The sequence below is a fragment of the Rubrimonas sp. genome (assembly GCF_036788415.1).
Taxonomy (GTDB): Bacteria; Pseudomonadota; Alphaproteobacteria; order Rhodobacterales; family Rhodobacteraceae; genus Rubrimonas.
In genome coordinates, this window is sequence record NZ_DAIQNN010000007.1 from 1 (window position 1) to 53,529 (window position 53,529).

Genomic DNA, 53,529 nt, shown 5'->3' on the forward strand with positions numbered 1-53,529 from the left:
CGGGCTTTTCAGAGATGCGGCGCTTGGCTATGCCCCGCGCAACGGGGGAGGGCGTCGATGTCGCGCGTCGCATTCGAGATCGAGGGACGGGACGGGCGCGCCCGGACCGGAAAGCTGATCCTGCCGCGCGGCGAGATCCGCACGCCCGCCTTCATGCCCGTGGGGACGGCGGCCACCGTCAAGGCCATGCTTCCCGACAGCGTGCGCGCCACGGGCGCCGACATCCTGCTCGGCAACACCTATCACCTGATGCTGCGCCCCGGCGCGGAGCGCATGGCGCGGCTCGGCGGCCTGCACCGCTTCATGAACTGGGAGCGCCCGATCCTCACCGATTCGGGCGGTTTTCAGGTGATGAGCCTCGCCGAATTGCGCAAGCTGACCGAAGAGGGCGTGCGCTTCCGCTCACATGTCGACGGGTCCGAGCACATGCTCACGCCCGAGCGCTGCATGGAGATCCAGCGCCTGCTCGGCTCCGACATCGCGATGTGCTTCGACGAATGTCCCGCCTTGCCGGCCGAGCGCGGCGCGATCGCCGCGAGCATGGCGCTGTCGATGCGCTGGGCGCGGCGCTCCCGCGACGCTTTCGGCGACCGGGCGGGCCACGCGCTGTTCGGGATCCAGCAGGGCGGGCTCGAGCCGGACCTGCGGGCCGAAAGCGCCGAGGCGCTTACGCGGATCGGCTTCGACGGCTACGCCATCGGCGGGCTCGCAGTGGGCGAGGGGCAGGAGGCCATGTTCGGCGTGCTCGACTACGCACCCGGACAGCTCCCCGACGACCGCCCGCGCTATCTGATGGGCGTCGGCAAGCCCGACGACATCGTGGGCGCCGTGCAGCGCGGCGTGGACATGTTCGACTGCGTTTTGCCGACCCGCTCGGGGCGCACCGGTCAGGCGCTGACCCGCTTCGGCTCCGTCAACCTGCGCAACGCCCGCCACGCCGAGGACCCGCGCCCGCTCGACCCCGACTGCGCCTGCCCCTGCTGCCGCAGCTACAGCCGCGCCTATCTGCACCATGTGGTCAAGACGGGCGAGATCATCGCCTCGATGCTGCTGACATGGCACAATCTCCACTATTATCAGGAGCTGATGCAGGGGCTGCGCGCCGCGGTCGCGCAAGGCGCGCTCGACGCCTTCGCAGCGGCCTTCCATGCCCGCCGCGCCGAAGGCGACGTCGCCCCTCTGTAGAACGGAGATCGACCAGCAGGACGCAAGTCCCGGGTGTGGGCCGTGGTCTTCGAAGGGAAAAAGTTGGTTAGTCGAGCCCCTCGGGTCGGCTTGCGCTCTCGACCGGCGTCAGCTCCAGCACGACGATCTCGGGCGGCGCCCCGAGGCGCAGAGGCGGTCCGGAGGTTCCCAGCCCGGTGGTGACGTAGAGGCGGGCGTCGCCCCGCCGGAACCAGCCGCGCACGTAGCGCCGCCCCATCGCCGGAAGCCGCGTCGCGCCGATCGGCCAGGGCGCGATCTGTCCGCCATGGGTGTGGCCCGACAGGGTTAGCGCCGGCGGCGGGGTCAGCGCGTCCCAGACGTCCGGCGCATGGCTGAGGACGACGCAAGGGGCCCGCGCATGGTCCGACACCCGCGCCCAGCCGGTCGGGCGGTCAGACGAGGCGTCGTCGAGGCCGATCACCGCCAAACGCGCGCCGGTTCCGGGATGGATCGCCTCGGCGGCCTCGCCGATCAGCACGCGCACCCCCGCGCGCTCGAGCGCCTGCGCGCAGGCCTCGCCCGACCAGCCCCAGTCGTGATTGCCGAGCACCGCATAGGCGCCCATGGGGGCCGTCAGGCGGCCCATCTCGGCGGCGATGGCGTCCATCGGAACGAGGCTGCGTCGGTAGAGCCGGTCGACCGACGGCGCGCGCGCGAGCAGTCGTCCCATCCCCTTGGTCGGCGCGTTGTAATAGTCGCCAAGCCACAGGACGATGTCGGGTCGCTCCGCCTGCGCGGCGGCGAAGGCCGCGCGCAGGCGGCGGGGCGGCCAGTGGTGGCGGTAGGGTTGCAGGTCGCCGATGGCGACGGCGCGCACCGGGTGGGAGAGGCCGGGCAGGGGGACTTCGAACCGGCGCACATGCAAACGCCGCGGCTCGATCCATGCGGACCACAGCGCCAGCAGAGCAGCGAGCGCGAGCGCCGCGCCCGCCCACAAGCTCAACTGGCGAGCTTCCGCATCACCTCGTCGGAGACCTCGACATTGGCGGTGACGGTCTGGACGTCGTCGTCGTCCTCGAGCGCCTCGATCAGCTTCATCACGGTGCGCGCGGCGTCCTCGTCCACCGGCGCGGTGGTCTGGGGCTTCCAGACCAGCTTGACCGTCTCGGCCTCGCCGAGCGCGGCTTCGAGCGCGCCCGACACCTCGGCGAGATCCTCCGCGGCGCAATAGACCCAGTGGCCTTCCTCGTCGCTCTCGACATCCTCGGCGCCGGCCTCGATGGCGGCCTCCATCACCTTGTCCATGTCGCCGACTTTCGGCCCGTAGGCGATCTCGCCCTTGCGGTCGAACATGAACGACACCGAGCCCGTCTCGCCGAGATTGCCGCCGTTCTTGGAGAAGGTGGTGCGGACGTTGGAGGCGGTGCGGTTGCGGTTGTCGGTCAGCGCCTCGACGATGATCGCCACGCCGTTCGGGCCGTAGCCCTCGTAGCGGATGTTCTCGTAGGCCTCGGCGTCGCCCATCTGGCTCTTCTTGATGGCGCGCTCGATGTTCTCCTTGGGCATCGAGTTGACGCGGGCCTCGCGCACGGCGAGCCGCAGCCGCGGGTTCTTGTCGGGATCGGGGTCGCCCATCTTGGCGGCGACCGTGATCTCCTTGGAGAGCTTCGAGAACAGCTTCGCGCGGACGGCGTCCTGCCGCCCCTTGCGATGCTGGATGTTGGCCCATTTGGAATGGCCGGCCATGACGCGCCCCCCTCTCGTGCTCTCGCTCGGTCTGGCGCGGGTTATAGGCGCGCCCGGCGCGCCGCTTCAAGCGCCGCCGCTCGGCCCGCCCATCAGCCAGCCGCCGCCCGCAGCCACAGGATCGCGACCACGCCCGCGCTGCAGAGCGCGAGCGCCCCCATCGCCAGCTTCGTCTTGCGCGCGAGATCGCGCAGCAGCGGGTCGGCGGCGGGGCCGGGCGGCAGCGGGCCGAAGATCAGCGGACGGGCGAGGCGGCGGCGCGCGCGATCGTCCGCCCCGCCGAGGCGGAACCGCGAGCCCTGCGCGCTCAGTTCGGCGTACCAATCGGGGTGCATCGCGCGCACATGCTCGCGCGCGGCGGCGATCAGCGCCTTGCCGATCAGAGCGGCGACCAGCGCCATCGTCATCAGCGCGAGCGGGGCGAAGTCGGTCATCGGCGAAACCCTCCAGTTGGGACCGCGCGCCCATCGCCTGCGCCGGCGCGGCGGCGCAGGCGCGCCTCGCGCCGGATCAGCGCGCCGCCCATCGCCAGCCACACCGCCGCCAGCCCGCCCCAGGTGATCGCGTATTCCAGATGGTCGTTAGGCAGCTCTACCGTCACGGGAATCGGAATAGGCCAGCCCTCCACCGCCGTCGAGGTCTCGGCGACCAGCAGCGCCGGCGCCGCGCCCCAGAGCGGCGCCAGCGCGCGCATGTCGCGGCTGAGCCAGACATTGTCGGCGCGGCCCGCCGCGGGGTCGGAGAAGCTGTCGGCCTCCTGCGGCCAGCGCAGCGCCGCCACCAGGGTCAGCGCGCCCTCGGGCGTGGGGGAGGGGCGGGCGGCGGCCCCGCCCTCGTTCTTGAGGGCAAGCGGAACATAGCCGCGATCGACGAGAACCAGCCGCCCGTCGTCGAGTTCGAAAGGCTGGATCACGCGATAGCCCGGCCCGTGGGGGCGCTGCGTGGTCAGATAGGCGGCGTCGGCGAAGCCGTGCGCGCCGGTCGCCCCGGTGAAGCGGCCCGTCACGGCGACGCGGCGGAATTCGTGCGCGCTCTGGTCGAGCCGGTCGGGCAGGGCCATCGGGGCCTCGGCCAGCCGGGTCTCCAGCGTGGCGATCAGCGCCTCCTTCCAGTCGAGACGGCGGATCTGCCACGTCATCAGGGCAAGCAGGATCGCGGCGCCCCCGAGCGTGAGGGCCACGGCCCCGAAAAGCCGAAGCGGCGCGCCGGGGCGCGCCGCCTTGCGGTCGGTCGAGGCGGACATGAGCGGCTCAGCGCGCCCAGATGTAGATGCCGGCGAACAGGAACAGCCACACGACGTCGACGAAATGCCAGTACCAGGCTGCGGCCTCGAAGCCGACATGCTTGTCCGGCGTGAAATGCCCGCGCAGCGCGCGCGACAGGCAGACGGCGAGGAAGATCGTCCCGATCAGCACATGCGCGCCGTGGAAGCCGGTCGCCATGAAGAAGTTGGCGCCGTAGATGTTGCCCGAGAAGCCGAAATGCGCGTGGGAGTACTCATAGATCTGGAAGATCGTGAACAACGCCCCGAGGCCCACCGTCAGCAGCAGCCCGTTGACCAGCCCCTTGCGGTCGTTCTCGAGCAGCGCGTGATGCGCCCAGGTGACGGCGGCGCCCGAGGTCAGCAGGATCAGCGTGTTGATCAGCGGCAGGTGCCAGGGGTCGAAGGTCTCGATGCCTTCGGGCGGCCAGACGCCCCCCGCCGGATAGATCGCGTGCTTGAAGAAGCTCCAGAACCACGCCGCGAAGAACATCACCTCCGAGGCGATGAACAGCAGCATCCCGTAGCGCAGGCCGATCTGCACGACCGGGGTATGGTCGCCGACCTTGCTCTCGCGCACGACGTCGGTCCACCAGTTGAACATGGTGTAGAGGACGCCGAGCAGACCCGCGACGAAGAGCAGGATGCTGGAGCCGTGGAAGGCGAACACCGCGCCGAGCAGCATCGCGAAGGCCGACACGGCGCCGATCACCGGCCACGGGCTCGGCGGCAGGATGTGGTAGTCGTGGTTCTTCGCTTGGGCCATCGGAGCGCTCCTCGGCGGGCTCAGTTTCGGACGGTCCCGGGCGCGGCGGCGTCGGCCATCGCGCGGGACTCGTCGGTCTCGTAGAAGGTGTAGGACAGTGTGATGACCGGCACGCGCCCCGCCTCGCGGTCCTCGACGATGGCGGGATCGACGAAGAAGCTCACCGGCATCTGCACGGTCTCGCCGGGCTGGAGCGTCTGCTCGACGAAGCAGAAGCACGCGATCTTCGAGAAATAGGCCCCGGTCGAATAGGGCGCGACATTGTAGGAGGCGGTGCCGGTGATCGCCCGGTCGGTGGGGTTGTGGGCCTCGTAGAAGGCGAGGCCGGTCTCGCCGAGCCGCACGGTCATCTCGCGCTGGACGGGGCGGAACTCCCACGGCATGCGCAGGGTAGAGGCGTCGAAGCGGACCTTGACGGTGCGGTCGAGGATCACGTCCGGGGCCGCCTCGGCCTGCGCGGTGGTTCCGGCGAAGCCCGTGACGCGGCAGAACCAGTCGTAGAAGGGCACGGCGGCGTAGGCCATGCCCAGCATGAAGCAGGCGACGCCCGCCAGCGCGCCGAAGGTCCGCAGATTGGCCTTGCGCGGGTCGATCATCTCAGCCCCACGGATTGCCGGCGTTTCCGCCGAGCTTGACGATGGTCACCGCGAAAACCAGCGCGACGAAGCCCGCCAGAACCGCCAGCACGGCGAGGTTGCGGCCCCGGCGGCGGGCGTGAAGCTCGTGCTCGCGATGGATCATCAGGGCGTCCTTTCGCTCAGAGCGGCACGGGCCAGAAGCCCGGCGCGCCGAGGGCGGCGTCGAGCGCCACGGCGCCGAACAGGATGAAGAGATGCAGGATCGAGACGGCGAACAGCTTCTTCTCCGCCGCATTGCGGTCGGCGGCGGCGCTCTCCGCGTCGCGTCGCGCCACGATCCATGCGCGATGCAGGAAGGCCGCGTTGACGCCGACAGCGGCGATCAGCGTCGCAGGCCCGCCGACGGAGGTGAAGGCGAGGGCGACCGACGCCGCCGTAAGCGCGACCGTGTAGCCGAGGATCTGGCGCCGCGTGGTCGCGTCGCCGCGCGCGACCGGCATCATCGGCACGTTGGCGGCGCGGTAGTCGGCATGGGTGAAGAGCGCGAGCGCCCAGAAATGCGGCGGGGTCCACAGGAAGATCACGAGGAACATGATCAGCGGTTCGACCGCGACGCCCCCCGTCGCCGCCATCCAGCCGATCACCGGCGGAAAGGCGCCCGCCGCGCCGCCGATCACGATGTTCTGCGGCGTCGAGCGCTTGAGCCACATCGTGTAGACGACGGCGTAGAAGAAGATCGTGAACGCCAGCAGGGCGGCGGATTGCGGATTGGCGAAGATCGCGAGCATCGCAACCGACAGGATCGACAGCCCCATCCCGAAGCCGAGCGCCTCTTCCGCCGAGACGCGCCCGGCGGGCACGGGGCGGTTGGCGGTGCGCTTCATGCGCGTGTCGATGTCGGCGTCCCACCACTGGTTGAGCGCGCCCGACGCGCCCGCGCCCACCGCGATGCACAGCACGCAGGCGAGCGCCACGACCGGATGCACCGCGACCGGCGCCGCGATCAGCCCGACGGTCGCTGTGAAGATCACCAGCGACATCACGCGCGGCTTCAGCAGCGCCCACCAGTCGCGCAGGTTGGCTTCCTCGGCGGCGAGCGGCGCCGCGGGCGCGGCGGCGGCGAGAACGGCGGGGCGATACAGCTTCACGCGCCTCACTCCGCCTGCGCCAGAACGGCGGAGCCGTAGGCGCGGCCCGCGATCGTCACCGTCTGCGGCGGCAGACCGGCGTCGGCGCGCTGGTCGTTGACCCAGGCGGCATAGTCCTCGGCGCTGACGACATGCACCTCGATCGGCATGTAGGCGTGCTTGACGCCGCACAGCTCCGAGCACTGGCCGTAATAGACGCCCGTCTCCTCGGCCTTGAACCACAGCTCGTTGAGCCGGCCGGGGATCGAGTCGATCTTCACGCCGAAGCTCGGCACGGTCCAGGCGTGGATCACGTCGTTGGCGGTGGTCTGAACCTTCACGACTGCGTTGACCGGCACCATCACGGCGGCGTCCGTTTTCAGCAGCCAGTTCTCGCGGGTGACGCCGTATTCCTCGGCGTCGGCGCGCCCGTCCTCCGACGCCATCACGTCGTCCCAGGTCGCGTAGTCGCCCGCGACCATCAGCGAGGAGAAGTCGATTTCGTGGTCGGGATATTCGTAGCTCCAGTACCACTGATTGCCGACGGCCTTGATGGTGACGTCCGCCTCGGGAATGGTGAGCTGCTTGTAGAGCAGGTTCAGCGAGGGGAAGGCGATGGCGACGAGGATCATCACCGGCACCGCGGTCCAGATCACCTCGACGGTCGCGTTGTGGGTGAAACGCTGCGGCGTCGGGTTGCGGCGCGCGTCGAACTTCCACACCACATAGAGCAGGAGCCCGGTGACCAGCAGAACAATGGCGGTGATGATGACCAGCAGCAGCCCGTCCATCGATTGCAGGTCGCGCGCAAGTTCGGTCGCGGCGGGCTGGAAGCCGGTCTGGCCCGGCTCGGGCCGTCCGATCTCCTGCGCCTGCGCGCCGACGCCGATGATCGCCGCGAGAAGGGCCGCGCCGCCTGTCCTGGTCCGCATGATCGTCGCCTCACCTGGGAATCGGCCGCTGTCGCGAAACCGACTTTCGTCCTATGTGATAGCGTGAAGACCATGAAAGCGGCCCGCCCGCCAAGCTGCGGCGCCGCGGCAAACCGCCGCGAGCCCTTGTGAAATGCCTTCGGAGACAGCCTGAATGACCAGCGACATCAACCGCTTCCGCCCGTTCGACACGCATCTCGACGAAGCTGCGGCGCTTTTGATCCTGCGCAATGCGACCGCCGAGGCCGACGACGGCGAGCTGTTTCTGGAGCGGCGGCGCTCCGAGGCGCTGAGCTTCGACGATGGCCGGCTGAAGGCCGCGAGCTACGACGCCTCGGAAGGCTTCGGCCTGCGCGCCGTCGCGGGCCCCACCGCCGGCTACGCCCATTCGTCGGAGATCTCCGAGGCCGCGCTGAAGCGCGCCGCCGAGACCTGCCGCCTCGCCGCGCGCGAGGGCGGCGGGCGCATCGCCGAGCCGCCCGCCCGCACCAACCGCCGGCTCTACGCCGAACTCGACCCGCTGGAGGGCCCCTCCTTCGCCGCCAAGGTCGAGCTGCTGCGCGAGATCGACGACTGGCTGCGCGCCCGCGACAAGCGGGTCGTGCAGGTCTCGGTCGGCCTGTCGGGCGGCGTGCAGGACGTGACGATCCTGCGCCCCGAAGGCGGCGTGCTGTCCGAGGCGCGCCCGCTCGTGCGCATGAACATCTCGGTGATCGTCGAGAAGGACGGGCGGCGCGAGTCGGGAAGCTGGGGCGGCGGCGGGCGCGTCGGCTATGACGGGCTGATCGCGCCCGAGGCGTGGAAGCGCCACGCCGAGGAGGCGCTGCGCATCGCGCTGGTGAATCTCGAGGCCGACGACGCGCCGGCGGGCGTGATGGAAGTCGCGCTCGGCGCCGGCTGGCCCGGCATCCTGCTGCACGAGGCGGTCGGCCACGGGCTCGAAGGCGACTTCAACCGCAAGAAGACCTCCGCCTTCTCGGGCCTGATGGGCAAGCAGGTCGCCGCGAAGGGCGTCACCGTCATCGACGACGGCACGATCCCCGACCGCCGCGGCTCGCTGTCCTTCGACGACGAGGGCACCCCCACCAACCGCACCGTGCTGATCGAGGACGGCGTGCTGGTGGGCTACATGCAGGACCGCCAGAACGCCCGCCTGATGGGCGTGGACCCCACCGGCAACGGCCGCCGCGAGAGCTACGCCCACATCCCCATGCCGCGCATGACCAATACGATCATGCTCGGCGGGCAGGCGGACCCCGCGGAGATCGTTAAGGCGGTGAAGGACGGCATCTACGCCGTCGGCTTCGGCGGCGGGCAGGTCGACATCACAAATGGGAAGTTCGTCTTCTCCTGCACCGAGGCCTATCGCGTGAAGGACGGCGTGATCGGCCGCCCGGTCAAGGGCGCGACGCTGATCGGCGACGGCCCGACGGCGCTCAACCATGTCCGCATGATCGGGAACGACATGAAGATGGACGACGGCATCGGCACCTGCGGCAAGAACGGCCAGGGCGTGCCGGTGGGCGTCGGCCAGCCGACGCTGCTGATCGACGGGCTGACGGTGGGCGGGGCGGGGGGCTGACCCCGGCGCTCCAGCGCGCTCGTCGGGTTCCCCCGGCGCCCCGGGCCGCGGCGCCTCGAAGACCTTCCGCGCAGGCCTCAGGTCGGCGGCGCGTCCGCCGGCGCGATGGGAAAGAAGGCGCCTTGCGAGACGACGCCGAACCACTCCGTCCCGTCGCGCTGGCGGGTCTCGCCGAGTTCGACCAGCCGATAGAACGTCTTGCGGTCGATCAGCGCCTCGAGGCCCCGGCGCACATGGACGTAGGGCCTCGGCGCGTCGGGCGGGCCTGCGACGCGGATCGGGTCGTCGGGGCCCGCCGCGACCTCGTCGTCGAGATTGGTGAGGAAGACCAGCGCGTCGCCGTCGCGCCGCACGTCCACGGCGACGAAGGGCGCGTCGTCCACGACGATTCCGACCTTCTCGACCGGGGTGACCAGAAAATGCCGCTCGCCCTCGCGCCGCAGCACCGAGGCGAAGAGCTTGACCAGCGGGCGCCGGTCGATCGGGCCGCCCTGATAGAACCAGGTTCCGTCTGAGGCGATGCGCATGTCGATGTCGCCGCAGAAGGGCGGGTTCCACAGATGCACCGGCGGCGGCCCTTTTTTCGCCGCCTTGCCCAGTTGGGATGCAATCTCGCCCGGGCGGCGCGGGTCTGGCGTTCGATCTGGCATTTCGGCTGCGGCGCTCCATACTGAACCTCGACAGAGTACACGAGCGCGTTACGCTTTGAACCGACCCCGCCGCGCAGATCGCCGGCCCCAGCCGCAAGGAGCACGCAGATGGACGCCGATGCAGCGATCGCCGAGATCGAAACCGCGGGCGAAACGCTCGCCAAGGCGCGGGCCGAGATCGCCAAGCGCGTGATCGGGCAGGAGGTCATCGTCGATCTGGTGCTGAACGCGCTGATCTCGGGCGGGCACGCGCTGCTCGTCGGCGCGCCAGGGCTGGCGAAGACGCGGCTCGTGGAGACGCTCGGCCTCGTGCTCGGGCTCGACGCCAAGCGCGTGCAGTTCACGCCCGACCTGATGCCCGCCGACATCCTCGGCGCGGAAGTGCTGGAGGAGGGGCGCGACGGCGGACGCGCTTTCCGATTCATCGAAGGCCCGATCTTCTGCCAGTTGCTGATGGCCGACGAGATCAACCGCGCGAGCCCGCGCACGCAGTCGGCGCTGCTGCAGGCGATGCAGGAGAAGCATGTGACGGTGGCAGGCGCGATGCGCGACCTGCCCAAGCCCTTCCATGTGCTCGCGACCCAGAACCCCATCGAGCAGGAGGGCACATATCCGCTGCCCGAGGCGCAGCTCGACCGCTTCCTGCTGCAGGTGGACGTCGATTATCCCACACTCGACGCGGAGCGGCGCATCCTGATGGCGACGACCGGGGCCGAGGACGCGCAGGCGAGCCCGGTGCTCGATGCGGCGGGGCTGAGCCGGCTGCAGCAGGTGGTGCGGCGGATGCCGGCGGGCGAATCGGTGGTCGAGGCGATCCTGCGGCTGGTGCGCGCGGCGCGGCCCGGCCAGCCGGGCGGGATGGAGCTGATCGACCGCGCGGTGGCGTGGGGGCCGGGGCCGCGCGCGGCGCAGGCGCTGATGATGGCGGCGCGCGCCAAGGCGCTGCTCGAGGGGCGGCTCGCGCCCTCGATCGACGACGTCGCCGCGCTGGCCCTGCCGGCGCTCAAGCACCGCATGGCGCTGACCTTCGCCGCCAAGGCCGAGGGCGACACGCTCGATCGGGTGATCGGCGCGCTGGTCGAGCGCGCACTGCACGCCCCCGCCGCCGCGGCTGCGTGAGGGCGGCGTCATGAGCGTCGCCGACATCGCCCAGCGTGGGGCCGGCTGGCTGCGGCGCGACGCCGAGCGGGTCTCGGGCGCGCTGCCGGCGCTGCTCGCCGAGGCCGAGCGGCTGGCCGCCTCGATCGCCGCCGGCGCGCATGGCCGCAAGCGCGCAGGCCCGGGCGAGACGTTCTGGCAGTATCGGCAGGCGCTGCCGGGCGATCCGAACACGGCGATCGACTGGCGGCGCTCGGGGCGGTCGGATCATCTCTACATCCGCGAGATGGAGTGGGAGGCGGCGCAGACCGTTTGGCTCTGGCGCGACGACGCGCTGTCGATGGACTACCGCTCCGACGCCGCGCCCCGCTCCAAGGTCGAGCGCGTGTCGCTGCTCGCGCTCGCGCTGTCGGTGCTGCTGATCCGCGGCGGCGAGCGGGTGGCGCTGCTCGGCACCGACGCCGCCCGCCCGCTGAGCGGCGAGACGCAGCTGCGCCGCATCGCCATGACCCTCGCCAAGCCGCGCGAGCACCGCCCCGATTACGGCGCGCCGCCCGACGGCGCTTTCGCGCGGGGCGGCAAGGCGGTGTTCCTGTCGGACTTCCTCGGGCCGATGGAGGCGGTGCGCCCCGCGCTGCTGCGGGCGGCGCAGGCCGGAATTTCGGGCGTGATCGTGCAGGTGCTCGACCCGGCGGAGGAGGCGTTCCCCTTCGACGGGCGCGTGCGCTTCGAGAGCATGGGCCGCGAGATCGACTTCGAGACGCACCGCGCCCGCGCGCTCGCCGACGCCTATCGCCGCCGGCTTGCCGAACGCCGCGACGAACTCGACACGCTGGCGCGGCGCTGCGGCTGGCGGATGACCGTCCACCACACCGATGTCAGCCCGCGCCGCGGGCTGCTGTGGCTCTATGCGGCGTTGGGCGGAGGGATGGGCTGATGCTGTCTCTGGGCGGGCTGGCCTTTCTCAATCCGTGGCTTCTGGCGCCGCTGCTCGCGCTGCCGGCGCTGTGGCTGTTGCTGCGCGCGATCCCGCCGAGCCCGCGGCGGGCGGCCTTTCCCGGCGTTCGGCTGCTGCTCGGCCTCGACGACCCCGAGCGCACGCCCGACCGCACGCCGCTGTGGCTGTTGCTGCTGCGCTGCGCGATCGCGGCGGCCGCGATCCTCGCTTTCGCAGAGCCGGTGCTGAACCCCAAGGCGCGGCTCGGCGGCGCAGGGCCGGTGCTGCTGGCAATGGACGGCGGCTGGGCGAGCGCACCCGACTGGGAGGCGCGCCGCGCCCGCGCGCTCGACGTGCTCGCGCAGGCCGAGCGCGCCGAACGGCCCGTGATCTTCACGGCCCTCGCCCGCCCCGCGCCCGAGACGCAGGCCTTCGAGGTCCGCCCCGCCGCCGAGTGGCGCGGCGAGATCGAGGCGCTGCAACCTGCGCCCTGGGCGCCTCAGCGCGCGGCGTTTCTCGCGCGGCTTAGGGCGCAGACGCCGCAAATCGGCGAGACGGTGTGGCTGACCGACGGGCTCGACCATGGCGAGGCTGGGGAATTCGGCGCCGCGCTCGCGGACGTGGCGGGCCTCGCGGTGATAGGCCCCGACGCGCTCGCGCCGGCGCTGCGCGCGCCGGAGTTGGTCGACGGCGCGCTGACGGCGACGGTGCTGCGCGCCGCCGCGGGCCCCGCGGAGTCCGCGCAGGTCGCGGCCTATGGCGGCGATCCGCTCCGCGATCCGGGCGAGGCGCGCAAGCTCGGCGAGGTCGCGGTGACGTTCGAGGCCGAGGCTGTCGAAGCGGTCGCCGCCTTCGAACTGCCGCTCGAGTTGCGCAACCGCGTCAACCGCGTGGCGCTGACCGCCCGCCCGAGCGCGGGCGGCGCCGCGCTGGCCGATGACGGCGTGCGGCGGCGGCGGGTCGGACTGGTCGCAGGCGGTTCGCAGACCGAGGCGCAGCGGCTGATCTCGGATCTGCATTACCTGCGCGCGGCGCTCGTCGGCGTGGCCGAGACGGTCGAGGGCGACGTCGCAGCGGTGCTCGACGCCCGCCCCGACGCGGTGTTCATGGCCGATGTCGGTCGGTTCACCGAAGCCGAAGCCGAGGCGCTGACGGCGTGGGTCGAGGCGGGCGGGTTGCTGGTCCGGTTCGCGGGGCCGCGGATGGCGGGGGGGACCGAGGCGCTGGCGGGCGGCGCCGGCGTCGTCGACGATCCGCTGCAGCCGGTGCGGCTGCGCGCGGGCGGGCGGGCGATGGGCGGCGCGATGGCCTGGGGAGCGCCGCAGCGCGTGCGCCCCTTTCCGCCCGAAAGCCCCTTCGCCGGGCTGGCGGTCGCCGAGGACGTCGCGGTCAATCGCCAGCTCCTGGCCGAGATCGGCCCCGAGCTCTCGGAGCGGACATGGGCGGCTCTGGAGGACGGCACGCCGCTGGTGACGGCGCGCACAGCCGGCGCGGGCCGCATCGCGCTGTTCCACGTCACAGCCAACGCCGAATGGTCGACGCTGCCGCTCTCGGGGCTCTTCGTCGAGATGACGCGGCGGCTGACCCAGCTGTCGGGCGGCGGCGGCCCCCGCGATCGCGCCGCCCTCGCCGGGCGCATGGCCCGGCCTGTCGCCCTGCTCGACGGATACGGGCGGCTCGCGCGCGCCGACGCCGCCGCCGGAGCGCCGGTCGAGCGGCTCGACGCAGCGCCGGGCCCCGACGCGCCGCCGGGTCTCTACGCCGTCGGCGAGACGCTGCTCGCCTTCAACCTGTTCGGCCCCGAAGCGACGCTGACCGCAGCGCCGCCGCCGCCCGCCTCGGCGCGGATGGAGACGCTGGAGGCGGCGCAGGAGCGCCCGCTCGCGCCCTGGCTTCTGGCGGCGGCGCTGGCGCTGCTGGCGGCGGACACGGTCGCCGGGCTGATCCTCGCGGGGCGGCTGCCCGCGCCGCGGCGGCGGCGGGCTGCCGGCGGAGCGCTGGCCCTCGCGCTCGCGGCGAGCCTCGCCGCAAGCCTGGCCGGCGCGCCTGCGGCGCAGGCGCAGACTGACGAGGCCCGCGCGTTGCACGCGGCCAACGCGACGGTGCTCGCCCATGTCCGGACCATGGACCCGCAGGTGGACCGGATCGCAGAGGCGGGTCTGCGGGGTCTCAGCCGCATCCTCGCCGCGCGCACGGCGGTCGAGCCGGAGGCGCCCGCCGGGGTCGATCTGGAGACGGACGACCTGGCCTTCTACACGCTGCTCTATTGGCCGATCACGACCGCTCAGCCGACGCCGTCCGATGTGGCCATGGCCAAGCTCAACCAGTTCCTGCGCACCGGCGGCATGATCGTGTTCGACACGCGCGACCGGCATCTGGAGTTCGGCGCCGGCCCGACCCAGAACGCCGCCGCCCTCCGCCGGCTGACCGCGCGGCTCGACCTGCCGCCGCTGGAGCCGGTCGGCGAGGATCATGTGCTGACGCGCGCCTTCTATTTGCTCGAGACCTTTCCCGGCCGCCACGCCGGCGGGCGCGTCTGGGTCGAGGCGGCGCCGCCCGCCGCGCCGGGCGAGGCGCCGCCGGCCCGCTTCAGCAGCCGCAACGACGACGTCTCGCCGGTGGTGGTCGGCGCGGCGGACTGGGCGGCCGCCTGGGCGGTGGACGAGGCCGGCGAGTTCCTCGCGCCGGTCGGCGGCGGCGACGGCTTCCGCCAGCGCGAGATGGCCTATCGCTTTGGGGTCAACCTCGTGATGTACGCGCTCACCGGCAATTACAAATCCGATCAGGTCCACGTCCCGGCCCTGCTTGAACGTCTTGGACAGTGAGGGAGCCGCGATGAGCGCCTCGGTCGTCTTCGCGCCGCTTCTGCCCTGGGCGCTGCTCGCCGCGGGCGCGGCGCTCGCCCTCGCCGCGGCGGGGCTCGCGCTGTGGCGGGGCTCGCCGGGCTGGCTGCTGCGCGCGCTCGCCTTCGCGATCCTGCTCTTCGCGCTGACCAACCCGTCGCTTCTGCGCGAGAACCGCCGCGCGCTGCCCGACATCGCCTTCCTGATCGTCGACGAGAGCGCGAGCCAGACCGTCGGCGACCGCCCGACCCAGACCGCGCAGGCCGCCGCCGAGATCGAGGCCGCGATCGCGGCGCTGGCCGCGCGCGGCGCCCCCGACGCGCCGCTCGAACTGCGCGTCGCCCGCGTCGCCTCCGATCCGGCGGAGGATCGCGGCACGGCGCTCCTGTCGGCGCTCGAGACCGCCGCCGCCGACGCGGCGCCCAGCCAGATCGCCGGCGCGCTGCTGCTGACCGACGGGCGCGCGCACGACCTCGACCGCCTCTCCGCCTTCCCCGGCCCGGTCCATGCTCTGGTGACGGGCGAGCCGGACGAACGCGACCTGCGCCTCGTGCTCCAGACCGCCCCGACCTTCGGCATCGTCGGCGAGACTGCGACCGCGGTCGCGCGGGTCGAGGCGCTCGGGGCGGCGCCGCAGGGCGCGCCGGTCGAGTTGAGCGTCTCGGTCGACGGCGGCCCGCCCCGCCGCATCCCCGCCCGCGTGGGCGAGAGCGTCCCGGTCGAGATCGAGATCACGCATGGCGGCCCGAACGTCGTCGAGCTGCGGCTGCCTGCCGCGCAGGACGAGCTGACCGATCGCAACAACGCCGCCGTCTTCACCGTCAACGGCGTGCGCGACCGGCTGCGGGTGCTGCTCGTATCCGGCGAGCCGCATCCCGGCGAGCGCACCTGGCGCAACCTGCTCAAGGCCGATCCGGCGGTGGACCTCGTGCATTTCACCATCCTGCGCCCGCCCGCCAAACAGGACGGAACGCCGGTCTACGAGCTGTCGCTGATCGCCTTTCCGACGCGCGAGCTGTTTATGGAGAAGGTGGACGAGTTCGATCTGATCATCTTCGACCGCTACCGCCGGCGCGGCATCCTGCCCACGCCCTACATCGCCAATGTCGCGCGCTATGTGCGCGAGGGCGGGGCGGTGCTGCTGGCCGAGGGCGACAGCTTCGCCGGCGTCGAGAGCCTCTACCGCACGCCGCTCGCCGACGTGATCCCGGCGCGGCCCACCGCCGGCGTTCTGGAGGAGGGCTATCTGCCGCGCGTGACCGAACTGGGCCGGCGCCATCCGGTCACGGCGGGGCTCGGCGGCGACGCCGGCGCGCCCGGCGAGGCGCCGCCCTGGGGCCGCTGGTTCCGGCATGTCGAGATCGAGCCGCTGAGCGGCGAGACGGTGATGACCGGGGCCCGCGACCTGCCGCTGATGATCCTCGACCGAGTCGGCGAGGGCAGGGTGGCCGTGCTCGCCTCCGATCAGGCGTGGCTTTGGACGCGCGGCTATGAGGGGGGCGGGCCGCAGGCGGAGCTTCTGCGCCGGCTCGCGCACTGGCTGATGAAGGAGCCGGACCTCGAGGAGGAGGCGCTCACCGCGTCGGTCGAGGGCGCGGTGCTGCGCGCCGAGCGCCGCTCCATCGGCGACGGCCCCGAGACCTTGACCGTGACCGCCCCGTCGGGCGCGACGCTGAGCGCGCCCTTCGCCGAGCTTCGGCCCGGCCTCTGGGCGGCCCGGATCGAGACGACCGAGCAGGGCCTGCATCGGCTTTCGGACGGGACGCTGGAGGCGGTCGCTGCGGTCGGCCCGCCCGCCCCGCGCGAATTCGAGAACCCCGTTTCCACGACGGAGCTTCTCGCCCCGCTCGCCGAAGCCACGGGCGGCGCGTCGCGCCGTTTGACCGATGGTCTGCCCGACCTGCGCCGCGTCGCGGAGGGCCGGGTCGCCGAAGGGCGCGGCTGGCTGGGCCTGACCCGCCGCGGGGCCTACGCCGTCGAGGATGTCCGCCTGACGCCCCTCGCGCCGGCATGGGCGATGCTGCTCGTCACCGCGCTTCTTCTGGTCGGGGCCTGGCGCGTCGAAGGCCGCTGACGCGGTTGCGCCGGAGCGCGCAGGTCCGACCTTTGCGGGCGGGCGTGGCGGAGACGGGAATCGCGAAGCCCCCCGCTGGGCGCCGCCGCCGTCCTTCCCCCGACGGCGTTCAGCCGATCCGTTCGCGCAGCGCGTCGGCGGCGCGCCGGATCGCGGCGCGGTCTTCGGGCGATTTCCGGTCGAGATTGGCGAGTTGCATCTTCATGCGCATGTTGCCGCGGAAGCGCGCGGCGCGGCGGTCGAGGAAATCCCAGTAGAGCGTCGTGAACGGGCAGGCCTTCGGGCCGGTCGCCTGTTTGGGGTCGTAGCGGCAGGACCGGCAGCAATCGGACATCCGGTCGATATAGGCGCCGCTCGCGCAATAGGGCTTCGTGCCCATCACTCCGCCATCGGCGTGCTGGCTCATGCCGATGACGTTGGGCGCGGAGACCCAGTCGATGGCGTCGACGAACAGCGCCATGTGCCAGTCATGCGCGCGGCGCGGATTGGCGCCCCAGAGCATCAGGAACAGCCCCAGCACCATCAGCCGCTGAATGTGATGCGCATAGGCCTCGCGCTGGAGCTGGCCGACGGCGTCGCGGATGCAGGCCATGTCGGTTTCGGCGGTCCAGAGGAAGCGCGGCGGCTCGGCGGTCGCCCCGAGTTCATTGCGGTCGAGATAGGACGGGCCGAGGCCGACATAGACGCCGCGCGCGAATTCGCGCCAGCCGAGGATCTGGCGCACGAAGCCCTCCACGGCGTTCAGCGGCGCCCGGCCCTCGGCGTAGGCCGCGAGCGCGGCCTCGCAGACTTCGCGCGGCGAGATCAGCTTGAGGTTCAGGGCGGCGGAGAGGCGCGAGTGCCACAGCGTCGGCTCGCCCATCGCGATCGCGTCCTGATGGTCGCCGAAACCGCACAGCCTGTGCGCGACGAAATCCGCCAGATGCGCCAGCGCCTGCGCGCGCGTGACCGGCTCGGCGAAGCCGACGGCGCTTCCCGGCGCGTCGGGAAAGCGCGCCTCGACCATGCGGACCACCTCGCGCGTGATCGCGTCGTCGGGCGCGTCGGGGCGGCCCGGCGTGAAGCCGGGGCCGTCCGGGCCGAAGCTCTTGCGGTTCTCCTTGTCGAAATTCCACGCGCCGCCGAGCGGCTGGCCGGCCTCGTCCAGCAACCAGCCGGTGCGTCGCCGCATCTCTCGGTAGAAGTCTTCCAATATGAACCGCTTGCGGCCCGCGCCCATCGCCAGCCACTCGGCGGGGGTCGAGAGGAAATGGCGGTCCTCCAGCCAGCGGATCGGGGCTGCGGCGTCGAGCGCTGCGCGCACCCGCCAGTCGCCGGGCTCGACGCAGAGGATCTCCTCCGGCGCATGGTCGGCGACGGCGCGGCGCAGGCTGTCGGCGAGGGTCCCCGGCGCGCCCGGATCGTCGACGCGGCGATAGAGGACCGTGCGGCCCTCGGCGCGCTGGCCTTCGGCGAAATGGCGCATCGCGGCGAAGAACAGGACGAGGCGCTTCTTGTGCTGGGCGAGATAGGTCGCCTCCTCGGCGGCCTCGGTCATCTGGATCGCGTCGCGCGCGGGGTCGAAGCCGTCGAGCGCGGCGGAGCGCGCGTCGAGCTGGTCGCCGAGGACGAGGATGAGTCGCCTCACTTGCGCCGCCCCTCTCCGCGGCAGCGGTCGGAGCAGTAGCGCACCTCCTCCCACACCTTCTCCCACTTCTTGCGCCATGCGAAGGGGCGGCCGCAGGCGGCGCAGGTCTTGGTCGGCAGATCGGCCTTGCGGACCATCTTGGGCATGCTCAGAACTCGAAGGCGGATTGGCGCGGATCGGGGCGGGGTTTGCGCGACGGGCCCTCGCGGTCCCGGCGGCGCGAGGCGTGGCGGCGGAGCACCTCGGCGCTCTCCATGCGGAAGGCCGGGCCGGCGCGCACCGCCCACACACGCGCCTTGGCGGCGCGGGCGGCGGCGGCATGGTCCACGATTGGCGCGGGATAGTCCCGTCCGAGAGCGCAGCCGGCCGCGCGCTGCTCCTCGGCGGACATCCGCCACGGCTCGTGCAGCCGCGCGAGCGGAACGCCGGCCAGTTCGGGGACCCAGCGGCGGATGAACGCGCCTTGCGGATCCTGATCCATCGACTGCTTCACCGGGTTGTAGATCCGGGTCGTGTTGATCCCGGTCACGCCGCTCTGCATCTGGAGCTGGCTGTAATGGATGCCGGGCTCGTAATCGGCGAAGAGACGCGCGAGCGGCGGCGCGAGGCGGCGCCAGTCGAGCCAGAGGTGATAGGCGGCGAAGGCGGTCAGCATCGAGCGCATCCGGAAGTTCATCCAGCCGGTCGCCCGCAGCGCGCGCATGCAGGCGTCGACGAAGGGGAAGCCCGTCTCGCCCGCCTCCCAGGCCGCGAGCCGGGCGGGGTCGTGCGCATCCTCGCGCAGGCCCTCATAGGCGCGATGCATGCAGCGCCGCTCGATCTCGGGCTCGTCCTCGAGCTTCTGCATGAAATGGCAGCGCCAGTGCAGCCGCGACAGGAAGCTGTCCACCGACCCCGCCCAGCCCGGCGCGGCGCCCTCGGCGCTGATCTGCGCCTGCCGCGCCCAGCCGGCCTGCGCGGCCTCGCGCGAGGACAGCATCCCCCAGGCGAGGTGAGTAGAGAGGCGCGAGCAGGCGTCGAAGCCGGTGACGGGGGACGACATGGCGCGGCGGTAGTCGCGCCCCCGGACGGCGAGGAACGTGTCGAGCGTCGCCAGCGCGGCGCGGCGGCCGCCGCTCTGGCGCTCCGGGCAGGGGTCGGGGGCGAGGCCGAGCGCCTTCGCGTCGGGGATCGCTCCGGGGTCGAGGCCGGGGACGCCCTGCAAGCTCTGCGGCGCGGGAAGCGCGGCCTCGCGCATCGTCCGCTCCCAGCGCGCAGCCCAACCGTCGCGCCCGCGCAGCCGCCGCACGACGCCGCCCGCCTGCCATTCGCGCAGCTCCAGCCCGGCGCCGCGCGCCCAAGCGGCGACGCGCCGGTCGCGGGCGAAAGTCCAGAGATCGCCCGTCTCCTGATGGGCGAAGATCGCGTCGGCGCCTGTGTGGGCGGCGACCTCGCTCAGCGCCTCGACGGCCTCGCCCGTCCGCACGATCAGCGGCGCGCCGCGCGCGGCGAGGTCGGCCTGCAGCTCGCGAAGGCTTTCGGAGATGAAGGCCCAGTGCCGCGCGCTCGTGGTCGGCTGCGCCCAGAGCTCCGGCTCGGCGAGGTAGAGGGGAACGACGCCACCTCGCGCGGCCGCTGCGCAGAGCGGCGCGTGATCCTCGGCGCGCAAGTCGCGCTTGAACCAGACGATGGTGGTCGGCATGCGTCCCCTCCGCCGGGCGACGTGGCGCGCGCGGCGGCGAGGTCAACGGGCGGTCAGTTCTCCGCCATCACCTGCGCCTTGGCCTGCGCGCGCAACTCTCCGAACTTGCGCACCGCTTCCTGCGCGGTGACGGCGATTCCGGCGGCTGACAGATCCGCCATCACGCGCTCCACCGCGTCGGACGGGTTCGGCTTGATCCACTCGCCGATCAGCCCCTTTGCATAGTCGACCGCCGCCTCGCCGGTCTTGCCCATCTGGTTCGCCGCCCAGAGCGCGAGCAGGTTGCGCGCCCGCGCCTCGACCTTGAACTGCATCTCGGCGTCATGCGCGAACTTCGCCTCGAACGCCTGTTCGCGCTCGTCAAACGTGGTCATCGGGACCTCTCCTCCGTCGCGCGCGATTCCGGGCGCATTTCCCGGAACGGCTAGCGCATTCCGCCGTGAGGCGCCAGTTGACGAAGCCGCGCGAGGACCGACTGCGTCGGCCCGGCCCAAGCGCTGCTTGCCCGCGCGCCCGGCGCAGCCTATACGGCTGTCTCCGACGCGCGCGCGCCTCGCGCTGCGCGTCAATCTCTGTTCGGAGACGCCGATGGCCCGCCGCAGGATGGTCTACGAAGGCAAGGCGAAGATTCTTTACGAAGGCCCGGAGCCCGGCACGTTGATCCAGTATTTCAAGGACGACGCCACGGCCTTCAACGCCCAGAAGCGGCAGGTGATCGACGGCAAGGGCGTGCTCAACAACCGAATTTCCGAGCACATCATGTCGGCGCTGAACGGCATCGGCGTGCCGACCCACTTCATCCGCCGCATCAACATGCGCGAGCAACTGATCCGCGCCGTCGAGATCATCCCCATCGAGATCGTGGTGCGCAACGTCGCCGCCGGCTCGCTGTCCAAGCGTCTCGGCATCCCTGAAGGCGACACGCTGCCGCGCCCGATCATCGAATTCTATTACAAGGACGACAAGCTCGGCGACCCGATGGTCACCGAGGAGCACATCCTCGCCTTCAACTGGGCCAGCCAGCAGGACGTGGACGACATGATCAGCCTCGCACTGCGCGTGAACGACTTTCTGTCGGGGCTTTTCATGGGCGTCGGCATCCGGCTTGTGGACTTCAAGATCGAGTGCGGGCGCATCTGGGAGGGCGACTATCAGCGCGTGATCGTCGCCGACGAGATCAGCCCCGACAGCTGCCGCCTGTGGGACGCCAAAACCGGGCGGAAATTCGACAAGGACGTGTTCCGCCGCGACCTCGGCAATCTGACCGAAGCCTACGCCGAAGTGGCCCAGCGCCTCGGCATCATGCCCGAGAGCGGCGTGGTCGCCGGCAAGGGCCCCAAGCTCGTCCACTGAGCCCGCGAGAGGGAGTTCGCCGATGAAGGCCCGCGTCACCGTCACCCTGCGCGACGGCGTGCTCGACCCGCAGGGCGAGGCGATCCGGCAGGCGCTCGGAACGCTCGGCTTCGGCGGCGTCGGCGGCGTCCGGCAAGGCAAGGTGATCGAACTCGACCTTGCCGAGACCGACCCGGAGGCGGCGCGCGCGCAGGTCGCGCGGATGTGCGAGACCCTGCTCGCCAACACCGTGATCGAGACCTACGCGATCGCGCTGGACTGAGGGCGGAAGATGCGCGCGGCGGTTCTGGTCTTTCCCGGCTCCAATTGCGACCGCGACATGGAGGTCGCGCTGCGCGCAGCCGGCGCCGACGTCGTGCGGCTGTGGCACAAGGAGGCGTCGCTTCCCGCAGGTCTCGACCTCGTGGCGATCCCCGGCGGCTTCTCCTTCGGCGACTATCTGCGCTGCGGGGCCATCGCGGCGCGGGCGCCGGCGATGACGGCGGTGGCGGGCTTCCTGCGCGGCGGCGGTTACGGCCTCGGCGTGTGCAACGGTTTCCAGGTGCTGCTCGAAGCTGGGCTGCTGCCCGGCGCGTTGATGCGCAACCGCGGCCTGACCTTCCTGCGCCGCGACGTTTCCTTGCGCATCGAGACCGCCGACAGCGCCTTCACGCGCGGATACGCAATGGGCGCCGAGATCAGCCTTCCCATCGCCCACCATGACGGCTGCTACGTCGCGGAACCCGAGACGCTCGCGCGGCTCGACGCCGAGGACCGCGTCGCGCTGCGCTATCTGCCGCCCAACCCCAACGGCTCGATGGACGACATCGCCGGCGTGCTGTCGGAGAACCGGCGCGTTCTGGGGCTGATGCCGCATCCCGAACGCGCCGCCGATCCCGCGCTGGGCGGGGCGGATGCGCGGGCGGATGGCGCGCCGCTCTTCGCGGGGCTCGTCGGCGCGCTGGTCGGGGCCTGAGGCGCAACGCCGTCTTAACTCTGTCGACGCAGGCTTGGGCGCGCCGCTTCCCGCGGACGCAGGAGCCGCCGATGCGCCGCCTCGCCTTGTCGCTCGCCGCGCTCTGCCTGTCCGAGGCGGCGCAAGCCGGCGCCTGGACCGCGCGCGACCTTGGCGTCGTCCACCGCGAAAGCCATTGCGTCGAAGCGGCGGTGCGCGCTTTCGAGGAAGTTGCCCTCAGCTTCGGGACGGGCGCTATCCGGGTGGACGGCTGGGCGATCTCCGCCGAGAATGTCGAGCGGCGCGGCTACGACGCGCTGATCACCTGCGCCTACGCCAACGCCGGCAAGACCCGCGGGACGCTCGCCATCCGCTCCGAGACCGAGGACTTCGGGCGCGTGATCGCCGCCAACCGCATCGAGCAATTGTGGCGCCAGCACGCCAAGCGCCTCGACGGAGCCTATATCGACGAACTGAAGCGGCGGATGTAGCCGGATCGGTCAACGGGGTTGACTTTCCGCGCTTCGACCCGCATCTCTTCGGCACGCGACAGCGCAGGCGCTTTCCGGTCGAACCGGTCTGAGCACACCGTCGCCCAACCACACGCGTTTGCTTTCCGCCAGTTGCGCTTGGCGATCGCCAAGCCCGAGCCGCCGCGACCGCCGAGTGCGGCGCGCGCTCGCTTCTGACGGAGTTCTCCATGACCGCATTTGCGGACTTCTCTCTTTCGCCCGCCCTGCTGAAGGCGCTCGACAAGGCCGGCTTCACGGCCCCGACGCCGGTGCAGGCCGCCGCCATCCCGCCGCAGCTCCAGGGCCGCGACGTGCTCGCGCTGGCGCAGACCGGCACCGGCAAGACCGCCGCTTTCGCCCTGCCGCTGATCGAGGCGCTGGCGGGCCGCTCGGGCCGCCGCCCCGCCCGCTCGGGATTCGCGCTGATCCTCGCGCCGACGCGCGAACTGGCCGTGCAGATCGACGCCGAACTGCGCCGCTTCGGCGCGGCGATGTCGATCCGCACGGTTCTCGTGCTCGGCGGCATGTCGCGCTACAATCAGGTCAAGCTCCTCGCGTCCGGCGTCGACGTGATCATCGCGACGCCGGGCCGGCTGATGGACCTTCTGACCGAGCGCGACGCGACGCTGGCGGCGGTCGAGACGCTGGTGCTCGACGAAGCCGACCGGATGCTCGACATGGGCTTCATCCGCGACATCCGGAAGATCGCCGCGATGATCCCGGCGGGCCGCCGCACCGCGTTGTTCTCGGCGACCATGCCGCCCGAGATCGAGACGCTCGCCAACGAGCTTCTGCGCGAGCCTGCGCGGGTGGAAGTCGCGCCGCAGGGCACGACCGTGCAGAAGATCGAGCAGCGCCTCGTGCATGTGCCCGCCGGCGCCAAGCGCGGCGCCCTGACCGCCCTGCTCGCCGACAAGGACATGTCCAAGGTCATCGTCTTCGCCCGCACCAAGCGCGGCGCGGACCGGGTGGCGAAGGGGCTGGAGGCCGACGGCGTGCGCGCGGACGCGATCCATGGCGACAAGGCCCAGAACGCCCGCCAGCGCGCGCTGGAATCGTTCCGCACAGGCGCCGTGCGGGTGCTGGTGGCGACCGACATCGCCGCGCGCGGCATCGACGTCGCGGGCGTCACCCATGTCGTCAATTACGACCTGCCCGACGAGCCCGAGAGCTACACCCACCGCATCGGGCGGACGGGGCGCAACGGCGCCGAAGGACAGGCGATCAGCCTGTGCGACGACACCGAGCGCGACAAGCTCCGCGCCATCGAGAAAGTGATCCGCCGCGCCTTCCTGCCCTGCGGCGCCCTCGGCGACCACCCGCCCGCGGCGCAGACGCGGCCCGAGCACGCGCAGGCGAAGCGCCCCGGCCGCGCCCGTCGCCGCGCGCCCCGGCGCGCTGCGGCCTGACGGAGCGCCGCCCCCTACACGGCGCGACGGAAAGGGGCTAGTTTCCCGTCGCCGTGGACCGACCCGGTCCCCCCGAGGATGTCGCCGGATGACCCTGCGCGCGCTCTCCGTCTCGTCGGCTCCGGCTGGCCTCTGCGCCGGGACCGTCACCCTCGACCATGACGCGCGCTGGCGCCGGCGCGCGGCCCTGACCACCGACGACGGCGCGCCTTTCCTGCTCGACCTCGCGGAAGCGCGGGAGTTGCGCGACGGCGAGGCGCTGATGCTGGAGGACGGGCGGCATGTGCTGGTGCGCGCAGCGCCCGAGCGGCTCACCGCCATCGGCGCCGAGACGCCCGCGAAGCTCGCCCGCCTCGCCTGGCATCTGGGCAACCGCCACCTGCCGGTCGCCATCGAGGACGGGCGGCTGCTGATCCGCCACGACCATGTGGTGGAGGACATGCTGCGCGGGCTCGGCGCCTCCCTGACGGCGGTCGAAGCGCCGTTCCAGCCCGAAGGCGGCGCCTATGGCCATGGGCGCACCCACGCCCACGCGCACGCCCACAGCGCCCATGACGATCCGAATTCTCATCTGCGCGAGCCCGCGCAGGACGCGCATCTGCGTGACCGCGACCACCGCCACCCGCATGGATGACGCCGCGCTTCAGACGCTCGCCGCATGGCTCTCGCCCGCCTGGCCGACCGGCGCGTTCGCCTTCTCGCACGGGCTGGAATGGGCGATCGTCGCCGGCGACGTGGATGACGCCGAAACCTTGCGCGACTGGATCGCCGACTGCCTCGCCCATGGCTCGGGGCGCTGCGACGCGATCCTGCTGGCCGCCGCGTGGCGCGACCCCGCCAGCGAGGAGGTCGCGGACTTCGCCGCCGCGCTCGCTCCCTCCGCCGAGCGCCTCGACGAGACCGCGAGCGTCGGCGCCGCCTTCGCCGCGATCACCGGAGCGAGTTTCGGGCCGGAAGCCGCGCCCGCGCCCTGGCCGGTCGCGCTGGGGCGCGCCGCGGCGGCCCATGCCCTGCCGCTCGGGCCTGCGCTGACCCTGTTCCTGCAGGCCTACGCCCACAACCTGCTGTCCGTCGGCGTCCGGCTCATCCCCATCGGCCAGACCGAGGCCGCGCGCGCGCTCGCGGCGCTCCTGCCGCTGATCCGCGAGACGGCGGCGCAGGCCGAGGCGGCGACGCCCGAGGAGATCGGCGGCTGCGCGCTGCGCGCCGATCTCGCCGCGATGCGCCATGAAACCCAGACTGTGAGGCTGTTCCGCTCATGACCTCCCCGCACGGCCCCCTGCGCGTCGGCATCGGCGGCCCGGTCGGCGTCGGCAAGTCCACGCTGACCGCCGAGCTGTGCCGGCGGATGCGCGACCGCTGGTCGATCGCCGCCATCGCCAACGACATCTACACGCGCGAGGACGCCGAGTTCCTGATGCGCGAGCAGGCCCTGCCGCTCGACCGCATCCGCGCGGTGGAGACCGGCGGCTGCCCGCACACCGCGATCCGCGAGGACGCCAGCATCAACCTCGCCGCCGTGGCGCAACTGCGCGCCGACTTTCCCGATCTCGACGTGATCTTCATCGAATCGGGCGGCGACAACCTGTCGGCCACCTTCAGCCCCGAACTCGCCGACCTGACCCTCTACGTGATCGACGTGGCGGGCGGCGAGAAGGTGCCGCGCAAGGGCGGGCCGGCGATCACCCTCTCCGACCTTCTGGTGATCAACAAGACCGACCTCGCCCCCCATGTCGGGGCCTCGCTCGAGGTGATGGCGCGCGACGCGGCGCGGATGCGCGGCGACCGGCCCGTGCAGTTCTCCAATCTGAGGACCGGCGAGGGCGTGGCCGAGATCGTCGACTTTCTGATCCGCGCGGGCGGGTTGCCCGATGGGGGCGCGCGGGCGGGCTGAGCCCGTCGCCGCGCCGGTTCAGCCCGCCCGCAGCATCGAGATCAGGATGGCGGCGAAGGTCGCGCTGGTGATCACGCCGCTGATGCTGACGCCCAGCGCATGCGGCAGCACGATGGCGTTGGGGTTGGCCTGGCTGACGATCTTCTGCGCCACCTTCGCCGTGGTCGGCACGCAGGAGACGGCGGCGATCCCGATCACCGGGTTGAAGCGCCCGCCGGTGAACCACCACAGCGCATAGCCCCCGAGCAGCCCGCCCAGCGCCGAGACGGTCAAAGCGACGATGCCCAGCACCAGCAAAGTGAGCACCTTGGGGTCGAGGATGGTGCTGGCCTCGCACAGCACGCCGAGCGTGAGGCCGAGAAAGAACGTCGCGCCGTAGAGCACGGGCCCCGAGAACACCTCGCGGAAATTGTTCAGCCCGCTTTCACGCACCACCACGCCGATGAACAGGCTCAGAAACAGCGGCGCGGCGACCGGGAACAGGAGCGACAGCAGCACGCAGGCCGCGACGGCGAACATCATCTTCTCGGCGCTGGAGATCGCGCGGAGCTTCTCGACCGGCATCTGGATGGCGCGCAGCCGCTCGGGCACCAGCGCCTTCACCAGATGCGGATACGCCCCGTAAGTCAGCCCGAGATAGAGATAACCGACCACAGTGATCGCGACGAAGATCTCGGGCGCGAGGATCAGCGAGGCGAACAGCACCATCGGCCCGTCGGCCCCGCCGATGGTGGCGGCCGCCGCAGCCTCGTTGAGCGGCAGCCCCCACATCGCGGCCAGCGGCAGCGCGACCACGGTGCCGAGCTCGCCGCAGATCGCGAGGAACATGGAGGTGAAGGGGCGCTGCATCACATAGCCCACGTCGAGCAGCGTGCCGATGCCGATGAACACCAGACAGGCGATCAGGCCGTTCGAGAACATCAGCGTGTAGACCGGCTGGAGCCAGTCGATCTGCAGCGCGGTCATCACCGCGTCGGTGCCGCTCGCGAGCGGATCGAGAAACAGCGTGCCGGTGCGCCCATCCTCGAAGAACAGAACGGCGGCGTTGACCGTCGCCATGCCGAGGCCCATCGGGATCATCAGCAGCGCCTCGAGCACGCCCTTCTGGCCGAGCCAGATCAGCGCGAGCCCCAGCCCGATCAGGAACAGCCGCCCGATCATGATGTGCGGCTCGGCGGCGGCCAGCGTGGCGATGCCCTGGAAAAGGTCGATAAACGAGATGTCGAGCATGGCGGCGCCTCTCGGCTTGCGGGACAGGGCGATCAGCGACGCGGCGTGTGCGCTCCGTGCTGGCGGGCGCGGGCCTCGCGAGTCCAGTCGGCGCTCTGGCGGGCGGGGTCGATGCGCAGGACCCGGTGGCGGGGCATGGCGATATGCACTGCGGCGGCGATGGCGGCGGCGACCGCGGCGCGGTCGTCGCGCACGGGCATGACGAATTCCGGCGCGGGCGCGGCGGGCGCGCGGCGGCTGCGGGCCAGGCCGATCACGATCAGCCGGATCAGCAGGGCGCAGAGCATGCTGATCGCCGCCATCAGCGCGAAGCCGGTCAGGGCGATCTGCAGGGCGCCGAGCGCGGAGCCGTCCATGAGCGCGCGTCTCCCGGCGTCAGGCGATGGTGACGAGCGGCTGGTCGGCGTCGACCGCGTCGCCCGGCGCCACCAGCACGGAGGTCACCTTGCCGCCGCGCATCGCGTTGATCGCCGTCTTCATCTTCATCGCCTCGATGACGCAGAGCTGCTGGTCGGCGGCCACCACGTCGCCGACCGAGACCGCGACCGAGGCGATGGTTCCGGCGAGCGGCGCGCGCTGGGCGTCGCCCGCGCCGGGAGGGCCGCTGGGAGCCGAGGGCGCGGCGGCGGGCCTGGGGGCGCCGGGACTGGCGACCGACGCAGCCGCCGGAGCCGCGGCGGCGGGCGGCGGGAGCGCCTCGCCTTCGCCGGCGACTTCCTCGACGAGCACGTCGTACGCCTTGCCGTCGACGGTGATGCGCAGACGTCGGATCATGGTCGGCTCCTCGGGTCGGGGAGGGGCGGCGGGGAAGGGGCCCCGGCGCCGTCACATCGGGATCAGGCCGTGCTTCTTCGCGGGCCTCAGCTCGCGCTTGGTCATCAGCTTGCGCAGCGCCAGCGACAGCGCGGCCTTGGTCATCTCGGGTTCGATCACATCGGTGACGTAGCCCTTGGAGGCCGCGAGATAGGGCGAGGCGAACTCGGCGCGGTACTCCTCGACGACGGCGCGACGCCGCGCCGCCCGCGCCTCGGGGTCCTCGATGGCGGAGAGCTCGCGCCCGTAGAGGATGTTGACGGCGCCCTCCGCCCCCATCACCGCGATTTCGGCGGTCGGCCACGCGAACACGCAATCCGCCCCCATCTCCTGACTGCACATCGCCAGATAGGACCCGCCATAGGCCTTGCGGGTCACCAGCGTCAGCTTGGGCACCGTGCTCGCGGCGTAGGAGAACAGCATCTTCGCGCCGTGGCGGATGATGCCGCCGCGCTCCTGATCGATCCCGGGCAGGAAGCCCGGCACGTCGACGAAGGTGATCAGCGGAATGTTGAAGGCGTTGCAGAAGCGGATGAAGGCCGCGCCCTTGTCGGAGGCGTCGATGTCGAGGCAGCCCGCCTTCTCCATCGAGTTGTTGGCGAGCACGCCCACCACCGCGCCGTCGAGCCGCCCGAAGCCCACGATGAGGTTGCGCGCGAAACTCGCCCGGATCTCGAACAGCCGTCCGCCGTCGAGCACGCGGCGCAGGATCGCGTGCATGTCCATCGGCTCGGACGCGTCGGAGCGCACCAGCGCGTCCATGCCGTCGTCGGGGCCGAAATCGATGTCCCGCAACGCATGCGGCGGGTCGTCGGCGTTGTTCGACGGCAGGTAGCCCAGCAGCTCGCGCGTCAACGCCACCGCGTGGGCGTCGTCCTCGGCGAGCAGATGGACATTGCCGCTGACCGCCGCATGCATCGCCGCGCCCCCGACCTCGTCCATCGTCACGTCGCGCCCGGTGACCGACTTGATGACCTGCGGGCCGGTGATGAAAAGCTGCGCGTTGGCCTTCGTCATCACGATGAAGTCCATCAGCGCCGGCGAATAGGCGGCGCCGCCCGCGCAGGGGCCGGCGATCACCGCGATCTGGGGCGCGACGCCCGAGAGGGTGACGTTGCGGTAGAACACTTCGCCATAGCCCGACAGCGCGTCGACGCCTTCCTGGATGCGCGCGCCGCCCGAATCCTTGAAGCCGACCAGCGGAACCCCGGTGCGCAGGGCATGGTCCTGCGCCCAGGCGATCTTGCGGGCGTGCATCTTGCCCAGCGTGCCGCCGACGGCGGTGAAATCCTGGCTGAAGGCCGCGACCTGCCTTCCGTCGACGAAGCCGGTCCCGACCACCACCCCGTCGGCGGGGATAGCCTTGCTCTCCATGCCGAAGGACGTGCAGCCGTGGCGGGCATGGGCGCCGTATTCCTGAAATGTGCCTTCCTCGAACAGCGCCGCCAGACGGTCGCGGGCGCTGAGCAGCCCCTTGGCGCGACGCTCTGCGATCTTGGCAGGCCCGCCGCCGGCTTCGGCGGCCTCGCGGCGCTTGGTCAGCGTGGCGCGCAGTCTGGCGTCGAGCGTCATGGCCGGGTCAGCTCCTTCGCGCGTCGCAGGCGCGGGACCGGCTGCGCCTGCGGCACAGTAATGCGCGCGGGTCCGCGTTAGCCAACCGGTACTTTGAGACAACCGGCGTCCGAGGCGGCGGCCTGTCCCGCCTCGCGCTTGAAGGGGTTCTGGTCGGGGACGTCGAAGTCCAGCGTCAGCGCGCCCTTCTCGCGCGCGTCGGCCATGTAGCGGAAAGCGCCGACCGACATGCGCATCAGATGCTCGCCGGCCTTGATCGGCGGATACTTCGCCACCGCCTCGGGCGTGCGGAACTTCGGCAGCGGCTCGACGACGGCGTGATAGTCGAGGCCGAAGAACAGCGGCGCGGAGAACCGCTCGCGCCCGGTGTTGACGACGCGGTGCTGGGTCGAGCGGAACGCGCCGCCGGTCCAGGTCTCGAAGATGTCGCCGATGTTGACGATGAACGCGCCCTCGATCGGCGGCGCTTCGATCCACTCGCCGTCGAGGCTGAGCACCTGAAGCCCCGGCCCGCCCTGCAGCAGAATGGTGAAGCACTCGAAATCCGAATGGGCGTCGATGCCGACGACGTCCGCCGAGGCCGGCAGTTCGTTCGGCACGTAGCGCAGGAGCCGCAGCTGCGAAGTCGGGCAGGTGATGTGCCGCCGCAGCTCCGCCGGATCGACGTCGAGCTCCAGCGCCAGCGCGTCGAGCATCCGCAACCCCAGCGCGAAAACGGCGTCGTAATAGCCGCCGACCGCCGCGCGCCAGCCGGGCAGGTCGGGCCAGACGTTCGGGCCGGTCATCCGCCAGCCGGCGAGATGGTCGGGATGGTCGGCGGGCGCTTCGAACGACATGTCCCAGGCTTCGTTCATGTTGATGCGCCTGGGAAAACTGGCGCCGTTCTCCTCGAAGGGGACATAGCCGCGGTGATGGGTGGTGAAGCCCGACCACCAGCGCATCTTGTAGCTGCGCGGCTGCGCGTGGAAGGCGCGCGAGGCGGCGAACAGCGCTTCCGTCGTCGCTTTCGGCACGCCGTGATTGACGATGTAGAAGAACCCCGAGCTGCGCGCCGCGGCGCCGAGCGCGGCGGCGGCGGCGCGGACGCCTTCAGACTCGCCTGTCTGCAGCGCCCCGATGTCGATCACCGGCAGGGCCGAAGCCTCCACGCGCCGCGCCATCTGATCCGCCGCCATCGTCGCCATGCTCGATTCTCTCCAGCCCGTTCGTTCGATGTGAAACGGTGGCATACTGCCGCATGGCTCGCCAAGGCATAACTGACCGCCGCTTTTTTGGGCGTCGTGGCGGATCGCCGCCCGCCTCTGCGGCAAACGTCTCGCCGACCTTCTGCGGGCGGCGCTCCGGGCTTGGATCGCGCTGCGCCCGCTTCATGCTGCCTCCAAACCACGAGACGGCGGCGCCGCCGCCCGTCCATCGACAGGAGCCAGAGCCATGACCGCACCGACGTCTCCCCTCTCCTTGGCGCGCCCGCGCGCCGGCGGCCTCTCGCGCCGCAGGCTGTTGCAGGGCGGGGCGGGCGCGCTGGCGGTCGGGATGATCGGGGCCCCGGCGATCGCGCAGGCGCGCAGCCTGCGGGTCGCCTCCTATGGCGGGTATTTCGAGAACAGCTTCAAGGAGCACGTCTTCCCCGAATTCACCGCCGCCACCGGCATCGCGGTCGAGAGCGTGACGCAGCCCAATTCGGCGGACTGGCTCGTGACGATGCAGCAGGCGGCGATGGCGGGGCAGACGCCGACGGACGTCTCGCTCTACGGGCGCGACACGATGATCAAGGCGTCGCGCATCGGCGGGCTCTTGCAGCCGCTCGACCTGTCGAAGATCCCCACCGCCTCGGGCCTCGATCCGCGGTTCCTCTATGCGGACGCGACCGGCCCGGTGGGCGTCGGCGCGATGTCGTGGTTCGTCTCGATGGTGGTCAACCCGACCGAGATCAGCCCCGCGCCGACCAGCTGGGCCGAGTTCTGGGACAGCTCCGTCTACGCCCGCTCGCTGGGCGTCTCGCGCGAGTTCAACTCGAACTTCCTCGACGTGGTGGCGGCGACCTTCTTCGAGGGGCCGGAGGTGCTGAGCACAGAGGAGGGCATCTCGGCGGTGATCGCCAAGATCGCCGAGCTCAAGCCCAATGTCGCGCTGTGGTGGTCGGCGGAGAGCCAGATGGAGCAGGCGATGAAGAACGGCGACGTGGTGGGCGGCACCTATTACCACGACGTCGCCGGCATCATGGCCGCCGACGGCTTCCCGATCGCCTCGATCTTCCCCAAGGAGGGCAATCCGCAGAATTACGGCTCATGGTGCCTGTCGGCGGGGTCGGAGAAGGCGGCGGAGGCGCAGGAGTTCATGACCTTCTCCTGCCTGCCCGCGACGCAGGCGCTGATGGCGCGCAAGATCGGCACAGCGCCGCTCATGGACCGCGCTTCGACCGATCTGACCGAAGACGAGTTCGCCGCCGTCTCGGGCGCGCCCGCCATCACGCCGAATTTCGAGGCTTATCTCGACCACGAGACCTTCATGAAGGAGAGCTGGGAGAAGATGCTCTCCGAGTCCTGAGGCCGCGCAATGCGGGGGCTGTCGCTGCGCGGCGTCGCCAAGGTCTATCCGGGCGGCGTGACCGCAGTGGAGGGGATCACGCTCGATTTCCCCGAAGGCGAGCTGACGGCGCTGCTCGGGCCTTCGGGTTGCGGCAAGACCACGCTGCTGCGCATGATCGCTGGGCTGGAAACGCCGTCTGCGGGGCGGATCCTGCTCGACGGGCGCGACATCACCGCCGAAGCCGCGCATGTGCGCCGCTTCGGCATGGTGTTCCAGTCCTTCGCGCTGTTTCCGCACCTCTCGGTGGCCGAGAACGTCGCATACAGCCTCGCCATCGCCGGCGCGCCGAAAGCGGAGCGGCGGGCCAAGGCCGAGCGGCTGCTCGATCTCGTGCAGCTCTCCGGCTATGGCGACCGCCGCATCGGCGCGCTCTCGGGCGGGCAGCGCCAGCGCGTCGCCATCGCCCGCGCGCTGGCGCAGGAGCCGTCGGTGTTCCTGCTCGACGAGCCGATGTCGGCGCTCGACGCGAAGCTCCGCGAGGAGATGCAGGTCGAGCTGCGGTTGCTGCAGCAGCGGCTGGGGATCACCACCATCGTCGTCACCCATGACCAGCGCGAGGCGATGACCATGGCCGACAGCATCGTCGTGATGTCGCAGGGCGCCGCCGAGCAGGTCGGCCCGCCCCAGACGGTCTACGCCCATCCCGCGACCGCCTTCGTCGCGGGCTTCATCGGCAAGGCGAATTTCCTCAACGGCGAAGTGCGCGACGGCGCGGCCCATGCGCTGGGCGGCGTGTTCCGCCCGGCGACGCCCGCGCCCTTCCGCTGCGGTTCGCCCGTCACCATCGCCTGCCGGCCCGAAGCGGTGCGGCTGTCGCGCGCGCCGCGCGCCGAGACCAACTCCGTGCGCGCCGAAATCAGCTTCGTGCGCGACATCGGCCCGACCTGCGAGATCCATCTCGTCGCGGCCGGCGCGCGGATGACCGCCGAACTCGGCCATGCCGACCGCGAGAGCTTCGCCATGGGCGAGCAGGTCTGGGCGGAATGGCCGCCCGAGGCGCTGCGGCTCTACCCGCGCGAGGCGGCGTGAGCGCGGTCGCCGAGGCCGCCGACCTTTCCGCCGCGCCGGCTGCGGGGCAGGGCGGCGGGTTCGGCGCGCTTGCGGCGCGTGCGATCATCGGCGCGTTCGTCGCGGTGCTGTGCCTCGGCCCGTTCCTGCTCGTGCTTGCGATCAGCTTCGGTGAGAAGATCGACGGCGAGGACTGGCGCTGGAGCCTGAGCCTCGCCTCCTATCAGCGCTTTCTGTTCGGGTTCGAATGGCCCGAGGCGGTATCCTTCGTCTATCCGCAGAAGCTGTGGTTCTCGCTCTATTTCGCCGTGCTCGCCTCGATCCTCGCGGTCGCCTTCGCCTTCCCCTTCACCTGGCTGATCACGCGGCAGTCGCGGCGGGCGCAGGCGGCGTGGCTGGTCTTCATCCTCGCCTCGCTGTCGCTGTCCGAGGTCTTCGTGGTGATGGGCTGGGACATCCTGCTGTCCGGCCGCTCCGGCCTGCCGATGGTCGCGCGCGAGATCGGCCTGACGGACTGGCTGCGCGAGGCCGGGTGGTGGCCGACGCTCCAGGCCTGGGACCTCGCCAATCCGCGCAACCTCAAGTTCAAGACCTCCGCCGTCGCGACCGTGGTGACGATGAGCTATCTGGTGTTCCCCTACGCCGTGATCCTGCTCTACCCGCCGCTGTCGCGCATCGACCCGAGTCTCGCCGAAGCCGCCCGCACCATGGGCGCGCGGTCGTTCACGGTGATCCGCACGGTGGTGCTGCCGGCCGTGCGTCTGCCGATCCTCGGCGCGACCTTCCTGCTCTTCGTCTATCTGCTGGGGGCCTATGTGGTGGTGACCCAGTTCGCGGACCCCTCGCAGCAGACGCTGACGGTGACGATCTACAACAGCGTGCGCGGGGCGACGCTCGACGCGCCCTTCGCCGCCGCGCAATCGGTGGCGCTGCTGCTGGTTTCGGCGCTGCTGCTGCTGGCGAGCGCGCGGGTCGCGAAGCTGGAGCGCGGGGCGTGAGCGCGGCGCGGCTCGGACGCATCGCCTATCTGGGCTGGTGCGCGGTCTTTCTCGCGGCCCCCATCGCGGTGGTTTGCGCGGCGGCGCTCAATGGCGGGCGCACCATGCTGTTTCCGCCGCAGGACCCCACGCTGGCGCGCTTCGCGGAGTTCTTCGTGGGCGACCCCGTGTGGACGCGGGCGCTGCGCGTGTCGATCCTCGTGGCGGTCGCCTCGGCGGCGCTGGGGACGCTCGCCGCATGGCCGGTGGCCTATGCGCTTTGGCGCAGGTCCGAGCGCGCGGCGCAGGCTGCGGGGGCGCTGATGGCGTTGCCCTTCATGCTGCCGCCCATCGTGTTCGGCGTGGGGCTCGGCTTCCTCTGGAGCTTCGGCGGCGGGCTGGGGACGATCTGGGCCGGCGTGCTGAGCCATGCCGCGCTGTTCGCAGCCCTGCCGCTCGCGACGATCTCGATCGGACTGCGCGGGATCGACCGCGCCCATCTCGACGCCGCCGCCACCATGGGCGCGACCGAGGGCGCGATCCTGCGCACCATCGTCCTGCCGCAGACCGCGCCCTACACGCTTTCGGGCTTCTTCTTCGCCATGGTGCTGAGCTTCAACGAGTTCATCGTGATGTTCTTCGTCTCGGCGTCCGGCTATGCGACCGTCACGCTGCAGATATTCAACTCGCTGCGCAACGGCTTCACGCCGACCATGGCGGTCGCCGCCGTGCTGTTCATCGTCGTCTCGGTCCTCGTCTTCGCGCTGGTCGCCCGCTTCAGCGATCTGCCGCGCATGATGGGGGCCGATCCCGCCAAAAGCTGAGGGAGCCCGCCATGCCGCGCCAGCCGACCATCGTCGGAAACCCTGTCCTGCTCGTCATCGACATCCAGGCCTCGGCCTTCATGCCGGTCAAGGCCGGCATTCCCACCATGCCGGGCTATCGCGCCGCGATGGAGCGCGCCTGCGCCCTGATCGCGGAGTGTCGCCGCCTGAACGTGCCCACGATCTATTTTCAGGAGGCGCACCGGCGCGACATGATCGACTACGGACGCGAACTCGACGGAACCGAGACGATCCACTGCATGGAGGGCGAGCCGGGCACGCCGCTCGCCGACGCGCAGACCGGGCGGCGCGAGAGCGATTATTTCATCCGCAAGCGCCGCTATTCCTGCTTCTTCGGCACCGAGCTCGAAATCCTGCTGAAAGGGCTGAAGGCGCAGACGCTGATCATGGTCGGCGGCATGACCGACGTCTGCGTGCACTACACCTTCGCCGACGCGCATCAGCACGATTATCACTGCCGCGTGGCGGTCGACGCGGTGGGCGGCACCTCGCCGGAGGCGCACGCCGCATCGCTCGCGGCGATGGAGTATCTGCAGACCGGCGCCAATCTCAGCGCGGACGAGGTCGTCGCGGCGCTGGCCGCCCGCGCCGCCCGCGCCGCGTGATCGCGCTCGCCGATCTGGAAGGGTGCTGGCGGCGGCTCTGGCTGCGCGCCCCCGGCTTGGAAGATCGGGAGACGCGCGTGTTGTGGCGGCAGGGGGCGCGGGATTTCGTCGATCTGCGCATCCCCGCCGATCTGCCGGATATGGGCGGCGCGGCCTCGCTCGCCGAACTCGACGCGGCGGCGCTGTCGGCTCTGGCGCGCTGCGAGGGCTTCGCGGGGACGACGGAAGTCGAGGACGGCGTCTGCGTCTGGACGCGGGAGATCAACTTCCGCGGTCCGCAGACAGGCCCCGATGTCGGCGCGCTGGAGATGGCGGCGGAGGGGCTCATCGAGACCGGCGTGCATGCCGACTACTCCGAGCTGTGGACGCTGGCGGAGGCCGGCCCGGTCGAAACCCGCACGCTGCGCGACGCGGCGGGGCGGCTGCTCGTGCTCGCAGCCGGTCCCGAGGGGTTCTCGCTGGGGCGCGCGGACCCAGCCGCCGCTTCCGGCACGGCCCTCGCCGACGCGCTCGCGGCGGCGCTCGCCGCGAACGACCGGCCGGCGCTGCGCGCGCTGTTTGCGCAGGAGTTCTGCTGCGGCGCGTTCGACGGCGACGTCGCCCGCATCGACGCCTCGACCGATCCGACGCGCATCGGCGTCGCGGCCTTCCTGCGCGGCGATCTCGGCCGCGCGGCGCCGCGTCTCGTCGAGAAGGGCTTCGACGGCGCGGAGCGCGCGACGCTCTGGTTCTGACTTCTGCCCCCGCGCTGCGTCGGCATGCCGCAAAGCCTGCGGCCTGCGTCCGGCGCCCCCTCCGCGATATGCTGCGCGCTGATCAGTCGAGGAGCACCCCATGACCTATCGCGCGCCGTTGGAGGAGATCTCCCTCACGCTGACCCACATGGTCGGCGCAGACGCGCTGGCGGGGACCGAGCTCTTCGCCGAGGCGACCGTCGAGACCCGCGACGCGATCCTGACCGAGGCGGCGAAGCTGGCCGAGGAGGTTCTCGCGCCCCTCAACCGCGTTGGCGACCTCGACCCCTGCCGGATCGAGAACGGCGTGGTGCGCCTGCCGAAGGGGTTCGTCGAGGGCTTCGCCGCGATCCGCGACGGCGGCTGGATGGGGCTGACCGCCGAGCCGCGCTGGGGCGGCATGGGGCTGCCGCACGCCTTCTTCACCGCCTTCAACGAGATGACGTCGAGCGCCTGCCTCGCCCTCGCGCTCGGGCCGCTCTTGACCATCGGCAAGATCGAGGCGCTGCAGGAGCACGCGCCGGACTGGGTGCGCGACCTCTACATCCCAAAGCTCGCGAGCGGGGAGTGGACCGGGGTGATGGACCTCACGGAGCCCGGCGCGGGCAGCGACGTCGGCGCGCTGCGGTTGCGCGCCGAACCGGCCGGGGACGGAACTTACCGGCTGCACGGGCAGAAGATCTTCATCACCTGGGGCGACCACGACGCGGCGGAGAACGTCTGCCACCTCGTGCTCGGGCGGATCGCCGGGGCGCCGGACGGGGTGCGCGGCGTGTCGATGTTCCTCTGCCCGAAATTCATCCCCGAGGCCGACGGGACGCTGGGGCCGCGCAACGCGATGCGCGCCATCGGGCTCGAACACAAGATGGGCCTGCACGGCTCGCCGACCTGCGTGATGGAGTTCGACGGCGCCGCCGCCTGGCTGATCGGCGGCGAGAATCGCGGACTTATGGCGATGTTCTCGATGATGAACGCGGCGCGGCTTGGCGTCGGCGTTCAGGGCGTCGGCGTCGCAGAGGCCGCTTTGCAGGCGGCGGAAGCCTATGCGCAGGCGCGCCGGCAGGGCCGCACCCCGGTCGGCGACGGCCACGGCCCGATCGCCGACCACGCCGACGTGCGGCGCATGCTGACGACGATGCGCGCCCGCACCATGGCGGCGCGCGCGATCTGCTTCGCCTGCGCGACCGCGCTCGATTTCGCCCGCGCGGCCCCTGAGGCCGAGCGCGCCGGCTGGGCCGCGCGCGCGGGCCTGCTGACGCCCATCGCAAAGGCGTTCGGGACGGATGTCGGCTGCGAAGTCGCCTCGCTCGGCATCCAGGTGCATGGCGGGATGGGCTATGTCGAGGAGACGGGCGTCGCGCAGTTCTACCGCGACGTGCGCGTGACCCCGATCTACGAAGGCGCCAACGGCGTGCAGGCGATGGATCTGGTCGGGCGAAAGCTGGCCCAGCACGGCGCGGCCCCGCATGCGATGCTCGACGAGATCGCGGCGTTCGCCGCGCAGGCGCGCAGCGGCGCGGGCGCCGAGCTCGCCGCCCGGCTCGACGCGGCGCGCGCGCAGGTGCTGGCGGCGACCGACTGGATGATCGCCGCCAAGGGCAACGACCGCCACGCCGGCGCGACGCCGTTCCTGCGCGCCTGGGCGCTGCTGCTGGGCGGCTACTTCCTGTTCAAGGGGGCGGAGGCGGCGCCGAAGCTCATGCCGCTGGCGTCCTTCTTCATCCGGCAGGAGCTGCCTCAGGCCGCGGCGCATCTCGCGGCCGCGACCGAAGGAGCCGGGGCGCTCTATCCCGAGATCGAGACCGAAGACGCCGCCGACAGCGCCGCCGCCTGAGCGTGTCGCCCCGCGACCTGCCGGGCCTGCGGACGCCCTTCGAGCCGCCCGCGCCCGGCGGCGCATCCGCCGTCGCCGAGGGCGTTCTGTGGCTGCGTCTGCCGCTGCCGATGAGGCTCGATCACGTCAACTGCTACGCGCTTGACGACGGCGACGGCTGGACGCTGGTGGATACAGGGCTGAACTGGCGCGGCTGCCGCGCGGGGTGGGAGGCGCTGCTCGCCGGACCGCTCGCGGGCCGGCCCGTGCGGCGGCTCATCGTCACCCATCACCACCCCGACCATATGGGGCTGGCCGGCTGGCTGATCGCGCGCGGCGCAGAGCTCTGGACCACCCGCACGGCGTGGCTCTATGCGCGGATGCTGCAGCTCGACCATCAGGAGCGCCCGAGCCCCGAGGCCGTCGCCTTCCGCCGCCGCGCCGGCCTCGACGCCGAACGCCTGCGCGCCTACGCCGAGGCCGAGCCCTTCAATTTCTCGCGCACCGTCGCCCGCCTGCCCGAGGGCTTTCGCCGCATCGCCGAGGGCGATGCGGTCGAGGCGGGCGGGCGGCGCTGGCGGGTCGTCTGCGGCGGCGGCCACGCGCCCGAACATGCGACGCTCTGGAGCGAGGACGGCGAACTGGCGCTGACCGGCGACCAGATCCTGCCGCGCATCTCCTCGCATATCGGGGTCTATCCCTCCGAACCCGAGGCCGATCCGTTGTCGGACTGGCTGGACAGCTGCCGCCGCCTGAGCGGGCTGGCCGACGACGCCCGCCTCGCGCTGCCCGGCCACAACGCGCCCTTCACCGGCCTGCCGCTGCGGCTGCGCCAGTTGATCGAGAACCACGAGGGCGCCCTGGAGCGGCTGCGCGCCCATATCGCGCAGGCCCCGCGCAGCGCCGCCGACTGCCTCGGCGCGCTGTTCCGCCGCGAGATCGGCGAGGCGGAGTACGGATTGGCGCTGACCGAAGCGGTGGCGCATCTCAACCATCTGCGCGCCCGCGGCGAGGCCGTCGCGGCGGTCGACGCGTTCGGGGCGCTGCGCTTCTCGCCGGCGACCTGACCGCGCCGGCCGCCGGCGACGGGAGTTCCGACCGCTTCGCGCCGCATCCGGGGTTTTCGCGTCGGTCCCGGCGGGACGGGTCCTTGACAAGGCGGCGGCGACAGGGCCATTACGCGCGTCGCATCGGTTGGAGGTGAGGCGGGCTCTTGGCGCTCCGTCCTCGGAGGTGACGAGAATGAAAATCCGCAACTCGCTCAAGTCGCTCAAGGAGCGTCACAAGGACTGCCGGATCGTGCGCCGCAAGGGCCGCGTCTATGTGATCAACAAGACGCAGCGGCGGTTCAAGGCGCGTCAGGGCTGACCGCCGAGATTCGTTCGTCCTGACCAACCCAAGAGCCCACCCTCGCGGGTGGGCTAGAGCGCAGATCGACCTCGACGGAGCAGGTCCCTAGTCGGGGACCTTTGTTTCTAAAGGAAGAATCCTGGTTCACCGATCCCCTCAGGTCGGCTAGCGCTCTGGCCCGGCGCAGTCCGAGGTCGCCTCAGTTGGCGGAGAGCAGCGCGCCGAGGCGCTCGGCGAAGTCGGGATCCTGATTGGCCGCAACGACGATCTCGTTGTATTCTTCGACCGTGATTCCGGGCGCCTTTTCGATTGCGTCGACCATCATCGCGTTCGCCTCGGCCATGATTTCCTGCTGACGCGCGGGATCGTCGATCGCATCGATGCGCTCCGCTGCGGCCTGCCGGATCGTGGTCAGCTCGTTCGCCGCAAGGGCGAACGCCTCCAGCTTGGTTTCGGAGAACTGCTCCTGCGCGAGAGCTCCGAAAGCGACGAGCGTTGCGAGAGCGGCTGCGAGAATCGGGGTTTTCCGGGTCATGACGTCTCCTTGCTGCGCGCGCGGACCGATCCGCGCGCAAGACTGACCTAGGCGCCCCTCCGTTCGTTTGAACCCGCCGCGCTCTGACGATCCCGTGAGCGCGAGTCACCCATAGTCGCGCCGGTCGTCGATCACCTTGCCGTCGTTCGGCAGCGCTCCGGGCGCCGTCAGCTTCACCGCGCCCTTCAGCTTGAGGACGTCGCGCAGAGAGCCCTCCAGCGCCGCGACGAAGGCGTCCGAACAGGTCGCCGTCTCGAAGGCGACCTCGAAGGCGTCCTGATCGCCGTCGCGCGTCACGGTCAGCCGGGCGCGCGTCGCCTCGGGGTGGCGCGCGAGGATTTGCGCGACCTGCTCGGGGCGCACGAACATGCCCTTGATCTTGGTGGTCTGGTCGGCCCGGCCCATCCAGCCCTTGAGCCGCATCCCCGTCCGCCCGCAGGGGCTGAGGCCGGGCAGGACCGCCGAGAGATCGCCGGTCGCAAAGCGGATCAGCGGATAGTCGGGGTTCAGGGCGGTGACGACGACCTCGCCGACCTCGCCGTCGGGAACCGGGTCGCCCGTGCCGGGCCGCACGATCTCCACGATCACGCCCTCGTCGACGATCATCCCCTGATCGGCGGCGCTCTCATAGGCGATGAGGCCCAGATCGGCGGTCGCGTAGCATTGCAGCACGGCGACCCCGCGCGCCGCGTAGCCCGCCCGAAGCGCCGGGAACAGCGCGCCGCCCGAGACCAGCGCCGCGCGGATCGAGCCGAGGTCGCGGGCGAGTTCGTCGGCCTTGTCGAGGATCGCTTTCAGGAAGTCGGGCGTGCCCGTCCAGAAAGCGGGCCGCAGATGCGCCGCCGCCTCGACCTGCGCCTCGGTCGCGCCGACGCCGCCGGGAAAGATGCGCGCGCCGACCGCGCGCGCGCCGCTCTCGAGCATCATCCCCGCCGGGGTGAGGTGATAGGAGAAGCAGTTGTGCATCAGCATGCCGCGGCGCAGCCCCGCCGCGTGCAGCGCGCGCCCGATGCGCCACCAGTCATGGCCGAGGCCGCCGGGCTCGAAGATCGGCCCGGGCGACATGAAGACATGGGCGGGCTGGGAGGGGGCCGCCGCCGAAAGGCCGCCGAGGGGAGGGGAGGCCTTCTGCAAGGCGCCGAGATCGGCCTTGCGCAGGAGCGGCAGGCGCGCCAGCGCGGCGCGATCGCTCACCGCGTCCGGCTCGACGCCCCCGAGCTGCGCCGCGAGCCCCGGCGCCGCCGCGCCCGCCCGTTTCAGCCCCGCGCGCAAACAGTCGAATTGCGAGGCCTCGCGCGCCTCCGGCTCGCGCGTCTCCAGCGCGTCGAAGAATTCGGCCATGCTCGCCTCCCGGTCGTCCTCCCAGCCGCCGCGCTTGTCACGCGCGGTCGGCGGCCTGCTTGTCGCGCATCTGCCGCGCGATGGCCTGCTTCATGATCAGCGACCAGACGATCACGCCGACGGTCACGATCCCGATCAGGATCGTGCAGATCGCGTTGATCTCCGGCGTCACGCCCAGCCGCACCGACGAGAAGATCTTCATCGGCAGCGTCGTCGAGCCGGGGCCGGCGAGGAAGCTCGCGATCACCAGATCGTCGAGCGAGAGGGTGAAGCTCAGGAGCCAGCCCGAGACGATGGCGGGCATGATCAGCGGCAGGGTGATGCGGAAGAACACCGTGCCGGGCCGCGCGCCGAGGTCCATCGCCGCCTCCTCGACCGAATTGTCGAAGCCCGCGAGCCGCGCCTGCACGACGACCGCCACATAGCACATGGAAAAAGTCGCATGCGCGACGATCACCGTCACGATGCCGCGATCCACCGAGACGGCGATGAAGGTCAGCAGCAGCGACAGGCCGGTGATCACCTCCGGCATCACCAGCGGCGCCAGCACCATCCCCGAAAAGAGCGTGCGGCCGAGGAACTTCGGGATGCGCGCCAGCGCCACGCCGGCCAGCGTCCCCAAGATCGCGGCTATGGTCGAGGCGCAGACGGCGACGAGCGCCGAGACGCGCGCCGCATCCATCAGCCCCTGATTGTTCCACAGCTCGACATACCATTTGGTCGAGAAGCCGCCCCAGACCGTGACCAGCCGGCTCTCGTTGAAGGAGAACACGATCAAGATCAGGATCGGCAGATAGAGGAACGTGAAACCCGCGATCAGCGCCGCGCGGTCGGACCATCCGAACGGCGTCATCCCGCCCCCGCCTTGTTGGCCATGCGCTGGAACAGCATGATCGGCGCGACCAGCACCACCAGAAGCACCACCGCCACCGCCGAGGCCAGCGGCCAGTCGCGATTGGCGAAGAACTCGTTCCAGAGCGTGCGCCCGATCATCTGCGTCTGCGCGCCCCCCAGAAGCTCGGGGATCACGAATTCGCCCACCGAAGGGATGAAGACGAGGAAGCACCCCGCCGCCACCCCCGGCAGCGACAGCGGAAACGTCACCCGCCAGAAGGCGCGCCACGGACGACACCCGAGGTCCGCCGCCGCCTCGAGCAGCGAGCGGTCCTGCTTCTCGAGCGCCGAGTAGAGCGGCAGCACCATGAAGGGCAGGTAGGAGTAGACGATGCCGATATAGACGGCGATTTCGGTGTTGTGGATCACCAGCGGCTGGTCGATCAGCCCCATCGACTGCAGCGCGAGGTTGATCAGACCGTCGCGTTTCAGAATCCCGATCCATGCGTAGACGCGGATCAGGAAGGACGTCCAGAACGGCAGGATCACCAGCATCAGCAGCGGGCCCTGCCAGCTCTTCGGCGCGCGCGCCATCGCATGCGCCATCGGATAGCCGACGAGCAGCGTGATGAAGGTCGCCGTCAGCGCGATGCGCAGGCTGTTGAGATAGGTCGTGACGTAGAGCGGATCCTGCAGCAGGAACAGGTAGTTGCCGGTGTTGAGGTTGGCGAAGTAGCTGCGGATGCCGTCAAGCGTGTCCCAGGTCGGGCCGTAGGGCGGCTGGGCGACCATCGGCTCGGAGAAGCTGATCTTGAGCACGATCAGGAAGGGCGCGGCGAAGAACAGCAAGAGCCACAGATAGGGGAGCCCGACGACTGCGATCCGCCCCCAGTTCACCTGCCGTCCAGCCTGCATCGGCGCGCTCCGCTTGATGCGCCGATTAACGCAGCCGCAGCGCGCGCGCGCAAGAGGGGAGGTCGCCGAAAGCGGCGCGAAAGCCGCGCGCCGTCACTGCGCTTCCGCTTCCGCTTCCTCGCGCGAGCCGCGCCGCCCGTTCACCCAGTAGCCTGCGTATTCCGCGCCGCTGGCGTAGCGCATCACGCCGTAGCCGTGGCGCTGGCCCTTGCGGAACGCCCCCTCGTAGACGTCGCCATTGCCGTAGCGCGCGACGCCCTCGCCGTGGATTTCGCCTTCCGCCCAGCCGCCCTCATAGGCGAAGCCGTCGGGCAGCGACAGCGACCCCGTCCCCGCCCGCGCGCCGTCGATGAACTCGCCGTCATAGACCGCGCCGTCGGCGTAGCGCGCGACGCCCCGCCCGTGCTGGAGGCCGTCGCGCCACTGGCCGGAGTATTCGTAGCCGTCGGGATGGGTCATCGCCCCTTCGCCATGGTGCTGGCCGTCGCGGAACTCGCCCTCGTAGCGCACGCCGTTCGCATAGACCGCGACGCCGCGCCCGTGGATCTCGCCCGCCCGCCAGTCGCCCTCGTAATGGCCGCCATCGGCGTAGTCGATCCGCCCCGGCCCGTCCGGCGCGCCGTTGGCGAAGCGGCCTGCGTGCGTCGCCCCGTTGGGGTAGCGCGCGACGCCTTCGCCCTCGATCCGCCCCTCAACCCATCCGCCCTCGTAGACGTAGCCGTCGGCGGCGGTGAACTTGCCGGCGCCGTGGCGGCGGCCCTCGCGGAACTGGCCTTCGTAGAGATCGCCATTGGCGTAGCGCGCCACGCCTTCGCCGTCGCGCACGCCGTCGAGGAACTCGCCCTCATAGACGTCTCCGGTGGGATATTCGGCGCGCCCGCGCCCGGTGATCAGCCCGCCGACCCACTGGCCCTCGTATCGGAACCCGTCGGCCATGACGATCTCGCCCGCGCCCTCGCGCATGCCCTTGACGAAATCGCCGCGATAGACCGAGCCGTCGGCGTAGGTGACGACGCCCTCGCCATGCGGCGCACCCTCGGCCCAGCCGCCTTCGTAGCGATAGCCGTTGGGGCGCGTCATGACCCCCTGGCCCTGATGCGCGTTCGCGACGAAGTCGCCTTCGTAGATCACCCCGTCGGCATAGGTCGCGCGGCCCCGTCCCTCGATCACGCCGGCCTTCCATTCGCCTTCGTAGGCGCCGCCGTCGGCGTAGACGATCCGCCCCTGTCCGTGGGGGGCGCCGTCCTTGAAGTCGCCCTCATAGACCGAGCCGTTGGGGTAGCGCGCGACGCCCTTGCCCTCGATGCGGCCGTCGACCCATTCGCCGGTGTATTCGTAGCCGCCTGGCAGGCGGAACACGCCCTGGCCGTGCTGCTTGCCGTCGCGGAACTCGCCTTCGTAGACGCCGCCGGTGTCGTATTGCTTCACGGCGACCGAGGGCGTGTCCTGCGCAGTCGCGGCGAGGCCCACGATCGCGACGACCGCAAGCGCGCCGAGCAGCTTTCTGAGCGTCGCCATGTGTCGCCGGTCTCTCCCGTCTCCGCGCGGGCTCGCATGCGCGAAATTTCCTCTGTCGGGAACCTAGAAGCACGCGAAGATCAACGCAATGTTGCGCGCGACGCCGCTTCGCGCGGATTCGGCGTGACGGCGCGGCCGATTCGCGACATAGAGAACGGATGAGCGATGCGAGCCGCCCCTGCGCGATCTGCATTCGCCGCTGACCCACGGTCCGCGGCGCCTCATCCTTTCCAGACCGCTCGGGAAGATGCTATCGCCGCCGCGGCGCAACCCGCGAGCCCGGAACACATGACCACGATCCGCCTGCATGACAGCCTCCGCCGCGAGAAGCGCGATTTCGCGCCGATCGATCCGAAGAACGTGCGGATGTATGTCTGCGGTCCGACTGTCTACGACCGCGCCCATATCGGCAACGCGCGCCCGGTGGTCGTGTTCGACGTGCTGTTCCGGCTGCTGCGCCATGTCTACGGCGCCGATCACGTCACCTATGTCCGCAACATCACCGACGTCGAGGACAAGATCATCGCTCGCGCCGCCGAGCGCGGCGTGAGCATCGACGCGCTGACCGCCGAGACGGCGCGCTGGTTCGAGGAGGACATGGACGCGCTCGGCTGCCTGAAGCCCACGCATGAGCCGCGCGCCACCGGCCACATCCCGGGCATGATCGCGATGATCGAAGTGCTGATCGCGCAGGGCTGCGCCTATGAGGCCGAGGGCCATGTGCTGTTCGAGGTGGCGAAATATCCCGCCTACGGCGCGCTTTCAGGGCGCTCGACCGACGACATGATCGCGGGCGCCCGCGTCGAAGTGGCCCCCTACAAGCGCGACCCGATGGATTTCGTGCTGTGGAAGCCCTCCACGCCGGACCAACCAGGCTGGGACAGCCCGTGGGGCAGGGGGCGCCCCGGCTGGCACATCGAGTGCAGCGCGATGGCCAAGGCCCTGCTCGGGCCGGAATTCGACATCCACGCGGGCGGCGCCGACCTGATGTTTCCGCACCACGAGAACGAGATCGCGCAAAGCTGCTGCGCCGATCCGGGGACGGGCTTCGCGCGCTACTGGCTGCACAACGGGATGGTCCGCGTCGAGGGCAGGAAGATGTCGAAGTCGCTCGGCAACTTCCTGACGATGGAGGATTTGCGCGCGCAGGCGCCGGGCGAGGTGCTTCGGCTGGCGCTGCTCTCGACGCATTATCGCGCGCCGCTCGACTGGACGGAAAAGCTGCTGGAGGACAGCCGCCGGACGCTGGCCAAGTGGCGCAAGTTGGTCGCCGGTGTCGAGGCTTCGGGCGCGGCGTCGGACGCAGTGACGGCCGCGCTCGCCGACGACCTAAACACGCCCGGCGCCCTGACCGAGTTGCACGCGCTGGCTGCCGCGGGCGAGGCGGCGGCGCTCAAGGCGTCGGCGCAGGCGCTGGGGCTTCTGACGGACGCCCTTGGCGACTGGGCGATCGCCCCGCAGGCCGACGCCGGGACCGCCGCGCGCATAGACGCCCTGCTCGCCGCTCGCGCAGAGGCGCGACAGTCGAAGGATTTCGCACGGGCCGACGCGATCCGCGCAGCGCTCGACGGCGCGGGCGTGGTCGTGATGGACCGGCCCGGCGCCGCCACCGAATGGGAGCTTTCTCCCGGTTTCGACGCGGCGAAGCTGGCGCAGGCCGACGCATGACCCGCGAGCGCCTCACCCTCTACGACACCACGCTGCGCGACGGGCAGCAGACGCAGGGCGTGGACTTCTCCGCCGAGGACAAGCGGCGGATCGCCCGCGCGCTCGACCGGCTCGGGATCGACTATGTCGAGGGCGGCTGGCCCGGCGCCAACCCAACCGACAGCGAGTTCTTCCGCGAGCCGCCGACCCTCGCCACCGCCCGCCTCGCCGCCTTCGGCATGACCAAGCGCGCGGGCCGCTCCGCCGAGAACGACGAAGTGCTCGCCGAAGTGGTCAATGCGGGGACGCCGGTGGTCTGCCTCGTCGGCAAGACGCATGATTTCCATGTCGAGACGGCGCTGGGCGTGACGCTCGACGAGAATCGCGAGAACATCCGCGAGTCGGTGCGCCGGATCGTCGAACTGGGGCGCGAGGCGATCTTCGACGCAGAGCACTTCTTCGACGGCTGGAAGGCCAATCCCGACTACGCGCTCGCCTGCGCGGTGGACGCCTACGAGGCCGGGGCCCGCTGGGTGGTGCTCTGCGACACCAATGGCGGAACCATGCCGGCGGAGATCGGGCGGATCACCGCGGAAGTCTGCGCCCGCATCCCCGGAAGCCATGTCGGAATCCACACCCACAATGACACCGAACAGGCGGTGGCGGGGTCGCTTGCGGCGGTCGAGGCCGGGGCGCGGCAGGTGCAGGGCACGCTGAACGGGCTCGGCGAGCGCTGCGGCAACGCCAATCTCGTCTCGCTGATCCCGACGCTGCTGCTCAAGGAGCCCTTCGCCAGCCGCTTCGCGACCGGCGTGCGCCCGGAGGCGCTGGAGAGCCTGACCACCGTCAGCCGCAAGCTCGACGAAATCCTCAATCGCCAGCCCGACCGTCACGCGCCTTACGTCGGCGCGGCGGCCTTCGCGCACAAGGCGGGGCTGCACGCCTCGGCCATCGCCAAGGACCCGACCACCTACGAGCATGTTCCGCCCGAGACGGTCGGCAACGCCCGCGTGATCCCGATGAGCAATCAGGCGGGGCGCTCGAACCTCGTGAAGCGGCTGGCGGAGGCGGGGATCGCGGTTGACGCGCGCGACGACCGCCTCGGGCCGCTGCTCGCGGCGGTGAAGGAGCGCGAGGATCAGGGCTTCGCCTATGACAGCGCGGCGGCGAGTTTCGAATTGCTCGCGCGCGACCATCTCGGACTGCGCCCGCGCTATTTCACCGTCGAGCGGTTCCGGGTGACTGTCGAGCGGCGCTTCAACGCGCGCGGCGAGAAGGTGACGGTGTCGGAGGCCGTCGTTGTGGTGAATGTGGACGGGCATCGCGCGATCTCGGCGTCGGAATCGCTCGACCCGCTCACCGGCGCCGATCAGGGTCCGGTCAACGCGCTGGCCCGCGCGCTGCGGCGCGACCTCGGCAAGTATCAGGACTACATCGACGATTTCCGGCTGACCGACTTCAAGGTGCGGATCCTGACCGGCGGCACCGAAGCCGTGACGCGCGTGCTGATCGAGAGCGGCGACGCGACCGGCGCGCGTTGGTCGACCGTCGGCGTCTCGGCCAACATCGTCGACGCCTCGGCGCAGGCGCTGCTGGATGCGATCGAGTGGAAGCTGATCCGCGACGGCGCGCCGGTCGCTCAAGCCGCCGCCGAGTGAGCGCGCCGGCGCTCGACCCGGTCGCCGATCTGGTGCGCCGCGGCGACCCGGATCGGTTCCTGTCGGCGATGACGGCCCCGGAGCCGGGGCGGTCGCGGCTGATGGCGCTCTACGCCTTCAACCTCGAACTCGCCCGCGCGCCTTTCGCCGTCTCCGAGCCGATGCTGGCGCGCATCCGCCTGCAATGGTGGCGCGAGGCGCTGGAGGAGGGCAGGGCGGGCCGCCCCCGCCGCCACGAAGTCGCCGAACCGCTCGCCGCCGCAATCGCAGAGGCAGGCGCGCCACAGGAGCCCTTCGAGCGGCTGATCTCGGCATGGGAGCGGGCGGTGGACGCGCCGCCCGAGGGCGCGGCGCTGGCGGGCTGGCTGCGCGACACCGGCGCGCCGGTTCTCTCGCTGGCGGCGCGCATGCTCGCGCCAGAGGGCGCCGATGCGCTCGCGGAACCCGCCGGTTTCGCCTTCGCCGCCGCCGCATGGGCTCGCGCCGCGCCGGCGCTGGGCGCGCGGGGGTGGTCGGTTCCGCCTGCGAAGGACGCTCAGGCCCTCGCGCGCGCGGCGCTGGCCGAACTCGCGCAGGCCCGCTCCGGGCGCGGCGCGGCGCCGAAGGCCGCAACGCCGGCCTTCGCGGCGGGCTGGTTGGCGGCCCCGACGCTGCGCGCCGCGTCGCGCCCCGATTTCGACCCGATGCGCGGCCCGCCCGAGCCGTCGCCCTTCCGCCGCCGCGCCGGATTGCTCTGGGTTGCGGCGACGGGCGGATGGTGAGGCGTCAGGCCTGCGCGGGCTCCGCGCTTTCGGCGACGCGGCGGCGCTCCAGTTCCTGCCGGTAGATCGCCGCGAAGTCGATCAGGTCGAGCATCAGCGGCGGGTAGCCGCCGTCGCGGGTCACATCGGCGAGGATGCGGCGCGCGAAGGGGAACAGGATGCGCGGGCATTCGATCAGCAGGAACGGGCGCAGATGCGTCTCCGGCACGCCGGTGACCGTGAAGACGCCGGCGTAGTCGAGTTCGACCACGAAGGCCGTCGCCTCGCCATGCGTCGCCTTCGCGGTAAGCTTCAGCATCACCTCGTAGCGGTTCTCGCCGCGCGGGCTGGCGTCGAGATTGACCGCGACCTTGATGTCGGGGCGGCCCTGCTGGGCGGTCTCCGGCTTCATCGCGGCGACGTTCTCGAAGGACAGGTCGCGGGCGTATTGCGCGACGAGGCTGACCTGCGGGTTGAGCTGCTGCGGCTCCTGAGGCGCTGCGCCGTTCGAATCGGTGTCGGTCATCGAAAACTCCGTGTGGCTGACGCGGAAGGGTCCGCGCGCTGGCGCGGGGCTAGCATGGGCCGCCGCCTCTAGCAAACCTCGATCCGGCTCCGATGGCGCGAGGCGAGGGCGCCTGTTCAGTCGGGGTCGCGACGCGGCGGCGTCTCGGTGACGTCGCGATATTCGGTCTCGATCACCCCGTCCTCGACTGGCCCCGCCCGCCCGCCGCCGCGATGAAACCCGCCGTCCGCCCCGGTCCATGTCGTCCGCACGACGCGCGCGGCCATTCGCGGCCGCGCCCAGTCGATAAGCCTCTCGCGGATCGGGGCGTTGAGCAGGGCGAAGCCGACGCCGTCGGTGAAGAAGCCCGGCGTCAGCAGCAGCGCGCCGGCGAACAGGATCAGCGCGCCCTGCGCGAGCTGGTCGGAGGGGTCCTCGCCGCGCGCCATCGCGGCCTGAAGCCGCTGCACGGTGGCGAGGCCCTGCCGGCGCAGCATGCTCGCGCCGATCGCGGCGGTCAGGATCACCACCAGAATCGTCGGCCACAGCCCGATCAGACCGCCGATCTGGATGAACAGGACGATCTCGATCAGCGGCACGGCGATCAGCGCGGCGAGCAACCACATGCGCGGTCTCCGGAAATGGCCCGCAGCGATGGACAGCGGGCGTTGCGCGCCATACATAAGGCCCAACGTCGCCACGCGCCAACCGCCGATGGGTCGGGGCGGCGAATGGCGCGGGCGCGCCGAACGCAGGCAGGGATCGCGGTTCATGACGAGCGGCATCATCGAGACGATCATCCTCGCGGCGATCGCGTTGTTTCTAGTATTCAAGCTGCGCGGCGTGCTGGGAACCAAGACGGGCCTCGAAGAGCAGCAGGGCGCGCGCGTCCGCGCACCGGCGCCCTCGCGCAGCGCGCCCGCAGGGCCCGTGCCGGTGGCCGAGGCGAACGAGATCGATCCCGACAGCGCGACCGTCGCCGAAGGCGACCGCGAGATCGGCGAGGCGCTGAGCGCGATGCGCCGGGCCGAACCTTCCTTCCTTCCCAGCGAGTTCATGGGCGGCGCGCGCGGCGCCTTCGAGATGATCCTGATGGCGTTCGAACAGGGCGATCTGGACACGTTGCGCCAGTTCCTCGCGCCCGAGGTCTTCGCCGGCTTCGAGGCCGCGATCGCCGAACGTCGCGAGAACGGCTACACCGTCGACGCGCGCTTCATCGGGGTGCGCGAGGCGCAGGTCGTCGCCGCGCGCTACGACGCCGCAACGCGCGAGGCCGAAATCGCCGTGCGCTTCACGGCCGAGATGATCACCGTGGTCCGCGACGCCGACCTCCAGATCGTCGAGGGCGACCCCAACGAGATCCGTCGCGAGAGCGACGTCTGGACCTTTGGCCGCCGCATGGGCGCTTCCGACCCGAACTGGCGGCTGGTCGCCACCGGCGGTTGAGTGGGCGATGGCGGGAGCTCGGCGCCTTCCCGGACGCCGGGCGCGGCGCTCCGCCGACGATCTGAGCGCCGAGGACCGCGCGCTCTGGGAACAGGTCGCCGCCTCAGCGCGCCCGCTCGTCGCAAGGCCGCTCCGCGCGGCCCATCCGGCGCCTGACGCGCCTCGGGCCCATCCGACGCCGCATCCGCCTCCGCATCCCGCGCCGACGCCCCGCATCGTGAAGCCGGCGGGCCGTCCGGCGCCGCCGGTCGCCTGGCGCGTCGGCCCCGAGAGCGACCGCCCCCTCCCGGCGCGTCCGGGGACGCCCGGGCTCGACCGCAACACCGCGCGGCGCCTGGGGCAGGGGCGGCGGGCGCCCGAGGCGCGGCTCGATCTACACGGCATGACCTCCGACGCGGCGCACGGCGCGCTCACGCGGTTCGTCATGGAGTCCGCGGCGCTTGGGCGGCGCTGCGTGCTGGTGGTGACCGGCAAGGGGCGCTGTCCGCAGAGCGGCGGGCGCGGCGAGGGCGTGTTGCGGCGCGACGCGCCGCGCTGGCTGGGCGTCGCGCCGCTCGCGGCCGAAGTGGTCGGGGTGTTCGAGGCGCATGCCCGCCATGGCGGCGGCGGGGCGCTCTACGTCTATCTGCGCCGCCGGCGCTGAGGGTCCGCCGCGCCGGGCGATTCCCGGCGCGCCCATGGCGGCGGAGGCCTTGCGCCGACCGGGGCTCTCAGCGCTCCTTCAGCGCGCCGAGCAGCGCGACGATGACGAGGCCGCCGATCAGCCCGCCGACGATCCCGCCCGCCAGCCCCGGAAAGCCGAGATTGAAGGCCAGCGCCCCCCCCGCGACGCCGCCGCCGAGGCCGAGCCCGGCGTCGCCGCCCGCTCCGAACGTCGGTCGGACGAAGCGGCTGAACAGCCAGCCTGCGAGCGCGCCGCAGATCATCCACGCCAGATAGGTCATCGCGTCTCTCCCTCGTCGTCGCATCCGAGCATAGAGCCCTTCGGCGCGGAAAACCCGCGCAGAAGCGTCTCGCGATCCATGACGGCGCGGCCCGGGCGCTGGGCGGTCTGGATGCGCAGCGCGCCGCGCCCGCAGGCGATCAGCAGCGCGTCGTCGAGCGCTTCGCCGGGGCGGCCCGCCCCAGCCTCCGGCGTCGCAAGCAGCACCTTGAGGCGCTCGCCGTTCAGCGAGGTCCAGGCGCCGGGGGCGGGCGAGAGCCCGCGGATCTGGCGGTCGAGCGCCTCCGCGTCGCGCGTCCAGTCGATGCGGGCTTCGTCCTTGTCGATCTTGGTGGCGTAGAGCGCGCCTTCCTCCGGCTGCGCTCGCGGCGTCAACCGGTCCGCCGCGAAGCCCTCCAGCGCCTCCAGCATCAGCTCTCCACCCATCTGCGCCAGCCGCGCGGTCAGCGCGCCCGCCGTCTCGCGCGGCCCGATGGACGTGCGGAGATCCAAGAGCACCGGCCCGGTGTCGAGGCCGCGCTCCATGACCATCGCGCAAAGGCCCGTCTCGGCGTCGCCGGCCATGATCGCGCGCTGGATCGGCGCGGCGCCCCGCCAGCGCGGCAAGAGCGAGCCGTGCAGGTTGAGGCAGCCGAGGCGGGGCGCGCGCAGGATCGGCTCGGGCAGGATCAGCCCGTAGGCCACCACCACCGCCGCATCGAGGTCGAGGGCGGCGAAGGCGTCGCGGTCGGCGGGGTCGCGGAAGTTCAGCGGGCTGCGCACCGGCAGGCCCAGCGCCTCGGCGCGCGCCTGCACGGGGGAGGGGCGGGGCTTCTTGCCCCGCCCCGCCGGGCGCGGCGGCTGGGTGTAGACGGCGGCGATCTCATGGCTCTCCGCGAGCGCGTCGAGCGTCGGGACCGCGAAGTCCGGCGTGCCCATGAAGGCGAGGCGCATCGGCTCAGACCGTGGCGGCGGCTGCGGTCTTGGCGCGCTCGCGCTTGAGCTTCTTCATCTTGGCGGTGATCAGCATCCGCCGCGCCGCGCCGAGATAATCGATGAAGAGCTTGCCGTTGAGATGGTCGATCTCGTGCTGGACGCAGGTCGCCCAGAGGCCGCCGAAATCGCGCTCCTCGATCTGGCCTTCCGGGCTCAGCCAGCGCACGCGCACTTCGGCGGGCCGGGTGACGAAGCCGAAGATGTCGGGCAGCGAGAGGCACCCCTCCTCGTGCTCGTTCAGCGCGTCGGAGGCGGCGACGATCTCGGGGTTGAGCATGGCGATGGGCTGGCGCGTCGTCTCCTTTTCCGCGCAGTCCATCACGATGGCGCGCGCGTCCACGCCGATCTGCGGGGCGGCGAGGCCGATGCCGGGCGCGTCGTACATCGTCGCGAGCATCTCCGACAGCAGCGCGCGGGTCGCGTCGGTCACATCGGCGACGGGCGCGCAGCGGCGCTTCAGGCGCGGATCGGGGTGCAGCAGGATCGGGCGGCGGCTCATGACGACGAGGTAGAGAGGGGCGGGCCGGGGGTCAATCCCTCCCGCCCTTCCCCCGCCTTGCCGCGCGCCGCCCCGGGGGCTAGGGAACCAGCGTCCACAGCAGGGAACGGAGCGCCATGGCATTCGACTTCGACGCGGCGGTGGAGCGGCGCGGCACGCACTCCAAGAAGTGGGACCAGATCGCGGCCGCGACTGGCGTGGCCGCCGCTGACGGCATCCCGATGTGGATCGCCGACATGGACTTCCCCGCGCCGCCGCCAGTCCGTGCGAGCCTCGCCGCCGCCGTC

Annotated in this window: 58 protein-coding genes (1 of these 58 only partly in view); 29 read left to right on the plus strand and 29 right to left on the minus strand. The window is 71.6% G+C overall.

Going from position 1 to position 53,529, the window contains the following annotated elements; genetic code table 11:
- Nucleotides 1-57 precede the first annotated feature (57 nt).
- Nucleotides 58-1,185 (plus strand): tRNA guanosine(34) transglycosylase Tgt, encoded by a 1,128-nt coding sequence (gene tgt / locus V7Q31_RS03210; protein WP_333832230.1) that lies wholly within the window; start codon nt 58-60, stop codon nt 1,183-1,185.
- 67 nt (nt 1,186-1,252) lie between these two features.
- Here tgt and V7Q31_RS03215 read toward each other — a convergent pair whose 3' ends face one another.
- From V7Q31_RS03215 to coxB, 9 genes are all read right to left on the minus strand, one after another.
- Nucleotides 1,253-2,149, minus strand: coding sequence for a metallophosphoesterase (locus V7Q31_RS03215; RefSeq protein WP_333832231.1), 897 nt, complete (start codon nt 2,147-2,149; stop codon nt 1,253-1,255).
- A complete protein-coding gene (locus tag V7Q31_RS03220; RefSeq protein WP_333832232.1) occupies nt 2,146-2,892 on the minus strand; it encodes a YebC/PmpR family DNA-binding transcriptional regulator in 747 nt (248 codons plus the stop codon). Before V7Q31_RS03220 ends, V7Q31_RS03215 begins: the two co-directional genes overlap by 4 nt.
- A gap of 92 nt (nt 2,893-2,984) precedes the next feature.
- On the minus strand, nt 2,985-3,326 hold the full coding sequence (locus V7Q31_RS03225; RefSeq protein WP_333832233.1) for a hypothetical protein: 342 nt from the start codon (nt 3,324-3,326) through the stop codon (nt 2,985-2,987).
- Nucleotides 3,323-4,135 carry an SURF1 family protein gene (locus V7Q31_RS03230; protein WP_333832234.1) on the minus strand — a complete coding sequence of 271 codons (813 nt, stop codon included), beginning with the start codon at nt 4,133-4,135 and terminating at the stop codon, nt 3,323-3,325. Before V7Q31_RS03230 ends, V7Q31_RS03225 begins: the two co-directional genes overlap by 4 nt.
- A 7-nt stretch (nt 4,136-4,142) precedes the next feature.
- A complete protein-coding gene (locus V7Q31_RS03235; RefSeq protein WP_333832235.1) occupies nt 4,143-4,919 on the minus strand; it encodes a cytochrome c oxidase subunit 3 in 777 nt (258 codons plus the stop codon).
- A gap of 20 nt (nt 4,920-4,939) precedes the next feature.
- Nucleotides 4,940-5,515 carry a cytochrome c oxidase assembly protein gene (locus V7Q31_RS03240; protein WP_333832236.1) on the minus strand — a complete coding sequence of 192 codons (576 nt, stop codon included), beginning with the start codon at nt 5,513-5,515 and terminating at the stop codon, nt 4,940-4,942.
- A 1-nt stretch (nt 5,516) separates the two neighbouring features.
- Complete coding sequence (locus V7Q31_RS03245; protein ID WP_333832237.1) at nt 5,517-5,660, minus strand: hypothetical protein; 144 nt, start codon at nt 5,658-5,660, stop codon at nt 5,517-5,519.
- Nucleotides 5,661-5,676: 16 nt separating this feature from the next.
- Nucleotides 5,677-6,639, minus strand: a complete 963-nt coding sequence (gene cyoE, locus V7Q31_RS03250; protein WP_333832316.1) for a heme o synthase — start codon at nt 6,637-6,639, stop codon at nt 5,677-5,679.
- Nucleotides 6,640-6,650: 11 nt separating this feature from the next.
- On the minus strand, nt 6,651-7,556 hold the full coding sequence (coxB, locus tag V7Q31_RS03255) for a cytochrome c oxidase subunit II (protein WP_333832238.1): 906 nt from the start codon (nt 7,554-7,556) through the stop codon (nt 6,651-6,653).
- Nucleotides 7,557-7,710: 154 nt separating this feature from the next.
- Here coxB and tldD point away from each other — a divergent pair, with 154 nt between their 5' ends.
- Entirely contained in the window at nt 7,711-9,138 is a 1,428-nt protein-coding gene (gene tldD / locus V7Q31_RS03260) for a metalloprotease TldD (protein WP_333832239.1), read from the plus strand.
- Between the two features lie 77 nt (nt 9,139-9,215).
- Here the strand turns inward: tldD and V7Q31_RS03265 are convergent, their stop codons facing one another.
- Nucleotides 9,216-9,788, minus strand: coding sequence for a DUF1285 domain-containing protein (locus tag V7Q31_RS03265; protein WP_333832240.1), 573 nt, complete (start codon nt 9,786-9,788; stop codon nt 9,216-9,218).
- A gap of 108 nt (nt 9,789-9,896) precedes the next feature.
- Here V7Q31_RS03265 and V7Q31_RS03270 point away from each other — a divergent pair, with 108 nt between their 5' ends.
- The 4 genes from V7Q31_RS03270 to V7Q31_RS03285 are packed head-to-tail and all read left to right on the plus strand — an operon-like array spanning nt 9,897 to nt 16,740.
- Entirely contained in the window at nt 9,897-10,907 is a 1,011-nt protein-coding gene (locus V7Q31_RS03270) for an AAA family ATPase (protein WP_333832241.1), read from the plus strand.
- Between the two features lie 10 nt (nt 10,908-10,917).
- Nucleotides 10,918-11,823 (plus strand): DUF58 domain-containing protein, encoded by a 906-nt coding sequence (locus V7Q31_RS03275; RefSeq protein ID WP_333832242.1) that lies wholly within the window; start codon nt 10,918-10,920, stop codon nt 11,821-11,823.
- Entirely contained in the window at nt 11,823-14,648 is a 2,826-nt protein-coding gene (locus tag V7Q31_RS03280) for a DUF4159 domain-containing protein (protein WP_333832243.1), read from the plus strand. The genes V7Q31_RS03275 and V7Q31_RS03280 overlap by 1 nt, the downstream gene beginning before the upstream one ends.
- A 10-nt stretch (nt 14,649-14,658) precedes the next feature.
- The gene (locus tag V7Q31_RS03285) at nt 14,659-16,740 is read left to right on the plus strand and encodes a hypothetical protein (RefSeq protein ID WP_333832244.1); all 2,082 of its coding nucleotides are present in this window, start codon (nt 14,659-14,661) and stop codon (nt 16,738-16,740) included.
- A gap of 109 nt (nt 16,741-16,849) precedes the next feature.
- Here V7Q31_RS03285 and V7Q31_RS03290 read toward each other — a convergent pair whose 3' ends face one another.
- From V7Q31_RS03290 to V7Q31_RS03305, 4 genes are read right to left on the minus strand one after another with little or no spacing between them, the layout of a single operon-like run.
- A complete protein-coding gene (locus V7Q31_RS03290; RefSeq protein ID WP_333832245.1) occupies nt 16,850-18,367 on the minus strand; it encodes a cryptochrome/photolyase family protein in 1,518 nt (505 codons plus the stop codon).
- The gene (locus tag V7Q31_RS03295; RefSeq protein ID WP_333832246.1) at nt 18,364-18,513 is read right to left on the minus strand and encodes a DUF2256 domain-containing protein; all 150 of its coding nucleotides are present in this window, start codon (nt 18,511-18,513) and stop codon (nt 18,364-18,366) included. The genes V7Q31_RS03290 and V7Q31_RS03295 overlap by 4 nt, the downstream gene beginning before the upstream one ends.
- A gap of 2 nt (nt 18,514-18,515) precedes the next feature.
- Nucleotides 18,516-20,048: a deoxyribodipyrimidine photo-lyase gene (locus tag V7Q31_RS03300; RefSeq protein WP_333832247.1), complete on the minus strand. Its 1,533-nt coding sequence runs from the start codon at nt 20,046-20,048 to the stop codon at nt 18,516-18,518.
- A 53-nt stretch (nt 20,049-20,101) separates the two neighbouring features.
- The gene (locus tag V7Q31_RS03305) at nt 20,102-20,422 is read right to left on the minus strand and encodes a DUF1476 domain-containing protein (protein WP_333832248.1); all 321 of its coding nucleotides are present in this window, start codon (nt 20,420-20,422) and stop codon (nt 20,102-20,104) included.
- A gap of 214 nt (nt 20,423-20,636) precedes the next feature.
- Here V7Q31_RS03305 and purC point away from each other — a divergent pair, with 214 nt between their 5' ends.
- From purC to ureG, 8 genes are all read left to right on the plus strand, one after another.
- Entirely contained in the window at nt 20,637-21,401 is a 765-nt protein-coding gene (gene purC, locus V7Q31_RS03310) for a phosphoribosylaminoimidazolesuccinocarboxamide synthase (RefSeq protein WP_333832249.1), read from the plus strand.
- Between the two features lie 22 nt (nt 21,402-21,423).
- Nucleotides 21,424-21,663 (plus strand): phosphoribosylformylglycinamidine synthase subunit PurS, encoded by a 240-nt coding sequence (gene purS, locus V7Q31_RS03315; protein WP_333832250.1) that lies wholly within the window; start codon nt 21,424-21,426, stop codon nt 21,661-21,663.
- 9 nt (nt 21,664-21,672) lie between these two features.
- Nucleotides 21,673-22,356 carry a phosphoribosylformylglycinamidine synthase subunit PurQ gene (purQ, locus tag V7Q31_RS03320; protein ID WP_333832251.1) on the plus strand — a complete coding sequence of 228 codons (684 nt, stop codon included), beginning with the start codon at nt 21,673-21,675 and terminating at the stop codon, nt 22,354-22,356.
- Between the two features lie 71 nt (nt 22,357-22,427).
- Nucleotides 22,428-22,826 carry a hypothetical protein gene (locus tag V7Q31_RS03325; RefSeq protein ID WP_333832252.1) on the plus strand — a complete coding sequence of 133 codons (399 nt, stop codon included), beginning with the start codon at nt 22,428-22,430 and terminating at the stop codon, nt 22,824-22,826.
- 209 nt (nt 22,827-23,035) lie between these two features.
- The gene (locus V7Q31_RS03330) at nt 23,036-24,256 is read left to right on the plus strand and encodes a DEAD/DEAH box helicase (RefSeq protein ID WP_333832253.1); all 1,221 of its coding nucleotides are present in this window, start codon (nt 23,036-23,038) and stop codon (nt 24,254-24,256) included.
- Nucleotides 24,257-24,344: 88 nt separating this feature from the next.
- The gene (locus V7Q31_RS03335) at nt 24,345-24,890 is read left to right on the plus strand and encodes an urease accessory protein UreE (protein ID WP_333832254.1); all 546 of its coding nucleotides are present in this window, start codon (nt 24,345-24,347) and stop codon (nt 24,888-24,890) included.
- Nucleotides 24,883-25,518: an urease accessory protein UreF gene (locus tag V7Q31_RS03340; protein ID WP_333832317.1), complete on the plus strand. Its 636-nt coding sequence runs from the start codon at nt 24,883-24,885 to the stop codon at nt 25,516-25,518. Before V7Q31_RS03335 ends, V7Q31_RS03340 begins: the two co-directional genes overlap by 8 nt.
- Nucleotides 25,515-26,150 carry an urease accessory protein UreG gene (gene ureG / locus V7Q31_RS03345; protein WP_333832255.1) on the plus strand — a complete coding sequence of 212 codons (636 nt, stop codon included), beginning with the start codon at nt 25,515-25,517 and terminating at the stop codon, nt 26,148-26,150. Before V7Q31_RS03340 ends, ureG begins: the two co-directional genes overlap by 4 nt.
- 18 nt (nt 26,151-26,168) lie before the next feature.
- On the opposite strand, the gene V7Q31_RS03350 is transcribed toward ureG, so the two are convergent.
- The 5 genes from V7Q31_RS03350 to V7Q31_RS03370 form a co-directional block, all read right to left on the minus strand.
- Entirely contained in the window at nt 26,169-27,380 is a 1,212-nt protein-coding gene (locus tag V7Q31_RS03350; RefSeq protein ID WP_333832256.1) for a sodium ion-translocating decarboxylase subunit beta, read from the minus strand.
- A 32-nt stretch (nt 27,381-27,412) separates the two neighbouring features.
- A complete protein-coding gene (locus V7Q31_RS03355) occupies nt 27,413-27,736 on the minus strand; it encodes a hypothetical protein (protein ID WP_333832257.1) in 324 nt (107 codons plus the stop codon).
- A gap of 19 nt (nt 27,737-27,755) precedes the next feature.
- Nucleotides 27,756-28,154, minus strand: coding sequence for a biotin/lipoyl-containing protein (locus tag V7Q31_RS03360; protein ID WP_333832258.1), 399 nt, complete (start codon nt 28,152-28,154; stop codon nt 27,756-27,758).
- Nucleotides 28,155-28,205: 51 nt separating this feature from the next.
- A complete protein-coding gene (locus V7Q31_RS03365) occupies nt 28,206-29,765 on the minus strand; it encodes an acyl-CoA carboxylase subunit beta (protein ID WP_333832259.1) in 1,560 nt (519 codons plus the stop codon).
- A gap of 77 nt (nt 29,766-29,842) precedes the next feature.
- Complete coding sequence (locus V7Q31_RS03370) at nt 29,843-30,949, minus strand: isopenicillin N synthase family dioxygenase (RefSeq protein WP_333832260.1); 1,107 nt, start codon at nt 30,947-30,949, stop codon at nt 29,843-29,845.
- Between the two features lie 247 nt (nt 30,950-31,196).
- Here V7Q31_RS03370 and V7Q31_RS03375 point away from each other — a divergent pair, with 247 nt between their 5' ends.
- From V7Q31_RS03375 to ykgO, 9 genes are all read left to right on the plus strand, one after another.
- Entirely contained in the window at nt 31,197-32,312 is a 1,116-nt protein-coding gene (locus tag V7Q31_RS03375; protein WP_333832261.1) for an ABC transporter substrate-binding protein, read from the plus strand.
- A gap of 9 nt (nt 32,313-32,321) precedes the next feature.
- Nucleotides 32,322-33,383 (plus strand): ABC transporter ATP-binding protein, encoded by a 1,062-nt coding sequence (locus V7Q31_RS03380; RefSeq protein WP_333832262.1) that lies wholly within the window; start codon nt 32,322-32,324, stop codon nt 33,381-33,383.
- Nucleotides 33,380-34,360, plus strand: coding sequence for an ABC transporter permease (locus V7Q31_RS03385; RefSeq protein ID WP_333832263.1), 981 nt, complete (start codon nt 33,380-33,382; stop codon nt 34,358-34,360). The genes V7Q31_RS03380 and V7Q31_RS03385 overlap by 4 nt, the downstream gene beginning before the upstream one ends.
- The gene (locus tag V7Q31_RS03390; protein ID WP_333832264.1) at nt 34,357-35,163 is read left to right on the plus strand and encodes an ABC transporter permease; all 807 of its coding nucleotides are present in this window, start codon (nt 34,357-34,359) and stop codon (nt 35,161-35,163) included. The genes V7Q31_RS03385 and V7Q31_RS03390 overlap by 4 nt, the downstream gene beginning before the upstream one ends.
- An 11-nt stretch (nt 35,164-35,174) precedes the next feature.
- On the plus strand, nt 35,175-35,789 hold the full coding sequence (locus V7Q31_RS03395; protein ID WP_333832265.1) for a cysteine hydrolase family protein: 615 nt from the start codon (nt 35,175-35,177) through the stop codon (nt 35,787-35,789).
- A 77-nt stretch (nt 35,790-35,866) separates the two neighbouring features.
- Nucleotides 35,867-36,523 (plus strand): hypothetical protein, encoded by a 657-nt coding sequence (locus V7Q31_RS03400; protein WP_333832266.1) that lies wholly within the window; start codon nt 35,867-35,869, stop codon nt 36,521-36,523.
- Between the two features lie 100 nt (nt 36,524-36,623).
- A complete protein-coding gene (locus V7Q31_RS03405) occupies nt 36,624-38,357 on the plus strand; it encodes an acyl-CoA dehydrogenase (RefSeq protein ID WP_333832267.1) in 1,734 nt (577 codons plus the stop codon).
- A gap of 2 nt (nt 38,358-38,359) precedes the next feature.
- Nucleotides 38,360-39,403 (plus strand): MBL fold metallo-hydrolase, encoded by a 1,044-nt coding sequence (locus V7Q31_RS03410; protein ID WP_333832268.1) that lies wholly within the window; start codon nt 38,360-38,362, stop codon nt 39,401-39,403.
- 175 nt (nt 39,404-39,578) lie between these two features.
- A complete protein-coding gene (gene ykgO, locus V7Q31_RS03415; protein WP_333832269.1) occupies nt 39,579-39,704 on the plus strand; it encodes a type B 50S ribosomal protein L36 in 126 nt (41 codons plus the stop codon).
- A 181-nt stretch (nt 39,705-39,885) separates the two neighbouring features.
- Here ykgO and V7Q31_RS03420 read toward each other — a convergent pair whose 3' ends face one another.
- The 5 genes from V7Q31_RS03420 to V7Q31_RS03440 all read right to left on the minus strand — a co-directional run bounded on the left by V7Q31_RS03420 (nt 39,886) and on the right by V7Q31_RS03440 (nt 44,829).
- On the minus strand, nt 39,886-40,221 hold the full coding sequence (locus V7Q31_RS03420; protein WP_333832270.1) for a DUF4168 domain-containing protein: 336 nt from the start codon (nt 40,219-40,221) through the stop codon (nt 39,886-39,888).
- A gap of 105 nt (nt 40,222-40,326) precedes the next feature.
- Nucleotides 40,327-41,562 (minus strand): phenylacetate--CoA ligase family protein, encoded by a 1,236-nt coding sequence (locus V7Q31_RS03425; protein ID WP_333832271.1) that lies wholly within the window; start codon nt 41,560-41,562, stop codon nt 40,327-40,329.
- Between the two features lie 37 nt (nt 41,563-41,599).
- Nucleotides 41,600-42,415 (minus strand): ABC transporter permease, encoded by an 816-nt coding sequence (locus tag V7Q31_RS03430; protein ID WP_333832272.1) that lies wholly within the window; start codon nt 42,413-42,415, stop codon nt 41,600-41,602.
- Nucleotides 42,412-43,311 (minus strand): ABC transporter permease subunit, encoded by a 900-nt coding sequence (locus V7Q31_RS03435; RefSeq protein ID WP_333832273.1) that lies wholly within the window; start codon nt 43,309-43,311, stop codon nt 42,412-42,414. The genes V7Q31_RS03430 and V7Q31_RS03435 overlap by 4 nt, the downstream gene beginning before the upstream one ends.
- A 93-nt stretch (nt 43,312-43,404) precedes the next feature.
- Nucleotides 43,405-44,829: an MORN repeat-containing protein gene (locus V7Q31_RS03440; RefSeq protein ID WP_333832274.1), complete on the minus strand. Its 1,425-nt coding sequence runs from the start codon at nt 44,827-44,829 to the stop codon at nt 43,405-43,407.
- 288 nt (nt 44,830-45,117) lie between these two features.
- Here V7Q31_RS03440 and cysS point away from each other — a divergent pair, with 288 nt between their 5' ends.
- The 3 genes from cysS to V7Q31_RS03455 are packed head-to-tail and all read left to right on the plus strand — an operon-like array spanning nt 45,118 to nt 48,895.
- On the plus strand, nt 45,118-46,497 hold the full coding sequence (cysS, locus tag V7Q31_RS03445) for a cysteine--tRNA ligase (protein ID WP_333832275.1): 1,380 nt from the start codon (nt 45,118-45,120) through the stop codon (nt 46,495-46,497).
- Nucleotides 46,494-48,134 carry a citramalate synthase gene (gene cimA / locus V7Q31_RS03450; RefSeq protein WP_333832276.1) on the plus strand — a complete coding sequence of 547 codons (1,641 nt, stop codon included), beginning with the start codon at nt 46,494-46,496 and terminating at the stop codon, nt 48,132-48,134. Before cysS ends, cimA begins: the two co-directional genes overlap by 4 nt.
- Complete coding sequence (locus tag V7Q31_RS03455; protein WP_333832277.1) at nt 48,131-48,895, plus strand: squalene/phytoene synthase family protein; 765 nt, start codon at nt 48,131-48,133, stop codon at nt 48,893-48,895. The genes cimA and V7Q31_RS03455 overlap by 4 nt, the downstream gene beginning before the upstream one ends.
- Before the next feature lie 4 nt (nt 48,896-48,899).
- On the opposite strand, the gene secB is transcribed toward V7Q31_RS03455, so the two are convergent.
- Together secB and V7Q31_RS03465 are read right to left on the minus strand one after the other, a co-directional pair.
- Nucleotides 48,900-49,400, minus strand: a complete 501-nt coding sequence (gene secB / locus V7Q31_RS03460) for a protein-export chaperone SecB (RefSeq protein ID WP_333832278.1) — start codon at nt 49,398-49,400, stop codon at nt 48,900-48,902.
- A 116-nt stretch (nt 49,401-49,516) separates the two neighbouring features.
- Nucleotides 49,517-50,005, minus strand: a complete 489-nt coding sequence (locus V7Q31_RS03465; RefSeq protein WP_333832279.1) for an FxsA family protein — start codon at nt 50,003-50,005, stop codon at nt 49,517-49,519.
- 145 nt (nt 50,006-50,150) lie between these two features.
- On the opposite strand from V7Q31_RS03465, the gene V7Q31_RS03470 reads away from it, so the two are divergent.
- Together V7Q31_RS03470 and V7Q31_RS03475 are read left to right on the plus strand one after the other, a co-directional pair.
- Nucleotides 50,151-50,825 carry a Tim44/TimA family putative adaptor protein gene (locus V7Q31_RS03470; protein ID WP_333832280.1) on the plus strand — a complete coding sequence of 225 codons (675 nt, stop codon included), beginning with the start codon at nt 50,151-50,153 and terminating at the stop codon, nt 50,823-50,825.
- Nucleotides 50,826-51,042: 217 nt separating this feature from the next.
- A complete protein-coding gene (locus V7Q31_RS03475; RefSeq protein WP_333832281.1) occupies nt 51,043-51,468 on the plus strand; it encodes a Smr/MutS family protein in 426 nt (141 codons plus the stop codon).
- A gap of 67 nt (nt 51,469-51,535) precedes the next feature.
- Here the strand turns inward: V7Q31_RS03475 and V7Q31_RS03480 are convergent, their stop codons facing one another.
- Genes V7Q31_RS03480 through def form a run of 3 tightly spaced genes read right to left on the minus strand, consistent with a single transcriptional unit; the run spans nt 51,536 to nt 53,242 of the window.
- Entirely contained in the window at nt 51,536-51,769 is a 234-nt protein-coding gene (locus V7Q31_RS03480) for a hypothetical protein (protein ID WP_333832282.1), read from the minus strand.
- Nucleotides 51,766-52,701: a methionyl-tRNA formyltransferase gene (gene fmt / locus V7Q31_RS03485; protein ID WP_333832283.1), complete on the minus strand. Its 936-nt coding sequence runs from the start codon at nt 52,699-52,701 to the stop codon at nt 51,766-51,768. The genes V7Q31_RS03480 and fmt overlap by 4 nt, the downstream gene beginning before the upstream one ends.
- A 4-nt stretch (nt 52,702-52,705) precedes the next feature.
- Entirely contained in the window at nt 52,706-53,242 is a 537-nt protein-coding gene (gene def, locus V7Q31_RS03490) for a peptide deformylase (protein WP_333832284.1), read from the minus strand.
- 116 nt (nt 53,243-53,358) lie between these two features.
- Between def and V7Q31_RS03495 the strand changes: the two genes are divergently transcribed.
- Nucleotides 53,359-53,529, plus strand: partial view of a MalY/PatB family protein gene (locus V7Q31_RS03495; protein ID WP_333832285.1) — the 5' end (the start) only. Its footprint extends 1,014 nt past the window's final position; only the first 171 of its 1,185 coding nucleotides appear in the window; the start codon lies at nt 53,359-53,361; the stop codon falls past the right edge of the window.

Excerpts from the sequence above, each read along its gene's own strand:
- tgt (WP_333832230.1), top strand. The coding sequence starts at position 58 with ATGTCGCGCGTCGCATTCGAGATCGAGGGACGGGACGGGCGCGCCCGG.
- V7Q31_RS03220 (WP_333832232.1), bottom strand. The coding sequence starts at position 2,892 with ATGGCCGGCCATTCCAAATGGGCCAACATCCAGCATCGCAAGGGGCGG.
- V7Q31_RS03225 (WP_333832233.1), bottom strand. The coding sequence starts at position 3,326 with ATGACCGACTTCGCCCCGCTCGCGCTGATGACGATGGCGCTGGTCGCC.
- V7Q31_RS03230 (WP_333832234.1), bottom strand. The coding sequence starts at position 4,135 with ATGTCCGCCTCGACCGACCGCAAGGCGGCGCGCCCCGGCGCGCCGCTT.
- V7Q31_RS03235 (WP_333832235.1), bottom strand. The coding sequence starts at position 4,919 with ATGGCCCAAGCGAAGAACCACGACTACCACATCCTGCCGCCGAGCCCG.
- V7Q31_RS03240 (WP_333832236.1), bottom strand. The coding sequence starts at position 5,515 with ATGATCGACCCGCGCAAGGCCAATCTGCGGACCTTCGGCGCGCTGGCG.
- V7Q31_RS03245 (WP_333832237.1), bottom strand. The coding sequence starts at position 5,660 with ATGATCCATCGCGAGCACGAGCTTCACGCCCGCCGCCGGGGCCGCAAC.
- coxB (WP_333832238.1), bottom strand. The coding sequence starts at position 7,556 with ATGCGGACCAGGACAGGCGGCGCGGCCCTTCTCGCGGCGATCATCGGC.
- tldD (WP_333832239.1), top strand. The coding sequence starts at position 7,711 with ATGACCAGCGACATCAACCGCTTCCGCCCGTTCGACACGCATCTCGAC.
- V7Q31_RS03265 (WP_333832240.1), bottom strand. The coding sequence starts at position 9,788 with ATGCCAGATCGAACGCCAGACCCGCGCCGCCCGGGCGAGATTGCATCC.
- V7Q31_RS03270 (WP_333832241.1), top strand. The coding sequence starts at position 9,897 with ATGGACGCCGATGCAGCGATCGCCGAGATCGAAACCGCGGGCGAAACG.
- V7Q31_RS03275 (WP_333832242.1), top strand. The coding sequence starts at position 10,918 with ATGAGCGTCGCCGACATCGCCCAGCGTGGGGCCGGCTGGCTGCGGCGC.
- V7Q31_RS03280 (WP_333832243.1), top strand. The coding sequence starts at position 11,823 with ATGCTGTCTCTGGGCGGGCTGGCCTTTCTCAATCCGTGGCTTCTGGCG.
- V7Q31_RS03285 (WP_333832244.1), top strand. The coding sequence starts at position 14,659 with ATGAGCGCCTCGGTCGTCTTCGCGCCGCTTCTGCCCTGGGCGCTGCTC.
- V7Q31_RS03295 (WP_333832246.1), bottom strand. The coding sequence starts at position 18,513 with ATGCCCAAGATGGTCCGCAAGGCCGATCTGCCGACCAAGACCTGCGCC.
- V7Q31_RS03300 (WP_333832247.1), bottom strand. The coding sequence starts at position 20,048 with ATGCCGACCACCATCGTCTGGTTCAAGCGCGACTTGCGCGCCGAGGAT.
- V7Q31_RS03305 (WP_333832248.1), bottom strand. The coding sequence starts at position 20,422 with ATGACCACGTTTGACGAGCGCGAACAGGCGTTCGAGGCGAAGTTCGCG.
- purC (WP_333832249.1), top strand. The coding sequence starts at position 20,637 with ATGGCCCGCCGCAGGATGGTCTACGAAGGCAAGGCGAAGATTCTTTAC.
- purS (WP_333832250.1), top strand. The coding sequence starts at position 21,424 with ATGAAGGCCCGCGTCACCGTCACCCTGCGCGACGGCGTGCTCGACCCG.
- purQ (WP_333832251.1), top strand. The coding sequence starts at position 21,673 with ATGCGCGCGGCGGTTCTGGTCTTTCCCGGCTCCAATTGCGACCGCGAC.
- V7Q31_RS03325 (WP_333832252.1), top strand. The coding sequence starts at position 22,428 with ATGCGCCGCCTCGCCTTGTCGCTCGCCGCGCTCTGCCTGTCCGAGGCG.
- V7Q31_RS03330 (WP_333832253.1), top strand. The coding sequence starts at position 23,036 with ATGACCGCATTTGCGGACTTCTCTCTTTCGCCCGCCCTGCTGAAGGCG.
- V7Q31_RS03335 (WP_333832254.1), top strand. The coding sequence starts at position 24,345 with ATGACCCTGCGCGCGCTCTCCGTCTCGTCGGCTCCGGCTGGCCTCTGC.
- V7Q31_RS03340 (WP_333832317.1), top strand. The coding sequence starts at position 24,883 with ATGGATGACGCCGCGCTTCAGACGCTCGCCGCATGGCTCTCGCCCGCC.
- ureG (WP_333832255.1), top strand. The coding sequence starts at position 25,515 with ATGACCTCCCCGCACGGCCCCCTGCGCGTCGGCATCGGCGGCCCGGTC.
- V7Q31_RS03350 (WP_333832256.1), bottom strand. The coding sequence starts at position 27,380 with ATGCTCGACATCTCGTTTATCGACCTTTTCCAGGGCATCGCCACGCTG.
- V7Q31_RS03355 (WP_333832257.1), bottom strand. The coding sequence starts at position 27,736 with ATGGACGGCTCCGCGCTCGGCGCCCTGCAGATCGCCCTGACCGGCTTC.
- V7Q31_RS03360 (WP_333832258.1), bottom strand. The coding sequence starts at position 28,154 with ATGATCCGACGTCTGCGCATCACCGTCGACGGCAAGGCGTACGACGTG.
- V7Q31_RS03365 (WP_333832259.1), bottom strand. The coding sequence starts at position 29,765 with ATGACGCTCGACGCCAGACTGCGCGCCACGCTGACCAAGCGCCGCGAG.
- V7Q31_RS03370 (WP_333832260.1), bottom strand. The coding sequence starts at position 30,949 with ATGGCGACGATGGCGGCGGATCAGATGGCGCGGCGCGTGGAGGCTTCG.
- V7Q31_RS03375 (WP_333832261.1), top strand. The coding sequence starts at position 31,197 with ATGACCGCACCGACGTCTCCCCTCTCCTTGGCGCGCCCGCGCGCCGGC.
- V7Q31_RS03380 (WP_333832262.1), top strand. The coding sequence starts at position 32,322 with ATGCGGGGGCTGTCGCTGCGCGGCGTCGCCAAGGTCTATCCGGGCGGC.
- V7Q31_RS03395 (WP_333832265.1), top strand. The coding sequence starts at position 35,175 with ATGCCGCGCCAGCCGACCATCGTCGGAAACCCTGTCCTGCTCGTCATC.
- V7Q31_RS03405 (WP_333832267.1), top strand. The coding sequence starts at position 36,624 with ATGACCTATCGCGCGCCGTTGGAGGAGATCTCCCTCACGCTGACCCAC.
- ykgO (WP_333832269.1), top strand. The coding sequence starts at position 39,579 with ATGAAAATCCGCAACTCGCTCAAGTCGCTCAAGGAGCGTCACAAGGAC.
- V7Q31_RS03420 (WP_333832270.1), bottom strand. The coding sequence starts at position 40,221 with ATGACCCGGAAAACCCCGATTCTCGCAGCCGCTCTCGCAACGCTCGTC.
- V7Q31_RS03425 (WP_333832271.1), bottom strand. The coding sequence starts at position 41,562 with ATGGCCGAATTCTTCGACGCGCTGGAGACGCGCGAGCCGGAGGCGCGC.
- V7Q31_RS03430 (WP_333832272.1), bottom strand. The coding sequence starts at position 42,415 with ATGACGCCGTTCGGATGGTCCGACCGCGCGGCGCTGATCGCGGGTTTC.
- V7Q31_RS03435 (WP_333832273.1), bottom strand. The coding sequence starts at position 43,311 with ATGCAGGCTGGACGGCAGGTGAACTGGGGGCGGATCGCAGTCGTCGGG.
- V7Q31_RS03440 (WP_333832274.1), bottom strand. The coding sequence starts at position 44,829 with ATGGCGACGCTCAGAAAGCTGCTCGGCGCGCTTGCGGTCGTCGCGATC.
- cysS (WP_333832275.1), top strand. The coding sequence starts at position 45,118 with ATGACCACGATCCGCCTGCATGACAGCCTCCGCCGCGAGAAGCGCGAT.
- cimA (WP_333832276.1), top strand. The coding sequence starts at position 46,494 with ATGACCCGCGAGCGCCTCACCCTCTACGACACCACGCTGCGCGACGGG.
- secB (WP_333832278.1), bottom strand. The coding sequence starts at position 49,400 with ATGACCGACACCGATTCGAACGGCGCAGCGCCTCAGGAGCCGCAGCAG.
- V7Q31_RS03465 (WP_333832279.1), bottom strand. The coding sequence starts at position 50,005 with ATGTGGTTGCTCGCCGCGCTGATCGCCGTGCCGCTGATCGAGATCGTC.
- V7Q31_RS03470 (WP_333832280.1), top strand. The coding sequence starts at position 50,151 with ATGACGAGCGGCATCATCGAGACGATCATCCTCGCGGCGATCGCGTTG.
- V7Q31_RS03480 (WP_333832282.1), bottom strand. The coding sequence starts at position 51,769 with ATGACCTATCTGGCGTGGATGATCTGCGGCGCGCTCGCAGGCTGGCTG.
- fmt (WP_333832283.1), bottom strand. The coding sequence starts at position 52,701 with ATGCGCCTCGCCTTCATGGGCACGCCGGACTTCGCGGTCCCGACGCTC.
- def (WP_333832284.1), bottom strand. The coding sequence starts at position 53,242 with ATGAGCCGCCGCCCGATCCTGCTGCACCCCGATCCGCGCCTGAAGCGC.